The sequence below is a fragment of the Devosia sp. genome, assembly GCF_036563435.1.
Taxonomy (GTDB): Bacteria; Pseudomonadota; Alphaproteobacteria; order Rhizobiales; family Devosiaceae; genus Devosia.
This window is the reverse complement of the sequence record NZ_DATCMJ010000019.1, coordinates 1-55332: the sequence shown is the minus strand read 5'-3', so window position 1 is coordinate 55332 and position 55332 is coordinate 1. Positions and strand designations below refer to the sequence as shown.

Sequence of the window (55332 nt, the reverse complement as noted above, 5' to 3'; positions counted from 1 at the left end):
GATCTTGCCCAAACCGATGACGGCGATCCTGCGTTTGGCCATGGATGGCTCTCCCTGAAAAGTGAGGCGTATAAAACAGAGCCGACACCACTCTGCCAAGCGAAATTGTATGATTATTCTGGCGGCTGCCACAGCTCGATCGGATTGCCTTCCGGATCATGGATGCGGGCAAAGGTGCCGGTTTCGGGCGTGTCCCACTCAGCCCGCGTCTCCGCGGCGATCCCGGCAGCGCGCAACTGCACCAGCAGGCCTTGGAGGTCATCCACCCGGAAGTTGATCATCCACTGGCGATCTGCGGGGAAGTAGTCGCTGTCTTGCTTGAACGGCGCAAACACCGTGGCACCAGCTTCCTGGTTCCAGAAATCGGCGACGCCCAGGTGCTGCTGGTACCATTGGCTGAGCGCCTTGGGGTCATGTGCTCGGAAGAATACGCCGCCTATGCCGACTGCCTTGGCCATTTGCCTCTCCTACCTGATCAGGATCGCACGAAAGTCGTTCACGTTGGTGCCGGTTGGTCCGGTCACGACAAGGTCTCCCAGGGCGTTGAAAGCCGTCCAAGCATCGTTGCCGGCAAGGAGTGCGAGGGGATCATGCCCGGCACGGCGGAGCCGCGTTGCCGTTGTGCCATCGGCATAGGCGCCGGCGTTTTGCTCCGAGCCATCGATCCCGTCGGTATCCGCGGCGAGAGCAGAAACGCCTTCCACGCCTTCCAGCGCCAGGGCGAGGGCAAGCAGGAATTCGCTGTTGCGCCCCCCTCGCCCGCCTGTGCCACGCAAGGTCACAGTGGTTTCACCACCAGAAAGCAACACCACTGGCTTGGGAAAGGGACGGTTGCGATATGCGATCTCACGCGCCAAGGCTGCCATTACCTGCGCCACGTCCCGCGCTTCGCCCTCGATGGAGTCGGAAAGAATGGCTGCCTCTATGCCCTGCCGGCGCGCCAGATCAGCTGCAGCCTCGAGGGAAATTGCTGCCGAAGCGATGGTTGTGACCGTGTTCGAGGCAAAGACGGCCTCGCCCGGTTCCGGCGCGGGATTGTCATCGCCTTCGAGCATGGCACGCGCATGCGGAGGCAGGTCGAGGCGGTAGAGACTCGCATATTTACGCGCGAGTTCTCTGGTCCCCGAAAGGGGAATGGTTGGTCCGGAGGCAACGAGCGCCGGATCGTCGCCGGGAACGTCGGAAACAATGAGGGTCGCGACCCGCGCCGGAGCGGCCTGACGAGCCAGCCGCCCGCCCTTGATGGCGGAGAACTGGTTCCGGATGAGGTTCATCACCGAAATCGGCGCCCCGGACGCGAGCAGCGCTTGGTTGATCGCCTGCTCATCCAGGAGCGTCAGACCAGCAGCCGGGGCAGGCAGCAAGGCCGAGCCGCCGCCCGAGATCAGCGCCACGACGAGGTCGTCCGGCCCCAAGCCGGAGACGGTCTCCATGATGCGCCGTGCGGCGAGGAACCCGGCCTCGTCCGGCACGGGATGGGCGGCCTCGACAATCTCGATGCGCTGGCACGGCTCGGCATAGCCATAGCGGGTCACCACCAGCCCCGACAGCGGGCCGTCCCAAGCTTCTTCGAAAGCGCGCGCCATCTGGGCGGATGCCTTGCCGGCGCCGACCACAACCGTCCGACCTTCGGGCCTCGCCGGCAGATGCTGCCGAACGGCCAGCGCCGGCTGCGCCTGCGCCACGGCCACGCGGAACATCTCTTCGAGCAGGTCGCGAGTCATGGTTTTCTCTCGGCTTGCGATTCTGGTGCCGCGAGGTTAGCGAGCATCAGGCAGGCTGGACAGGTGTCAAAATACTGGCGCAGAGTCCGCCTAGTGGCTGGGCAGGAGCTTTGATGACTGAACGATTCGCGATCTACTTCGCCCCTTCCGCCACCAGCAATCTATGGGAACGTGCCGCCACCTGGCTCGGCCGCGATGCCGCCGACGGTGACCTGTTCAGCGGACCCGTCGCCGGGATCGACCGGGACCGGCTGCTGAACTTGACGCAATCGGCCAACCGCTATGGCTTCCACGCCACCATCAAGGCGCCCATGCTGCTGGCCGATGGAACGACACAGGCTGACCTCCAGGAGGCGCTGGCAGAGTTCGCCGGCCGCCACCAGCCGTTCAGCCTTGGCCAGCTGAAGCTTGCATCGCTCCACGGGTTCCTCGCGCTGGTCCTGGATGGCGAGCATGAGCAGCTGCAGGATTTTGCCGCCCATGTCGTCGAAGACTTCGAGCGCTTCCGCGCGCCCTTGTCGGTGAAGGACCGGGCAAAGCGGGCCCAAGGGCTCAGCGAGCGTCAGCTCGAGCTACTCGACGCCTATGGCTACCCTTATGTGTTCGAAGAGTTCCGGTTCCACATGACGCTAACGGACCGCCTGGCGGGCGAGGATGAGCAGGAGGTGATGCAGGCGGCGGCCACCTGGTTCGGGCCCGTCCTGGAAGAACCCCTGCTGTTTGACCGCCTGTCGCTGTTCCATGAGCCCGACACGGGCAAGCCGTTCCGCCGCCTTGCCGATTTCAAGCTGGGCCAGCCCGGATGAGCGAACAGGTCTTCCGCAATGCCCGTGTCGTTCTTGCAGACGACGTCGTCGTGGGCAGCGTGCTTATCCGCGATGGCCTCCTCGCAGAGGTCGCATCGGACAGCCGGGCGGGCGAAGACCTCGAGGGAGACTACCTGATCCCCGGCCTGATCGAGCTGCATACCGATCACCTCGAAACCCATTACCGGCCGCGCCCGGGTGTGTTCTGGGACCCCGCTTCGGCGCTTCACGCGCATGACGTGCAGGTCGCCGGATCGGGCATAACCACGGTCTTCGATGCAGTGCGCATCGGCTCCGACCGGGACATGCCGCAGATGCGTGAACATGCCGGCCATCTGGTCACCGCGATCGGCGAGGCACGCCAGAATGGCTGGCTCCGCGCGGACCATCTCATCCATCTGCGTTGCGAATTGCCCACGGCAGACGTGGTGGAACAGTTCGACAGCTTTGCAAGCCATCCGGCAACCCGCCTCATCTCATTGATGGATCACACGCCGGGCCAGCGGCAGTTCACCTCCATGGAGACCTACAAGCTCTTTTACAAGAAGCAGCTTGGAGGCACCCAGGCCGAAGCAGACCGCTACGTCGCCGAAGCGCTGGCGCAGCACGAACGCTATTCCAGCGCCAATCGGCGCGACCTTGTCGCCCGCGCACAGGCCCTTCGTCTGCCGATGGCGAGCCACGATGACGCAACCATCGCACATATCGAAGAAGGTGTTAGCGACGGCGTCGTTATTTCCGAGTTCCCCACGACGCTGGAGGCCGCTGCAGCCGCGCATGACGCAGGTTTAGCCATCCTCATGGGCGCGCCCAATGTGGTGCGCGGACGTTCACACTCTGGTAACATATCGGCAACAGATCTGGTGCGTTCGGGGCTCCTCGACATCCTCAGTTCCGACTACGTGCCCTTCGCCCTGCTGCAGGCCGCCTTCATCTTGCCGCAGCGCGTCGAAGGCCTCACCCTGCCGCAAGCCTTGGCTACAGTGACCCGCAACCCTGCCAAGGCCGCAGGTCTCGACGACAGGGGCGAGATCGCAGCGGGCAAGCGCGCCGACCTCGTCCGCGTCAAGGTTGTCGACGATCGGCCGATCGTCAAAGGCGTTTGGCGCCAGGGACATAGGGTCAGCTGAGAGCATGGCACGGGCACCCCTCGGTTCTCTGGTTCTGGTTGTTGGCCCCTCGGGCGTGGGCAAGGACACCCTGATCAGCGGCGCCCGCCAAGCGCTCGAAAACGACAAGCGCTTCAGTTTCGTCCGGCGCGTGGTCACCCGGCCGAGTGGTTCGCCCGGCGAAGAGCACGATAGCATCGAGCCGGAAACCTTCGACCAGATGGAGGCAACAGGCCGCTTCGCTCTCTCCTGGGAGGCACATGACCTGCGCTACGCCCTGCCGATCAGCGTCGATACCGACGTCACGCTCGGCAAGGTGGTCGTCGCCAATGTCTCGCGCCACGTGGTGGCGGAGGCTTGCGCAAAGTATCCCTCCTGCTCGGTGGTGCTTATCACGGCTGAGATCTCTCGCCGGGCCGAGCGACTGCGGACGCGCGGGCGTGAGGACGCCGACCAGATCACCGCCCGCCTGGCGCGCGAGAGTGCACCTGTACCCGCCGGCGTGGATCCCATCATCATCGACAATTCTGGATCTGTTGCCATCGGCATAACGGCCTTTGTCATGGCTCTCCGTGCCATTGCGGCGCGCGAATAGCGGAGGCTATGAACTCACCGCGGCCAAGGGCGTTAGGTCTTGAACCAGCAAGTTTGCAGAAACGGAGTTGCGAGATGATTACAGACGCCCTTGGAGACCACCGCCGCCAGGCAATAGCCACGGCCATCAGCGCGGAACTGGACCGCCAGGCCAAAGATGGCGAAATCCGTGTCGATGTCGAGGCGCTCGCAGAAGCTGTCGATCTGGCCCTCGAGCCCGCGCCTCCCCCTAGTGAAGGCAAGCGGCCCTCGGACCTCAACGCTACCAACGACGACTAAGCGGGAGCGGCCCCATTCCGAGCGATACACCTACGCTTATCGCGCTTGGCGCCGCCGCCGTGGTGGTTGCCTGGCTTGTCTTTTCAGTTCTGAAGAAGCTCATGGCAGTGGCTCTTCTTGCCGCTGCAGCACTGGCAGGCTTCGTGCTGTGGCAGAACCCTACCCTGTTGAATGCTCTGATCAGTTGGTTGCGCCAAGTTGCCGGTTGAAAGCGCCGCGCCGAAGCGCAGCGCCATTCAGTCCAGCTCGACAGCGCCGCGCACCGCCTGAGAAACGGCGAAGTGCGCCTTTTCCACGGTTTCAAACTGCTGCCCATCGACAACAAAGGCCGGCAGCTTGACGGCGAGGAAGCGGAAGCCTTCGGCATTGGGCACGACAACGCCCAACGGCTCCCCGCCGACTTCAATAACGATTGGCTTGTGGGCCTGGGCCCGGTCGAGACTGCGTTCTTGCATGGGTGGATTCTCCACTTGCGCATTGCACAGACAAAGCACGGATGCTCATGAGGAGCACACCATCCTTGCCGGCAACACTGGGGTAACTATCGGAAGAGTGAGACGAAGGCGTGACAGAGATCACATTCGTTTCGAGCGACAGGTCCCTTGCCAGCGTTTGGCGGCGTGAAGAGTGGTGCGTACGAGCGAACAACCTGCATGATTGGTGAAGGTAATAGATGTCGTCATCTTGATTCCTTTCCCGCTGGTTGAACGGTCAAGCATCGGCATGTGCCGATGCAGTGACGGCAAGATAGGCCTCATCGTTGAGGATTGCTAGATCGGCGAACACCAGAAATTTCGCAAAAACCAGAAAAGCCTGCTCGATATTTGAGGCGCGTTGTAAATCTTGATACCTAAGATCATGTATTTGACGTACGCCCCTCATCGTTTTGACGGCATGGTGCGCTTGAAGTCGGGGGGACAATCTGTTGTGGTCTCGGCTGAAAACAGGCGTCACCGCTCAGCAAAGAGCGGGTCGAGGGGAATACCAAGTGTCAGAAGACGACGTGCCGGCGGCCAGCAAGGGCAAGCGCGGCGTCAAGCCATCCGGCAAGCCTACACTCAAGACCATCGCTCAGATGACCGGCTTTGCCGTCACCACGATTTCGCGCGCCCTCAACAATGCCCCCGAGCTTTCGCAGGAAACCCGCGACCGCGTGCAGAAGGTCGCGGCCGAAGTCGGATATCTGCCAGACCGCGCGGCCTTGCGCCTCAAGACCGGCCGCACCAACGTCATCGCGCTGGTGCTCGAACCTGACGAGCAGATCTATGGCTTCGGTTCGTCGATCGTGCGTGGTCTTTCCGAGGCTGTCCGCAACACGGCGTATCACATCGTCATCACGCCACTGTTTCGCAATGTGCAGCCGATCGAGCCCATAAGGCACATCATTCGCAATCGCATGGCAGACGGCGTTCTTTTCTCCAAAGCGGAGACCTTTGACGAACGTATCCGGCTTCTGCTCGATAACGACTTCCCTTTTGTCAGCCATGGCCGCAGCAACTGGCCAGACCAGCATCCTTTCGTCGATTTTGACAACCAGACCTACGCCTATGGCGCGACCAAGCGGCTCGCCTCCAAGGGCTGCAAGAAGGTCTCCATCATCCTGCCCGACAGCGCCCTGACCTATACCGATCACCTCAAGACCGGCATGTCTCGTGCGGCAGCAGAGGCCGGCATCGACTACGAGTTCGCCGCCGACGTCAATCTCGGCAGCCCTACGGACGCCATTCGCACCTATGTGACCAAGCGCAGCAAACGTCCTGATAGTCCCGACGGCTGGGTCTGCGCCTCGGAAGTATCAGCGCTTGCGGTTATTGGCGCCCTCAACGAAAGCGGACGGCATGTAGGCGGAAACGTCCATGTCATCTCAAAGCAGGCATCGGAGATGTTCGCCCAGTTCCAACCGGGGGCCGAAACGGTATTCGAGGATTTCGTCGACGCCGGGCGGCAGATGGGAAACCTCTTGCTGCGCCGCATTGCCGGCGAGCCCATGGAAGACCTGCGGTACTTGGCCGAGCCGAAGTTCGACTGGCCGAACTAGCCTATCCTTCGAGCTCTTCCCGAAGCAGCTCGAGCTCCAGCCACTCCTCTTCCGCCTTGGCTTTGCGTGCCTCTGCGTCCAGAAGGGCCTTTGACTTAGCCGAAAAGCCAGCGGGATCGCGCGTGTAGAAGTCGGCAGCCCCAAGAGCCGCATTGAGCGTCCTGATCTCGTCTTCGATCTTGCTGATGGTTTGCGGCAGGGTTTCGAGGGCGTGCTTTTCCTTAAAGCTCATCTTGCGCTTCGGTGCCGGCGCTGACTTGGCTTCGGTCGTCTGGGTCAGGCTGGTCTTGCCAGGACGATGCGCTTTGGCGGCAGGTTCGCGGGCGGTCACGCCCTCGCCGCGCTGGATCACCATGTCCGAGTAGCCGCCGGCATATTCAGTCCACACACCGTTCCCCTCGGCGATGATCACCGAGGTCGCAACGCGATCAAGAAAATCACGGTCGTGGCTGACGACGATGACGGTGCCGGCATAGTCCGAGACCATTTCCTCGAGCAGATCGAGGGTTTCGAGATCAAGATCATTGGTGGGTTCGTCAAGCACCAGGAAGTTGGATGGCAGCGACAGCGCCCGTGCCAGCGCGACGCGCGCCCGTTCGCCACCGGAGAGCTTGCCGATCGGGGTATTGGCTTGTTCAGGGCCAAACAGGAAGTCCTTCATGTAGCCCACCACGTGCTTGGGCTGGCCGTTGATCTGCAAGGTGTCCGATCCACCACCCGTCAGCGCTTCCTTAAGGCGGGTGTCCGGGTGGAGCTTGGCGCGGCCCTGGTCGAGCATGGCTAGTTCGAGAGATGAACCCAGCTTCACCGTGCCGCTGTCGGGCTGATCCAGCCCGGTCAGCATCTTGATCAACGTGGTCTTGCCGGCACCGTTAGGACCGACGATGCCGATCCGGTCCCCCCGAAGGACACGGGTTGAGAAATCACCGACGATCACGCGGTTGCCATAGGCTTTGCTGATGTGCTCAGCCTCGACAACCAGAGCGCCCGAGGTCCTGCCTTCCGAAACCTGCATGTTGACCGCGCCGGTAACACGCCGCTGCTCGCGACGGTCTCGCCGCAGACCCGCAAGGCGCTCCAGTCGTCCCACATTCCGTTTGCGTCTGGCGGTTACGCCGTAGCGCAGCCAGTGCTCCTCGCGTACGATCTGGCGGTCAAGCTTGTGGCGGTCGCGCTCTTCTTCTTCGAGGACCTGGTCGCGCCAAGCTTCGAAGTGAGAAAAGCCCTTGTCCAGGCGTCGCGTCACACCGCGGTCCAACCACACCGTTGAGCGGGTGAGATCGGAAAGAAAGCGCCTGTCATGGCTGATCAGCACCATGGCCGAACGCATTGAGTCCAGTTCCGACTGCAGCCACTCGATCGCCGGTAGGTCAAGGTGGTTGGTCGGCTCATCCAGCAGCAGCACATCAGGCCGCGGCGCCAGTACACGAGCCAGAGCCGCACGCCGGCCCTCACCACCCGACAGGTTGCGCGGGTTTTCTGCACCCGTCAGCCCGAGCGAACTCAGCAGATACTGCGCCCGATACTCATCATCGCCAGGACCAAGCCCGGCTTCCACATAGGCGAGCGTTGTTTCGTAGGCGGAGAGATCGGGCTCCTGCGGAAGGTAGCGGAGGGTGGCGCTTGGCTCCACGAAGCGCACCCCGCTGTCGTGGGTCACATCGCCAGCAGCGATCTTGAGCAGGGTCGACTTTCCCGAGCCGTTACGGCCGACCAGCGCCACGCGCTGGCCCGGTGAAACGATGAGTTCAGCTCCTTCGAGCAGCGTTGTGCCGCCGAAGGTCAGCTTGATGTTCTGAAGCGAAAGAAGGGGTGCAGCGGCCATGGCGCGGATAGACCACAAGGGCAAGGCAAAGAAAAGGCCGATCAGGACGTTGAGGATCCTGACCGGCCCGGGGAGACGGTAGCAGCAAGCCCCGTCATCTTCTGCGCTACAGAGAGCCGTGATCCCCCTGGGCTGTTCTGCTGCGCGGTGACAGGAGAAAAGCACAAGCTAACATGACTGTCAAACTCATATATTACTGCAACTGTTGCCTCAACGAAAAACCCGGCTCCAAGCCGGGTTCTTGCCCATAGACGGTCTAGAACACTGCGGCAGGCTCAGGCTCCATCACCGCCTGCATCGTCAGCCCCAGACGCTCGCGGATAGAGCGCTTCTTGCTGGCCAAATCGGCAATCGTATAGCTCGCCAAGACATCGAAGAAAGCGCCCAGAGCTTCGCGCAACGCGCCGTTCAGGTCGCATTCGCCGATCAGCGGACAGTCGGCTCCTTCTTCGAAGCACTCTGCCAAGGCAAAGTTCTCCTCCGTCAGGCGAATGGTGTCGAGGAGGGTAATCTCCTCCGCCTTTTTACCCAGCTTGATGCCACCGTGGCGGCCACGCACAGTTGCTAGGAGACCATTCTCAACCAGCGGCTTGATGAGCTTGAACAGGAAGAGTTCGGAAATATTATAAGCCTTGGCGATGTCGGCGACGCGGCTCAGGCCCGGCTCGTTGACGGCACAATAGACCAGGGTGCGGATCGCATAATTGGATTGGCGCGTCAGTCTCACTACGGACCTCTCTTACGAATCAGGCTGGATGCAAGCGCTTGGAACAACGCAGATTTGCTACATAGAACTGGCTACACCTTATAACCATTCTAAAATTAGTCAACATAAGTTGATGGAGTGGTTCAAGTTTCCTCCCACCCGCTGTACCTGCTCGACAGAGGCTTAACTTCGCGCTATGAATTTAAGCGCAGGGGGACACTGCTTTGAGCGAAACTATTACTCGCGCCAAACTCAGCGAGGCGGCCGCGCGCCGCACCGGTTTGAGCAAGGCGGATACAACAGCAATTTGCTATTCCATGTTTGAGCATATCGGCGCGGCGCTGATGCAGGCGGAGACGGTCAAGTTGACCGCTTTCGGCTCCTTGCAAGTGCGCTCCCGCGCCGAACGGATCGGGCGCAATCCGCGCACTGGAACCGAGCACAAGATCACGTCGCGACACGTGGTTGTGTTCACGCCCAGCGCGCAGTTGCGAGAGGAGCTTAACCGCGCCAAGTCAACCGACAAGGTCCGCCAGGGTACGCGAGAAGTAGCGACGGTAGAGGGTTAGCTCTGCCGCGCCGACTGCTGGCGCCAATGGACCAAGGTGGCCAAGCCGCACTTGCGGCGGGGTGAAGCTTGCCACGGGCAGCTCACGAAGCTCCTCCTTGACCTTCTCAACCAGCCTGGCGCTTAGCCAATTTGGCAGGATGGTGTCGAGCACGACCAGGTCGGTCTCGATGACCATGCTGGTGTTGAACATGACACGTGCCAGGATGTTGCCGCTGTCGGCAATCCATTGATCGACAACGGGCGCGAAGGCTTCCCAGTCCCAGGTCTCCCACAGGCCCGAGGTGAAGCGGTGGCCAGCCTGTGCGAGACGGGCCTCGAGCGCGCTCACGGAAGCGATGTGATAGGCCTGCTGCAGCGGCCCATCACGGTGGCGAACCAGCATGGAGCCTAAATTGGCCGATTTCCCGCTCGGTCCCTCCCATAGCGTACCTTCGCCGACAATGCCGGCTGCGATGTAGTGCGACACAAGAAAATAGATGAAATTCCCTGGCCGGGGCCTCGAAAATGCGATCAGCTCGGACCAGCAGGCCGCATTACCGTCATTGAAGAGGCTGGCTTCCAGTCCCGTCCGCCGTTCCAGCTCGCGCGACAGATCCAGTTCGGCCCATAGTGCACGCTGCTCGTCGGGAATGCCGCCATAGCCGGCGATATCGCTTGGCAGCGCGATGCCTATGGTTCGTGCAAGGGCGCGCTGTTCGGCGCTCAAAGCCTGCAGGAGGCCCTCGACGGCAAAGGTGATCTCGCCTGCAATCGAAGTTGCATTGGGGTAGTCGTAGTGCCACCGGCGCGACGACCGCACCTTGGCCGCGAGATCGAGCAGCACGACCTCGGCGCGGCGCCAGCCCACCTCCACGCCGATTGAAAATGCTCCTTCTGCCCGAAGGAAGATCGGCGTTGCCGGCTGTCCGCGACGGCCACGCAGGACCGGGCCGCGCTCGATCAGGCCTGCTTCTTGCAGATTGGCGAGGATGGCAGAGACAGTCTGCGGCGCCAGGCCAGACAGTCGGGCGATGTCGGCGTTGGAAAGCCCATTGTTGAAACCGATGAGCGTCAGAACCGCGCGCTCATTGGCGCGGCGAAGGCCTTGATGCTGCAGCCCCCGGCCACCGGCATTAAATGGATCTATGGCCGGCGGCGATACGAGCTTCATGCACCACTTACAATCGACAGCGCCAATCTTAGCCCCGTGGCTTACCACGAAGGACAGAACCTCCTGGGGCTATGACGTGCTTCCGAGCGGCACCGGCCGCTCATTTCAGCATGAAATGAAGCCGGGTCGCGCTGATTGTCTATTGGGAATTCTTCGCGGCTCCCAATAGCTTGATGATTGCTGTGGATAGCTTACGGAGCGCTTGCACCGTCTCAGATTTCGACCAGCAAGGTAGCGATCTCGAACGGACGCAATGAGAGTTTGACCGAATTGCCCCTGAGGGTAAGCGGCTCGCCCGCCCCTTCCTCCATCAGGTTCACGTGCCGGACGCGCTTGACGTCAGGTCCGAAGCTGATCGTGGCGTCGGCGCGGATATTGGCGTGCTCGAAGATGCGCAAAACGACGGCGTCTCCCTTTTGAGCCTTCTTGACGGTTTCGATGGTGACATTGGGCTGATCAACTTGCGCGAAGCTGAAGGTTTGCAGGTCTGGCGTTGCGCTCTCCACCGGTACCGGCGATCCGAGAACGGCAACGGGATTGTTGAAGCACTCGGCCGCTCTATGCACTTGCGCAAGGTCGGCGACGCCGTCGTGGACGAACAGGGCATAGCGCAGCCGGTGCTCACCTAAGTCCGCGTCGGGGCTTGGAAAAACAGAGCCGCGCACCAGCGTCAGGCGCACACGTTGCTCGTGGCAGTCATAGGCATATTTGCAGTCGTTGAGCAGGGCGACGCCAAAGTCGGCTTCGCTGAGGTCGACCCAACGATGCATGGAGGCTTCGAAGCGGGCGCGGTCCCAGGTGGTGTTGCGATGGGTTGGGCGCTTGACGTGGCCGAACTGGATTTCGGCACGGATTTCCGAGGTGTTGAGGTCGAAAGGAAATTCAGCTTTCAGAACAGTTTGGCGTTCCTGCCAGTCGATGAAGGTGTCGAATTCGAGTTGGCGGGCGCCCGACTGCAGAGAGACGATCTGGACGATGGTGGAGGAACGGTAGCGGCGTTCGATGCGCAGGGCGGCCCGGTGGGGGCCTGTCTCGGCGACGGAAATCTTTGACTCGCAGTCACTTAGAGGCCAGGACTGTTCCTCGAAATAGCGATCGATGTCCCAGGCGTCCCACTCCATCGGCTTGTCTTCATAGGCGACCAGGCGGTTGGCGGTGTGGTGGGGCTGGATGGTTTCGCGATTTCGGGTCTTGTCGAGGATCGAGGTGATCTCGCCATGGGCGTCAAAGGTGACCTTGAGCAGCTCGTTTTCGAGTTCTGTTTCGGAAACCTTGAGCGATGACGAGATGTTAGCGGTGCCAACCAGCAGTTGCGCGGCGGCCCAGCCGAGGGGCGGAAGGCCGATCACAGGGGCGGCGAAGAGTGTCGTGCCATCGGCGCAGATGAGACGCTGAAGTGGTACATGTGTGCCCCCATATGCTAACACTGTGTTAGCATGGTCCCCCGTGCCGAAAGAGACCAGGCCCGAGCGGCTTTGGCTGGTGAAGTTGAAGAGGCGCAGCTGACCCGGTTCGGGTCTTGTGAGTGCCCGGGCGGCCGCATGCCATGGTCCGTTCTCGGACGCCAGGGTCGAGAAGATGCGGTCATAGTCGGCATCGGAGTCAACATAGACTTCCGGAATGGACGTGCCGGGCAGGATATCGTGGAACTGGTTGATGAGCACCAGCTCCCAGAATTCGGCGAGCGTCTCGGCCGGATAGGCATGGCCGCTCTGGGTGAGGGCGAGGGCACCCAGCAATTCGAGCTCGCGCAGCAGGCGTTCGGCCTTGCGGTTGTTGGCCTTGTTCCTGGCGACCGAGGTCAGGGTGCCGCGATGGTACTGGAGGTAGAGCTCGCCATTCCAGGTGGGGAAGCGGCTGCCGGGGGCATCCATGCGCTTGCCGAGGCGATCGAGGAAAGGAACGATGCCCTCGAGCTTGACGCGCGGCGCGCCGGGAATGCCGCGTTCGAGGCGGATGCCGCGCTCGATCATGCCGCGGGTGGGACCACCGCCGCCATCGCCATAGCCATAGGACATGACGACTTCGTTGTTGACGGCCTTGGGCTCGTAGCGCTTCCAGGCGCCCATGGTCTCGCTGACCGAGAGGTCGCCGTTGTAAGTGGTGTAGATCTGCTCGCTGTCGTAGTTCTGCGCGGTGATCAGCTGGGCCTTAGTAACGGTGCCGTCGATCCCCCTCCAGAAGAAGGTGTCGTAGGGGTGCCGGTCAGTGTCGTTCCAGCTGAGCTTGCTGGTGACGAAATACTCAAGGCCCGACTTCTGCATGATCTGCGGCAGGTTGGCCGAATAGCCGAAGGTGTCGGGCAGCCAGACGGTCTTCGGATCGACGCCGAAATGGTCGAGATGGAAGCGGCGGCCGCGCATGATCTGGCGGACCAGGGATTCGCCCGAGACGATGTTGACGTCGGGCTCAACCCACATGGCGCCTTCGATCTCGAACTGCCCCGCCTTGACGCGTTCCAGCAGGCGCTCCCAGAGCTCGGGATAGTCGTGCTTGAGAAAGTCGAACAGCACCGACTGATTATACATGAAGATGAACTGGGGGTACTCCTCCATGAGGTTGAGCACCGTGGCGAAGGAGCGTCCGGTCTTGTCGCGGGTATGCATAACGCGCCAGAGCCAACCCACGTCGAGGTGGGTGGAGCCCACCGCCGTGATCTGCGGCTGCGTCTCGGTATCGACCAGATCGTAGATTTCGGCGGCGATCTTTTCGGCCGCCGGCAGGGAGGCCTCGAACTCGGCGGTGAAGCCGCCGCGGCGGTCGAGAGCCCGCAGGGCCCGTTCGACGATGTTGAGGATTGAATGCCGGCGCGGATCGTTCTGGTAAAGACGCACGGCGACGTCGAGCGGCGTCTGCAGGTCCCAATAGAGTTTTTCGGCCCGTTCGCTGCGGGTAAAGAAATCCACCGTGAAACCGACCAGCGGACGATCGAAGAAGGTGAAGGCATTGACCAGCAAGGTGTGCTTGTTGCCCGGCGTGGCGTTGCGCTCGATCACCAGTTCGGTGTGGTTGCCATCAAGCGCCTGGGTGATCTTGCCGTCGAGATAGGCGAGGCATTGCGGATCGGTCGAGCCCGGCCGATCCTGCCATTGCGAGGTGAAGCGGAGCACAAAGGTCTTGCCCCTGGCAGCCTCCGGCACGGTGACCTCGGCGGCAAACCAGGTGTGCCCCTGCTTTTTGGCCCAGACCGAGTGCGGCCCGAAGGCTTCCCACTGCCGCCAATCCGCCGCCAGCGCCTGCTCGGCCGTGATGTCGGCGCGCTCGACGTACCATTGCCATTCCAGACCGGGAATGGGCGTGAGGATCTTGCCTTGGAGATCGGCACAAAGCCGGAGCAGCTTGCCTTCCATCTTGAGGTCGTCATCGAGCAGGCCCAGCTTGGTGGCCATGGGATTGGAATAGGTCATGGAAAGCTCCAGCAACGCAGCGTGGAGGGGAGCTATACACATCCTTTGCAACGTTGCAACGACAAGGGAGGACAGCTGGTGCGATAGCAAGGTTTGGTTTGGCAACGCGGCAGTGTAAGAAGGACGCCGGACACCGGACAAAGCATGATCGAAAAGCCAGCAGGCGGCAAAGACGCAGCAAAGGGACGAGTGACACTCCGCACAATTGCCGAGGTCACCGGGCTCAGCCTCTCCACCGTTTCCCTCTCGCTACGCGGTGGCACGACGCTCAAGCAGGAAACGCGCGACAAGGTGGCCGAGGCGGCAGCGCGGCTGGGCTATGTGCCGGACCGCGCCGGCGTGCGCCTGCGAACGGGCAAGACCAATGTCATCGCCCTGGTGCTCGACAGCGCTGAAGACTCAATCGACTTCGCACGCCAGATGATCCAGGGCATCGGCCAGGCGATCAGGGACACACGCTATCATCTCAATGTGGTGCCCGAATTCGACCGCCATAGCAGTGCGGACACTATCCGCTACATCCTGGAGAACCGAACCGCAGACGGGGTGGTGATCACCCATACGAGTCCGCGCGACTCGCGCGTGCAGATGATGATCGAAGCGGAATTTCCCTTTGTCAGCCATGGGCGCACCGCCTTTGGGACGCCCCACCCATCTCACGATTTTCACTCCGAGGCCTTTATCGACATGGCCGTGGAGCGACTGGCCGCGAAGGGCTGCAGCAGCGTCACGCTGGTGATCGGGGATGACAGCACCACGAACTACCGCACCATTGTCGACGCCTTCCACAAGGCGACGGCCGCTCGCCGCATCGCCGGCACGCTCGAGGACGGGCGCCGCGGGCGTACGCCGGCGCAGATGCGCAGCATCGGACTGGAGCTTGCCCGACAGGCAAACCCGCCGGACGCGCTGATTTGCGACAGCGAGTTGCAAACCATTGCCCTGGCGCGGGGGCTTGAAGAGGGCGGCGTCGTGCTGGGGCGCGACATGCAGCTGATCTACAAGCAGACGTCGGGTATTTTGCCGACGCTGTTTCCGAGTGTCGACAGCATCCGGGAGGATGTGTTCGCGGCAGGCGGCGAGCTGACGAGGCTCCTGCTCAGGCGCATCGGTGGCGCCGATATTGGGGAATTGCAGACGCTGGCAGAACCCGAACCACAGTGGCGCAGCTAGCAGCGCCAGTACCTGGCTCCCTACCTATGCGGAGAGCCGTGGTAGCGGGTAGCCTTCGGCTAGATAGAGGGCTTGGATAGCCAGTCCCTCGAAGCGCTGTTCGTCGACTTCAAGTATCGATCCGTTGAGGGCCTGCTGGGGCAATTCCTCGATGCAGTAGCGGATCGCCTCAGACGCCGAGTTGAAGCGCTTGTACTGGGCCGGTGCGCGGCGCGCGTGGCGCTTGGTGACGTAAAGTTCGGCGCGTGCGGTGTAGTCGATAGCCATCGGAATCTCCTGTGGAGGTCGCCGCCTGGCGCCGAGACCTGGCCTTGCGGAGGTCGTTCTTGCGCGGCAGTGGGTAGTCGGGGCTTGCATAAAGCCCGCTCAGGTCCATGCCGGAAAAGCTCTCGCCGCCAACGACCAGCCGGGCGCCGCGAAGGCTAACAGGGGCAGCTTCCTCGAATGCGAAACGGATAGCCTGGGCTACGGTGCCAAAGCGCCGCGGCCCTTGTGCGGATGCAGTCTGCCAATCGCTGCCGAGATAAAGCTCGGCGCGGGCGTGGTAGTTCAGTTTTGTCATGTGTTCTCTGTTGGTCCGTCGTCGTCGCGGACCTATTGCTCCGGATCAGACCGGAGGATCAGGGGCCCACCGAAGCGGGCCCCGTAGTCATTATTGTACGAGCGCCAGGTTCGTTGCCGAAGCCTTGCCGTCGCGGCCGGTTTCCATGTCGTAGGTGACCTTGTCGCCTTCGTAGAGGCCCGAAAGGCCGCTCCGCTCGACTGCAGAAATATGGACAAAGGCGTCCTTGCTGCCGTCTTCCGGCGAGATGAAGCCGAAGCCCTTGGTGGAATTAAAGAATTTTACGGTGCCGGTGATCATAACCATGCCCTTGCATTTCGTGCCTGACCAAAGGCCAAGCAGCATTACCGCACCACGACATGTGGAACGGGACGAACACGCTCTCAAAAACAGGGGGGTCGCGAAAACCGACTAGCGGCGATCAGAAAGCCATCTGAGCTCAAACGTATGCCGCTCATATAGGGGCTGGACGCGGCAATAACAAGGCAGCCGCGGCGTTCATGCAAATGTCAGCCCAAATCGGCAAGTTTTAACGAAAGATGAAGGGAACTGCGTCCCGCGAGCAACGTTTGAGGCGGCACAAGGAGAAACGAAGATGAACCTCAGCTGGTCGTGCTTGACCCAATCGCAGCGTAGCGCCCTGACCCATCTCTGCCAGTATGGTCCAGGTGATCTGCCGCGCGAGATCGGCGAGCAGTTGATCAACCTGGGATTGGTAGAGCCTCTGCGTGCCGGCGGCTATTGCGCCAGCGCCCTGGGTCTTACCGTCCCGCCAACGCTGCACTAGTCAGCGGCGGCGCGTGCTGGCTACGCGGGAATAAAGTCGCACCATGTTCTTGGCTTCAGGCGTCAGCTGCCAATAGACCTGGGCGACCAGATCCTTGCGCGAGCCGCTACGCACCAGATCGAGGCCGAGAGCCTGCTTGGCCGCAGCTTCAGGTGACTTCACACCCTCGATGACGATATCGGCAGCGTCTTCTGCCGTGGGCCGCAGGTCAACCACGCGGTAGCTATTTGCCATAAATGGGCTTCCCCTTTGGTTTCGCACTAAGGGGGTGCTTCTCCATGGGCAATCACACAGGTTAAGTGCTGCCGATTTGATGGCTTTTTTGAAGCAACCAAACCGAGGGCCGTCTATTCAGACAGACGGGACCGAGGCAGGAGTGCGCATGACCAGCCAGATCATTGAAGCAGCCGAATTGCTGCAGCCGATGTTCCGGAAGCTGCAGCAGCGCGATGAGCTCGGTGACGAAGAAAAACGCGCGATTGCCGAGGCCGCAGACCAGAGGCTGGTCTTTGCCCCCGGCGACGATCTCGTCGCCGACGGTAGTCGACCTGAACATTCAACCCTGGTGACCAGCGGCTTTACCTGCCGCTACAAGATGCTCCCGAACGGCTCGCGCCAGTTCACCGCCATTCACCTGGCAGGCGACTTCGTTGATCTTCACAGCTTCCTGCTCAAGGAAATGGACCATTCCGTGGGGGCACTCAGCCACTGCACGGTGATCACCTTTCCCCATGAACGGCTCGTCACCATCTCGCAGCGCTTTCCGCACCTGACCCGCATGCTGTGGCTTTCAACCTTGCTCGATGGGGCCATGCACAGGGAATGGCTGGTGGGCATGGGTCGCCTGTCGGCCGCGCAGCGCACGGCGCACCTTCTTTGCGAGATCTATCTCCGGCTTGCCGCAATCAACCTGGCGCGCGACAACCAGTTTAACTTCCCCATCACCCAGGCGTCGCTGGCCGATGCCGTCGGCATTTCGACCGTGCACGTCAACCGGGTGCTGCAGGAATTGCGCCATGGGGGCTACCTTGCCTGGGACGGCGGCATGCTCGACCTGCTCGACCTCGACCGGCTCAAGGCCTTTGCGCAATTCGACGAAACTTATCTCCATCTCGTGCAGGAGCCGCGCTGATGCCTCGCTATTATTTCGATGTGCGCGATGGCGACGGTGCCTTCATCGACGAGGTGGGTGTCGACCTGCCCAACATGGACAGCGCCGTCAAGGAAGCGAGAAAAGCGCTGGCCGACATGGTACGCGACGCGCTGCGCGAGGAAGAGGGCTCGGAGATTTCGATCCTTGTGCGCGATGGCGCCGACGGGCCGATCCTGATCACGGTCAGTCTCAGTACCGATAGCCTCTCGTAGCGAGGGAAGGACAAGGCCACCTGGGAATGCAGGCGAGGAGCCGCAATGGCCTTGTCCTCGTCGGGCAAGGCTAACCTTGTCCGACCGCCTGCGGGAAAGCCGCAGGTCCGCGCACTATAGTTGCCCGGGCTCAGCGCAACATTGCTCGAATCGACGACGTCGGAACTACGGAGCCGCCCCGGTCAAACCGGCTCGGTGGCCTTGTCGCGGGTCCGCCAGGCGCCGTCGCGCCATTCCCGCACGGTGACCGTGATCAGGTCGGGGGTGATGTCGATGAGATTGTAGGCGTTGTTTTCGCCGCGAAGCCGCGTGGAGATTGCCGAGGAGGCCTGGGCAATGAGGATGGGGGCGACGGTGGACTTGCTGAGGCCCATGGGCTGGCCCTCGCGGGCGGCGGCCCTGGATTCGTGCTTGCGCACATAAGAGAGGTGGAAGTGGCCCGAGAGGACCAGCCGTACGCCAAGGCTCGAAAAGGTTTCCAGCGCCTCGTCCGCCCGCTTCACGCGCTTGGTCTTTTGCATCATCGGCGCGGTGGGGAACAGGAGCGGGTGATGGGCGACGATGATGCGCACCGCGTCGGGGGAGGCGCGGGAGAAGCGCTCGGCGAGGTCTTCGAGCTGGCCGCGCGAGATGGTGCCATGGCCCCAGTTCCAATCCAGCCGCGCCCGGCGCGAGGTGCGCATACCGACCAGCACTACGCCGTCCATTTCGAGATAGGGCTCGAGATTGCTGGCGATGTATTTCTTGTAGAGCCCGTATGGGTTTAGGAAGCGCCGGAGGATGTTGACGGCCGGCACGTCGTGGTTGCCAGGCACGGCGAAAACGGGAGCCTTGAGCGTATCGAGAAAGGCACGGGCCTGCTCGAACTCCTCCTTGGTGCCTACCTGGGTGAAATCGCCGCTGGCGACGATCAGGTCGGGATTTTGGGCGTTGATGTCTTCGGCGAAGCCTTCGGCCAGGACAGGGTCGTGATGACCAAAGTGGAGGTCGGAAATATGGAGGATCTTCATGCGGCAGCAACTGTTGCGGTGGCCTCGGCGGGCACGATGACGGAAAGGGCCTTGGGGCGGATGGCGAATTGAAGCGGCGTGCGCAGCGTCTCGACCTCGCCGTCGAACATGACCTTCACCAGGTCTTTGCGCATGTTGATGGTGACGGAATTGACGGTTTCGACGCTTAGCGCCTCGTCATCGCGCCAGCGCCCCAGCAGCATGGAGGTGGTGAGGCGGAGGAAATCGCGCATGTTGAAATGGTGGAGGACGTAGAGGGTCAGCGTGCCGCGATCGAGGCTCTGGCGGGAGAAGAACCGGCCGACGCCCTCGTCGTAGGAATTGCTGGCCACCGCGATGGCCTGGACGCGCTCGATGCGGCGTTCGCCCTCGCCGGGCTCGATCACCACGGCCATGCGCTTGGCGCGGGCGAGGCGGCGAAAGAAATAGCGCAGGAAGCCGATCTTGGCGGCGGTGTCCTGGCGGCCGCGGATATATTCGCGGCCGGCGGCGACGCCGGGGATGAGGCCGATCACCACCTTGTGGAGGAAGATGCGGCCATTGACCTCGCCGACATCGATGCGATGGGTCTCGCCGGTGGCGAGCGCAGCCACGGCCTCCGAGATTTCGAGCGGCACGTGGAGGTCCTTGGCGAGGGCGTTGACCGTGCCCAGGGGGAGGATGGCGAGGTTTTTGTCCGAGCCGACCAGGGCGGCGGCCAGGGCGGTGATGGTGCCGTCGCCGCCGGCGGCCACGACCGTGGGGGCCTCGCTGCGCATGGCGTCGGCGATGCGTTCGCTCAGCGGCAGTTCCTTGCGCGCGTCGATGGCGGCGAGAAGCCCTCGCGCCTCGAACAGCCGGGCAAGCGCGGTGGCGTCGATGCCGGTGGCGTTGGCGGTGCCGGCATTGGCGTTGAGAATGACGTAGTAAGAGAGCTCGGGCATGGGCGTTCCGGTCCTCGCGCTAGGCTGGTCCTGCGGAACGTGTGGCGGGCATGGTACGTTGCGTCGTGGAACAAGGAAGCGTCAAAATGTTCAACAGACTGGGGCGATCGCGCCATATCCGCCGCGTCCGCGACTTCGTGACGGGGGAAGCGCCGCTCCTGGCAGCCATTGCGCTGATCAGCGGGCTGATCCTGGCCTTTCTGCAGATCGCCGACGAGGCGCTGGAGGGGGAGATGGAGGCGTTCGACAACGCCATCCTGATGCTGTTCCGCGACCCCAGCAATATCGACCAGGTGATCGGGCCGGTATGGCTGCATGAAATGGTGCGCGACATCACCGCCCTGGGAAGCTTTGCGCTCTTGGGGCTGATCGTGCTCGGCGTCTGCGTCTATCTGCTGATGGCCAAGATGCGGGCATCGACGCTTTTGGTGGTGATTTCGGTGCTGGGGGGAACGCTGCTCAGCACGGTGCTCAAGATGGGCTATAACCGGCCGCGGCCGGACCTGACCTCGATGTCGCACCAGTTCACGGCGAGCTTTCCGAGCGGTCATGCCATGCTGTCGGCGGTCACCTTCATGACGCTGGGTGCAGTGCTGGCGCAGCTGGCGCCGACGCGGGCCTTGCGCATCTTCACCATTGCGGCAGCGATCTTTCTGACGGCGATTGTAGGTTCAAGCCGCATCTTCATGGGCGTGCACTATCCGAGCGACGTGCTGGCAGGCTGGTGCCTGGGCGCGGCCTGGGCGCTGTTGTGCAGCACGATTGCGGTCGTGCTGCAGCGGCGCGGCAAGGTGGAGACGCCGGCGGAAGACACCAGCGCCTGAACTAGAACTCGCTCCAGTCCTGCTGCAGCGCGGCATTGCCGCGGCTGAGATAGGCCTTGGCCACCTGCTTGACCTTGCCCTGAAGCGCCTTGATGCCGCTGGGCTGCGCTTGAGCAATCGCGGCGGGTTCGCCTTGGTCGCGTACGCGGAAGACGGAGATGACGCGGTCAAGCTCACTGGCCTGGGCTTCGGTCTGCTCGATGGCGGCGTTGGTTTCTTCGACCAGAGCCGCGTTGTGCTGGGTCATCTCGTCCATCTGCCGCACCGCGGTGCTGACTTCGGCAATGGCCGAGGTCTGTTCGGCGCTGGCGCTGGCGACGGCCCGCATCAGCTCGTTGTTTTCCTCGACAGCACCCAGGATGGCCTGGAGCTTGTCACCGGCAAGGGAAACGAGCTTGCTGCCGCCGCTGACTTCGTGGGCGCTCTGCTCGATGAGTTGCTTGACGTCGGCGGAGGCCTGCGCCGCTGACTGTGCGAGGCGGCGCACTTCCACGGCTACCACGGCGAAGCCCTTGCCGGCCTCGCCGGCCCGTGCCGCCTCGACCGAGGCGTTGAGCGCCAGGAGATTGGTCTGGAAGGCGATGTCGTCGATCAGGCCAATGATGTTGGAAATCTTGGCAGATGAGGAGGTGATGCGCTCCATGGCCTGGTTGGCGTCATTCATCACCTGGCCGCCCTCGCCTGCCAGCTGGGCGGCAATCCGAGTGCGGCTGGCTGCTTCCTCGGCCTTGCGGGCATTGTCGCTGACGGTGGTCGCGAGCTGCTCCATGGCGGCCGAGGTTTCCTCAATGGTGGCCGCCTGGCGCGTGGTACGTTCGGAAAGGTCATTGGCGCCGGCCAGGATCTCGCCAGTTGCGACGCGCAGCGAACGGGAAGCGCTGCGCAGCTGCAGGACCAGTTCGCCCAGCTTGTCGCTCACCGCATTGGTATCATCGCGGAGGCTGGCAAAGGCACCATGATACTGCCCTTCCATGCGCAGCGTCAGGTCGGTGCGGGCAAGTGCTGAGAGAACGTGGCCAGCTTCCTTGAGCGCTGAATCGGTGGTTTCGAGCATCATGTTGAGATTGCCGGCAACCAGATCGAGATCGTCGTCGCCGAAGCGCTCCTCGATGCGGGTGCCGAAGTTTCCCTGGACGGCCGCGGCGATGACAGTTGCCGAGGCGGCCTGGAAGCGCTGCATGGTGGAGGCGCGCTGGGCGGCAAGCGCTGCCTGCTCGGCCTTGGCCTCGTCCGACAAGCGGACGGCGCGCCCGTTTTCCTGAAAGACTTCGAGGGCCTGAGCCATGCGGCCGAGTTCGTGCTGGGCACCAGCGCCGGTGATCTCAAGGTCGTAATTGCCGTTGGCGAGCTCACCCATCATCCGCGTCATGCGGCGGATTTCGCCAGAGAGCCAGCGGGCGGTCGTGAAGGCGAAGCCAAGGCCGACCAGAATGCCGATGACGGAGCCGATCATCACCATGAATTCAGTGGCGTCGAAACGCTCCACGGCATGGGGGCCAAGATTGTTCTGACGCTCCTTGGCGTGATCGAAGATGGCCTTCAGGTTCTGCGCCATGCTTTCGGCCAGGCTATCCAGCTGCGGAACGGCGGACATGTCCCCGTTCGCTGCGACCTTGGCAAAGATCTCACCATAGCTGGTGCCGGTTTCCACCAATTTGGCCAATTCGTCCAAGGCGAGTTGGTCGCCCTCAAACATGGCATAACCATCAGCATCGATGGTGCGCACGTCGTCGATCTTGGCAGTGATGTCCGCCGCCGAGAATTCACCGGTGTTCCGGAAGAAATCGTCTGCTGCAAGCCGCAGATCGATCAGGTCATTGGTGTAGTCACTGATCTCGAGCGTCTCACGCGCTGCCTGACGGTACTGCTCGAACACACCCGACAAGCTGGATACGCCATACGACGACATCGCGCCGATGGCAGCGAGAATGGCTATCAAGACACCGAATGCGCCAATGATGCGGGTGGCGATGGAGAGGTGGGACAGCATGATGAACCTTTGGAGCGCGGCAACGCTGTCAACCCAGTTCGACAGCGCTAAAGCCTCTTATAGTGTTCAGGCCGTTAATTTTATTTCCTGACGGGACGCTGACGAAAAGCTGTCGGCTTGCTTACGAAGGCCCGGAGGCAAAGTCAGTGCGGCCGCTTCTCCCCTGCTTCAATGCGGATGGGCAGCACGTTTTCGGCCGGCGGAAGCGGGCAGACGGCGAAGTCGGTATAGGCGCAGGGTGGGTTGATGGCCTTGTTGAAATCGAGGACGATGCTGGTCTCGGTCACCTCTTCACCAAAGACGAAGCGGCAGGCGCCATAGGTGCTGTCGCGCGAGGTGAGGTCGCGAATGACAAATTGCGGCGCCTCCGGCGTTCCGTGGGTAGCCAGCAGCTCATAGGTGACGCCGTCCCGGCTGAAGACCGCCTTGTGGGTCGCTGCCACTTCGGTCGCGATGGACTTGGACGTATCGATTGTGAGGCCCTTGGGGGCGTCGAGGACCACCCACGCGGCCGCGATGCGCCAGCTTTCGTCGAGGGGGAAATACTCGATCGGCGGAAAGGCATCGGCAGCGGTCGAGGCGGTATCGCGCACGCGCAGCGCGTTCTGGCCGTTGAGCGTGGTCACCTCGAGCAGGAGGGACCCGGAGGTGAACCGTGGCGGTTTGTATTTGGACAGCTCGAGCTTGATCGGCGCGCCGCCATCGGCCGGATGGTAGGTAACCTCACCGCTGGCATCCTGGGTCAGGCGGCCGACCTGGCCGGGTCCGGTGGGCAAGACGATGTCGTTGTCGGGGGCGCTGCCGACCGAAACCGTCCCTTCCGACAGCCGGTCGCGCGCGATGATGTTGAGCCAGCCATCGGGCGCCTTGAGGGCGGCAAGGCGGCGGGTTTTCCAGTCGGCATAGGCGCTGGCATAGTCGGTCATGAGGTGTGGTCCTTGAAGGAGAGCCGCGGCACGCTAGCCAGCAGACGCTGCGTATAGGGGTGTTGAGGCCGCGCCAGAACCTGACGCGTTTCGCCCTGCTCGACGATGCGACCTTTCTCAAGGATCACGATACGGCGGCAGAGCGCGGCGACAACGCCGAGGTCATGCGAGACGAAAAGGAGGCTCATGTCGGCGCTGAGTTCGCGCAAAAGCTCGACGACATGGATGCGGGTGGTGAGATCGAGGGCGCTGACGGCTTCGTCCGCCAGAAGGAGCCTCGGACCTGGGACGATGGCGCGGGCAATGGCGATGCGCTGGCGCTGGCCGCCCGAAAACTGGTGCGGGTAACGGGTTCCGGCGTCGGGATCGAGGCCGACCGATTGCAGGGCAGCCGCCACCATCTGGCGGTGGTCCCCCTCAACCTTGAGGGAGCGCAGGGGTTCGGCAATGATCGAGAAGATGGTCTGGCGCGGGTCGAGCGAGGAATAGGGATCCTGATACACCACCTGGGCCTGCCGGCGGAAACCGCGCATGAATTTGCGGTTGCCGGGGTCGAGGCTTTGTCCGTCAAAGCTGATGGTGCCGCTGTCGGGCCGCGCCAGGCCCAGCAGCAGGCGCAGGAGGGTGGTCTTGCCTGAGCCGCTTTCCCCGACCAGCCCGACAGTGTCGCCCTGTGCGATATCGAGCGAGACATCGTCGACGATGCGGCGGCTCGATGTGTACCCGAAGCTCACGTTGTCAACGCGTATGAGGCTCATGACTGCCCCTCCAGCGCCCGATCGAAACTGCGCGCTGCGGCCAAAAGGCTTCGGGTATAGTCGTGGCGGGGCGCCGAGAAGACGTCGGCCACTGCACCGGCTTCCACCGCTTCGCCCTGGCGGAGGACGACGACGCGATCCACCGTCGTGGCGACGACGGGAAGATCGTGGCTGATGAAAAGAAGCGCCATGTGGCGTTCGCGCACGAGCCGGTCGAGCAGGCCCAGGATTTCGGCCTGCGTGGTCACATCCAGCGCCGTGGTCGGTTCATCGGCAATGAGGAGATCGGGCCTGCAGGCAAGGGCCATGGCTATGGCCACGCGCTGGCGCTGGCCGCCCGAGAGTTCATGCGGATAGGCGCGCGCAATGCGCTGCGGCTCGGGCAATGCGACCTCGTTGAGCAGCTGCAGCTCTTCGGCCTCGAGCGCCTTGCCATCGAGCTTGCGCCCATCGCGGCGCGCACGGCGCCGCAGTGGCTCAGCCACCTGCTTGCCCACCCGCATCAGCGGATCGAGTGCCGTGAGGGGTTCCTGGAAGACGATGGCCACCGCCTTGCCGCGCAGCTGGTTCAACTGACGATCGGAGGCGCCGATCACTTCCTGGCCTGCAAGGATGACCGAGCCCTTTGCTGACAGACCCGCTGGAAGCAGGCCGGTGGCGGCAAGGGAGGTCAGCGACTTGCCCGAGCCGGATTCGCCGATGAGCCCCAGCCGTTCGCCACGAGCCAGCGAAAAGGACAAGTTGGACACGAGCGGTGTGTCGCCGGCGAAGACCGAGAGGTTGCGGATGGTCAAAAGGTCGGTCACCGGCCGCGCCTCGTAGGATCGATGGCGTCGCGCAGGCCGTCGGCCAGGAGATTGACGCCGATGGCGAGGGAGACCAGCGCCAGGCCGGGGGCGATGGCCCCGAGGGGAGCGGTATAGACCGTGCCCTGCGCTTCCTGGAGGATGCGGCCCCAGGAGGCATTGGGTGGCGGCGCGCCGAGGCCGAGATAGGAGAGCGAGGCTTCGGCAATCACGGCGAGGCCGAACTGCAGGGCAAAGTTGACCGAAAGGGTTGGCCATATATTGGGCAGGATGTGGATGGCGACGATCTTTGGCCAGGAGCTGCCGGAGGTGCGGGCCGCGGTGATGTAGTCCATGACCAGCACCCGCTTGGCGAGGATGCGCGTCAGGCGGGCGACGATGGCGGAGAGCGCGACGCCCAGCGCGACAACCGCGGACCAGAGGCTTGCCGTATCGCTGGCCGCCACCACCAGCATGGCGATGAGAAGGGTGGGAAAGGCGATCAGGATATCGAGCGTTGCCGCCAGGGCATCGTCGAGCCACTTGCTGGCGAAGGCCGCCAGGAGGCCAAGGGTGACGCCGATGGCGGCCCCGATGGTGACGGCGCCTATGCCGACCAGGAGCGCTATGCGGCTGCCGATCATCAATTGGGTGGCAAGGTCCCGGCCCAGCCGGTCGGTGCCGAGCCAATGGAGGGGTCCCGGGCCTTCGAGCCGCATGCCGGCCATGGCGATTGGATCATAGGGCAGCCAGACCAGGGTCAGGAGGCCAACCGCGACATGGAGGCCGACAAGCACGAGGCTGGCCCAAAGCGTCAGGGAGTGGCGCCGCCGGTGGCGGGGCGCGGTGTCGACGGCAGTGCTCATGTGGCTGCCCTTCCCCGGCCGCGCAGCCGCGGGTCGATCAGGCGCTGGGCGATATCGGCGGCAAAGCCGATCAGCAGCACAAGCAGCGTCGAAATGAAGAGGACGCCCTGCACGTTGGGATAGTCGCGCTGCTGGATGGCGAGGAGCAGCATGGAGCCAAGGCCCGGCAGCGAAAAGACGCGCTCGATGACCACGGCGCCTAAAAATGTGCTGGCGAGCTCGATGCCGAGAATGGAGATCACCGGAACGGCCCCGTTGCGCAGGCCATGGCGCAGCAGCGCCTCGGGGAAGCTGGCGCCCAGGGCGCGCGCGGTGCGCAGGAAATCGCTGCCCAGCACGTCAAGCGTAGCGGCGCGCACATAGCGCAGGAGGGACGCGGCCATGACGAGGCCGATGGTCAGCGCCGGCAGGATCATGCCGGTGATGGCGGCACCGAAATCGGCCCAGCCCTTGAGCGGAAAGCCGCCCGAGGGAAGCCAGCGCAGGTTGATGGCAAAAAGGGTGACGAGGAGAATGCCGACCCAGAAGACGGGAATGGCAATGCCTAGTTGGGACAGAACCGAAATGGCGGCGCCATACCATTTGTTGGAGCGGACGGCGGCGAGCACGCCGAGCGGGATGGCAAGGAGGAGCGCCAGCAGGAAGCCGAACAGGGTGAGCGGCAGGGTGACGGCCATGCGGTTGGCGATTTCACCCAGGACCGGGGCGCGGCTCACGAAGGATGTTCCGAGATCAAGCCGGGCGAGATTGCCGACAAAGCTCAGGAACTGCGCATAAAGCGGCTGGTCGGAGCCGACCTGGGCGCGCGCCGCGGCGATCTGCTCGTCGGTGGCGCCGACGCCGAGCAAGGCATTGGCCGGATCGCCGGGCAGCAGGCGCAGCAGCACGAACAGCACCACGGCCGCGACAAAAAGCGAGGCGACGAGGATCAGCGTGCGGCGGAGGAGGTAGGCGAGAATGGCAAGGTTCCTTGCGGGCGATCAGCGCAACATAGAGCCAGCGCAAAGCCAAAGCCACCGGCTTGCGGCCGGTGGCGAGCGTCAGAGTGAAGCAGCGCTTGGGCGCTACTGGCTCTTTTCGATATCGTAGGCAAAGAACTGCGAGTTGAGGCCGTTGACCGGGTAGCCGGAGACATTGGCCGCCGAGACGACGATCTGCGGATAGAGATAGAGCCAGTTGCTGGCGGCATCCTCGGCGATGATGCGGTTGGCTTCGGTGAGCTTTTCCACCTGTTCGGCTTCCGAACCGGCGGCCTCAGCATCGGCGACGAGCTTGACCACGTCGGGATTGTTGTAACCCCAGTAGAAGTCGGGATTGCCGTAAAAGACGATGTCGCGGTGGTTGACGTGTTCCTGCAGCGTCGCCTCGAAGTTCTTCTCCTGGTAGACCTTGGTGTACCATTCGTTGGCGGTGATGATGTTGATGTTCACCGTCACCCCGATCTTGGCATATTCGGACTGGAGGAACTGCGCCACCAGCGGGTGCGGATCGTAGTCGGGCGTGTCGAGCGTAAACTCGAAGCCGTCGGGGTAACCGGCTTCGGCCAGCAGCTGCTTGGCGCTTTCGACGTCATAGGCGTCGACGCCCGTAAGATCGACATACCAGGGATCGGTCGGTGGCACGAAGGAGCCGATCAGCGTGCCGTATTCACCCCAGATGGAGTTAAGGAGACGCGCCTTGTCGGTGGCGCGGGCCAGGGCCTTGCGCACCTGGACGTTATCGAATGGCGCGACGCGGTCGTTATAGGCCAGCAGTTCCTTGGTGGTGGAGGCGCCCTCGGTGATCACAAAGGCCGGGTTGCCGGCGAACTGGGCCAGGGAATCGGGGCTCTGGACCGAGGTGATGACGTCCACCGCATTGGTGAGGAGCGCATTGTTGAGCGCGGTGGCGTCGGTGAAATAGGTGTAGACGACTTCGCCATTGGTGGGCGCTTCGTCCCAGTAGCCGTCGAAGCGCGCGAGCGCCAGGGCCGAGCCGCGGCGCCATTCACCTAGCGTATAGGGACCGGTGCCGTCTTCGGTGGCGGTGATGTCGGTGGCGGCGTCGTTGACGATCCAGACATAGGAAAGGTTGTAGGGCAGCGAGATGGAGCGGGCCGAGAGGGTGATGACCACCGTCTGGTCGTCGGGCGTCTCGATCGCGGAAATGGTCGAGAGGCTTCTCTTGCGCGAGCTCTGCGAGGTTTCGGCGGTGACGCGCTCGATGGAGTATTTGACGTCGGCGGCGGTCAGCGGATCACCGGAGTGGAAGGTCACGCCCGGCTTGAGCTTGAAGGTATAGGTCAGGCCGTCTTCGCTGGCTTCATAGCTTTCGACGAGCCTGGGCTCGACAGCGCCGGCATCGGTCAGCTGGAACAGGGCTTCGTAGACATTGCCGTTGAAGGCCTCGTTGATGCCCTGGCCGGCGCCGGCGGTGTTGTCGAGATTTTGCGGCTCATAGAGCGAACCGATGCGGATCGTGGCGTCGGGATCATAATCCTGCGCCCAGGCAGCGCCGGAAAGGGAAACGCCGGCAAGGAGCGTTGCGGTGAGCAAAAGGCGGGAAGTGTTCACTGAAATTCGTCCGTCAGATGATGCTGATTGGAGCATAGCCCCTGCAGGGAGAAACGCTACCGACTTTATAGCCTTTTATTGCGCTAAGCGCTTCATCCGGGACATGTTTTTCGCCGCCGCTGCCGGTGCATAGTGGGAGAAGCGGCGTCGCAGATCGTGGCCCTCGGGAGCCCTTACGAGTGACGATCACCATCTTCCTCCGATCTCAATTCCACTCTAGGAGCGTTTTGTGGTACGGTTTGCTGTCAAACTGTTCTTTGGTAGATCCTCATGCCTACGAATCCTTGTTTCAGAGAATGGCGCTTGCGGGCGATCAAGCTGATGGAGGCCGATGGCAGGCGGTCGGCGGACTCGCACCTGATCCCCCTGCCCTTGGCCGGCTTTCCGGGGATCGACATCTATCTCAAGGATGAGTCCAGCCATCCCACGGGCAGTCTCAAGCATCGGCTGGCGCGATCGCTGATCCTTTATGGCATCTGCAACGGGCAGATCGGCCCCGAGACGGTGCTGGTGGAAGCCTCGTCGGGTTCGACGGCGGTGAGCGAGGCCTATTTCGCCCGCATGCTGGGCCTCAAATTCGTTGCCGTCCTGCCGCGCAGCACGAGCCGAAGCAAGATCGAGGCCATCGAGTTGCAGGGCGCAACCTGCCACTTCGTGGAGGATCCGGCGCAGGTCTACCAGGAGGCGCAGCGCCTCGCCCAGTGCAAGAACGGGCATTATCTCGACCAGTTCACCTTTGCCGAGCGGGCGACCGACTGGCGCGGCAACAACAATATCGCGGAATCGATCTTTCAGCAGTTGTCCCTCGAGCGGCACAGCATTCCCCGCTGGATCTGCATGAGTGCGGGCACCGGCGGCACCTCGGCCACGATCGGCCGCTATATCCTGTTCAAGGGGCTGGCAACGCAGCTCTGCGTTCCCGACCCGCAGCATTCCGCCTTTTTCGCCGGCTGGACCGAGAACGACGCAGAAGCGCGCAGCGCCACCCCCTCCCGCATCGAGGGGATCGGCCGCCCGCGGGTGGAAAAGTCATTCGTGCCCGGCGTGGTCGACGCTATGATCAAGGTGCCCGACGTGGCCTCGATCGCCGCCGCCCGCGTGCTGTCGCGCCTCCTGTCGCGACGCGTGGGCGGGTCGACCGGCACCAACCTCATCGGCATTCTTTGGGCAGCCAGCAGGATGCGCGCAGCGGGGGAAGAAGGTTCGCTGGTGACGCTGATCTGCGACAGCGGTGAACGCTATGGCGATACCTACTACAATGATGAGTGGCTCCAGCAGCAGAGACTCGATGTCACCCCGGCCGAGGCTGCGGTGGAGATCGCCTTGCGCATGGGCGAACTCGATCCGGCCCTGATCAGCGACCAGTCCATATGCACAAAATGCTGATGCCTGCGGCCGCGGGTTAGACGGCGCAGCCGCGCGCATTGACACCGTGCATATACACGGCTAGAAAATGTCATGGCCGATGACGATTTCGATCTCTGCATGGTGCTCAATGCCCGCATGGCCGCGCGTACGGTAACCCGCCGGGCCGACCGCAAGCTCAAGGCCATCGGCATATCCGCCGCGCAGTTTTCCATCCTGGGGTCGATGCTGAAGCATCCCGGGCGCTCGGTCACCGAAATGGCCGACGCCATTGCCATGGACCGGACAACGCTCTCGCGAAACCTCGCCCTGCTCGAGCGCAAGGGCTTGGTGTCGACCGTCTCCGCCGAGCGTGGCAATGGACGCATCGGGGCGGTTACACCGGCCGGACGGAAGCTGGTGGACGACGCCAGACCGGAATGGCGCAAGGCGCAGGCGGAGCTGCGCGCGACGCTCGACAATCCTGATTTCGATACCGTTCTGGCGGGGCTGCGCCAGCTGGCGCGCCTCTGAACGCAACGCTCGCGAGCCTCCGCTCGCCGGTTACCGTGTATATACACAAGGAAAGACCATGCTGAAGCCTGATCCTCTCGATCCGATCGTTGTCACCGGCATGGGCGCCGTCAGCCCGCTTGGCGTGGGCGTCGAGGCGCTGTGGCGGGGCCTGCTGGCCGGACGCAGCGGCATCGTGCGCAACGATCGCTTCGACACGACGGGCTTTGTCAGTCACATCGCCGGGCTTGTGCCGAGCAAAGGGGCCGATCCGGACGGTTTCGATCCGGCCGCGTTTATCGACGGCAAGGAGATCAAGAAAATGGATCTCTTTATTCAGTATGCCATTGGGGCGGCGCAGGAGGCGCTGGACCAGGCGGGCTGGCAACCGACCAGAGCCGAGGACCAGGCGGCCACCGCCACCATTATCGGCTCCGGCGTGGGCGGATCACCCGTAATGGCAAAAGCCGTCGAAGTGATCCAGACCAAGGGGCCGCGCCGGCTCTCGCCCTTCACCGTGCCATCGTTCCTCGCCAACCTGGCAGCGGGGTGGCTATCGATCCTCCATGAGTTCCGCGGCCCCATCGGCACGCCAGTCACCGCCTGTGCCGCCTCGGCGCAGGCAATCGGCGACGGCATGCGCCTGATCCTGACCGGCGAGGCGGAGGTTGCCGTGGTGGGCGGCGCGGAAGGATCGGTCGATCCCATTTCCATTGGCGGCTTCGGCGCCTCGCGCGCCCTATCAGGTAGCCATGCCGATGCGCCGCACAAGGCCTCGCGCCCCTTTGATGCCGCCCATGACGGCTTCGTCCTTTCCGAGGGCGCAGCAGTGCTGGTGATCGAAAAACTGAGCCATGCCAAGGCCCGCGGGGCAAGGCCCCTAGCGGTCCTTGCCGGCTACGGCACCTCGGCGGATGCCTATCACCTGACGGCGGGTTCGCCCGATGGCGCGGGAGCGCAGGTAGCAATGCGCAATGCATTGTTTATGGCCGGCATTGACCAGCGCCAGGTGGGCTATGTCAATGCGCATGCCACCTCGACGCCGGTGGGCGACGCGGCCGAGATTGCCGGCATTGCCGCGGTCTTTCCCGATCGGGGCAAGGACCTGGCGGTTTCCTCGACCAAGTCGGCAACCGGGCACCTCCTGGGCGCTGCAGGCGCGCTCGAGGCGATCATCTCGATCCAGGCGGTGCGGCACGGCACCCTGCCGCCCACCATCAACCTCGACGATCCCATCCCCGAAGCCGACGTGTTCGACCTCGTGCCCAATATGCCCAAGGCCAAGGCGCTGGACTTTGCCCTGTCCAACTCCTTCGGCTTCGGCGGCGTCAACGCGGCCCTGATATTCGGCAAGGCGCCCGGCGCCTAGTTCCCCCTGCGCCAGCGAGCGGCTTCGCCCGGGTGGCGAGGGCTCATCCGGGCCCTTTCACCTGTCCTCCCAGGGCGAACGCCCGCGCCGCAAGACTTCAAGGTCATCCATCTTCAAGCCCACATCGGCAAGCACGCTGCCGTCGAGTCCGCAGAGCTGCCGATGCAGCGCCCGATACCGGCGCCGCTTCTGCCAATTGGCCAAAGCCTTGATCATGTCGCTTCTCCCGTTCGCGGGAGACGGCTTAGATGAAACGCCGGCCGCTGGCCCCACCTGTTTGAGGGGCAAGAGCACGCGCGCTTCAGCCTCCAAGGACCAGCGCAGCGATAAGCGCCGCAACGGACACGAATGCCGCGCCCCAGATGGCAAGGTCAACAATGCGCTCGCGCACACGGCGTTGAATGAGATCGGCGACGGGCTGGCCCTGGTGCGTGCCGGCCGCGGGGTTGGCATCTGCGGGGCCGTCAGCGCTTGTCGGATCATCGTCGCGTTCAGCTGCCGAGACCTCGACCGGCGCGGGGAAACCCCGACGCAGAACAATGTCCACCCGGAACTTCGCCGGCGGATCGCCCCATTTGAGGCGCCGAAAAGCAAAGACGTTGTTCCCCGAACGCTGCGCCTGAAGCTGTGCCTGATCTGCCATCATGCCAAACTGCACAGCGTTTCGCAGGCTGTCGACACCGGGCTGACCGGAAGATTAACCAGCGCTTGCCACACATCTTGGGCCGCGGCAGATTTGGACGATTTTCCGCGAGCGGTAAATGGCGGAGAGAAAGTCCGCCATACTGTCGTTCGCCGTTGTACATTAACATGTTCTATAAGGCGAAAAGGGGTTGAAAATCTCGGTGCTAGCGATTTACGTGTCCTTAATTGCACTCAACAGCGTCCCATTATCCACGCTTTGAAATGCACACAGGAGTGCACACCAAGTGTCCAGACCTCTTTCTAGGATGACCGATGCCCTGGCTCGCTCTAGTCTGCCGGAAGGGCGACACAGCGATGGAGGCGGACTCTACCTCAACGTAAAGCCGACCGGTACAAAGAGCTGGGTCTTTATGTACACCCGAGATGGCCGCCGCCAAGTCTTAGGCTTAGGTAGCTATCCAGCTCTTCGCTTGTCTGCTGCCCGCGAAAAGGCCAGCGAACTCAGAACTGCACTGGCGTCCGGCGTTGACCCAAAGGTCGCTCGATCTCCTCGTCAGGAACCAACGTTTGCTGAATGCACGACGCAATTCCTGGCCTCGATGGAAAGCCAGTGGCGCAATGACAAGCACCGCGCACAGTGGCGGAGTACCCTTGGAGAAGCCTACTGCTCGCCCATCCTTAAGATGCGTGTCGCTGATATCACTACTGACCATGTGTTGAAGGTGCTTGCGCCGATCTGGACCACAAAGCCGGAGACCGCATCTCGTCTACGTGGCCGCATCGAGCGCGTTCTGGACTTTGCCAAGGTTCGCGGCTGGCGAAGCGGTGAGAACCCGGCGCTTTGGCGGGGGCACCTCAAGAACATTCTGCCGACACGAGCCAGACTGACGCGCGGCCACCACGCTGCAATGCCTTACACAGATGTACCGGCCTTCGTGCTGCGTCTCAGAAAACTTGACGGAACGTCCGCCCGCGCGCTGGAACTGCTCATACTATGCGCGTCCAGGTCGGGCGAGGTTCTCAACGCTAAGTGGTCGGAAGTCGACCTCGAGAAGGGGGTTTGGCAAGTTCCGGCGGAGCGCATGAAGGCAGGCCGTGCTCACAGGGTCCCACTATCCAGCCGCGCTCTCGAACTGTTGCAGGAAATGCACGAGGCCAGGATCTCGGACTACGTGTTCCCGGGCCAGAAAGAGGGCCGGCCGCTTTCCACTATGGCACTAGAAATGCAGTTACGTCGCATGAAGGTAGTGGGAGTAACGGTTCATGGCTTCCGCTCGAGTTTCAGGGATTGGGCTGGAGAGGAAACAGACCACGCGAGGGAAGTTGCCGAGGCCGCTTTAGCGCATGTCGTCGGAGACGCAACAGAGCGTGCTTACCGCCGGAGCGACGCGTTGGAAAAGCGTCGCTTGTTGATGGGTGACTGGGCGAACTTTCTGGAGCCGAAGTGATGCGGAAGCAGCCGTTGTCGGGCGCTATGCCCCGCTCGCGAAACAACCAAGTTGATGACCAGGCAGAGTTCGAAAATTTCCTCCAATTCTATGGCGCTCCCGGTCTTAAGCCTGTACTACGCCCTCGAGATTTAGCCCTGCTTTCGCACATTTTGCCCAAAGACGTATCCGGGGCTGAAATTGCGGCGCGGCTGAGTTTGCTCGCAGCTGCTAGAGGCGTCGACCAAAGATCGCCGGACTGGATAGCAGAAGTCCTATTTCGGCTAGCGCTGGAACATCCAGATCTGAATGTGGTGCGTCAAAGCCGAGGTAGAGAACCTCTGAGCGACGTCGAAAACGACATCAGTTTCCTTCGTTCGACATGGAGGACGCATACCCAGCTTGGGCGTGCCAGGGGAAGCAAAGTCAGCTTCAAGCAACTCTCGGAGGTTTTGGCCATCCGAGATCATTTCAAGACGGGCAATCGCACAGGGGCCTACTACGGAACCGATGACTTTGCGAAACGCTCCCGCCAAATCGCCAGACGCTTCGCCCGCCTTCGGAACCTTCACCCCGACATTTGCGAGATGGAGTACAAACCCTATCGCCCCGGTACCGCTTAAAAGCGGCTTTTGGACGGTACATACATGTCCGACAAAATCAGGCAAATCGCTGACTATCGCAGCACAAGGAGCGATAGCGATGCACACACTGATATCCTCTGCAGTCCCGTCAACTGCAGTTGGCTTGGACGGCGCCGTCACCCTGACGATCAACCAGGCATGCCAGTACACCGGCCTTTCCCGGTCATTCCTTTACAAGCTTTTTGACTCCGGAACGCTCAAGCGGCTCAAGGCCGGTAAACGGGCGCTTGTCTTCAAGAAAGATCTGGACCTTTACCTTCTCTCATTGTGGGAGGCCAGTGAATGAAGACGGAAGAAAATCGGGGCACCGCAGCTGCGAACTGCGAGTGCCCCGTGAGCTACGGTTTTGGTTTCGATAGCTCCCCTACCCTATACCGAAATGCTTCTCGTACAAAGGCCTTCGTCTGCGCGGGCGTTCACTTTAGCCATTGCGCTAAGGAGGCCACCCATGTCCTCTGAGGCACTCAAGAAAGCGCACTCGCTACGAGGGCTTAAGCCTGCGCTTAAGCAATTGCTGATCCACCTCAGTTGGTCTCATCAGCCAGGGAAGCCTCTTATCCAGACGTACCAACAGATGGCGCGGGCACTGTCGTCTTCGACGCGAACAGTATGTCGGCATCTCGGGCGCCTGGAAGCTTTAAACTACATCCGCCGACACCCTGCACGGCTGCCTGGCAACCGGCATCTGATGCAGGTTGAGCTCATATTTCTGGAAAAGGATCGGGAGGCAAAGCCGCGCCAAAAAGCGACGCCAGATCGGCGTCGAATCCAGCGCCAAAATGGCTTCCCTCTTAATAGAGGAACTAATACCCCTCTTTCCTCCCCTTGCTTCGACCAGGTCAAAATCGATGCACGCGAGGAGCCTGGAGTGTTTCGCGATTGTTGGAGAGCTTTGGGGGTTTTCGACTGGGAGGCGCGAGCCAGGATCAATCCCGTGACAGCTTTTCGAACCAGCCTTGTTGAAAGGGCTCGGCGAAAATCTCGTTAGAGCCAAGCGGGGGTGCCGGCCACTGGCACTCCCGCCCCACCACAGACTGGCCACGTCCGCCATTTTCGAAGGCATGGCGAGTGACGCGACGAACCTCACAAAACCTCATTTCGTCGAGCGAAAGCTCCACTCCATCGACAGCTGCCGGAAGCGAGGCAGCACGAGCGGGCACGATGACGCACCAAGTCGACCAGAAGCGAGCCCCTGCCGCCTAAATGGCTGGCGAGCACCAAGAAGCTGACGCTTAGGTGAAGAACTGAATGCCTTGAATTTGGAAGTAACCGTATGGCTAGCAGCAGAACTGACGAAAGCTCATTCCACCGAGGTGCGTTTTACAAGCAGCAGTACCAGCACGAAGCCCGTCGGCTGCTCAGGAAGGCTATGGAGAGTTCGGGCGTTTCGTGCCGAGATCTGGCAAGGAAACTGACCGGGATTGGTCTTCCGCATACGGCCGATGGCTTAGCTACCAAGATTTCTCGCGGAACCTTCTCGGCGGCTTTTTTTCTGGTGTGCTTGCGCTTAGTGCAAGGGTCAAACTAGGACAGCTTGGGCCTCTGCAATCCAAGAGCCATCTACAGACGCTGAGGATGTTCAGCGGTGAACCTCTTCCATCCGTCTGACGTACTCGAGCAGGCAAAGTACGAAAAGGCTGTTCAGGTTCGGAAACGGCACCTTTGGGGTGGGTTGCTGACAGGCTGCTTTTGGCGACACACCCAAGGTGAACGGACGGTAACAACGTGGACGCCTTGGCTTACGGGCGAAGTGCTTGTTTCATTATGAGGGGTTCTTAGGTTTCGTGCTTTACTGTGGTTATGAATCCCACCGCGATTGAAACCCGATGAAGCTGCGAAAGTCATCAGTTGCTAGCCAGATAACATACCTCTCTTACCTGTTTGCCTTCGTGCTGGTGAGCGTGCTTGGTACGTTTGGTTGGTGGGCCGCGTCGCGCATCGATGATAGAGCCATGGCGCGGGAGTCACGCTCCGTTCACGATGAACTGGCCGAAATTGCCGCGCGGCTGCCCATAGAGCAGGATAGCTCCGTCGTGTGGGACGATGCGGTGCTCAATCTGCGCAGTGGCAACACAGCTTGGATTGCCGACAACCTTGCAGAGTGGATGAGCCTTCACTTTGGCCACGATCAGATCTTTCTCCTCGACTCCAAGAACCAAGTGGTTCGTGCTGTGGAGTTAGGCTCGCCCGTACCGCCCGCAATCTATGAAGGAGAAGTCCGGGCATTGCTTCCCTTGGTCGAGAACCTGCGCAGGCAGATGGCTTCTGCTTCCGGTGGTCTCGAGGACAGCACCGAGGCGATCACCGGCCTTGGCCTCGCAGACTTCGTTCGTTTGGGTTCTGGCGCAGTCGCAATGGTTAGCATTCGCCCGGTGGTCCCTCACACTGAAGCAGTTCGACAGAGTCCCGGCACGGAATACCTGGCAATCTCGACGCGGCTCCTGAAGGGAACGTTGCTTGCTGAGCTTCGTGAACGGTCGGAGTTGTGGGACCTCGAGTTCTCCGAAGCCGCTCCGTCAGATGGAGAGCGCATCACAACCTCAATCGTGTCACGCGATGGACGCAACCTCGGTTACTTCAGCTGGGTGCCAGAAGAACCGGCGTTCAACCTGATCAAGGAAACAGCGCCTACTATCGCGATAGGGGTGCTGTTAGCGATTATCGCCGTGACCTTCCTGCTCCGCCGCTTACAGCGAACCACCAGCATGCTGGAAGTCACTCAGGAGCGGGCCTCCTTTTTGGCCTTTCACGATGCGCTGACAGGCATCCCCAATCGCGCGCTTTTTGAGGACCGCCTGGAACAGGCACTCGCCAATATGCGCCGTACTGGATCGAGTATTGCTCTTCACTACATCGACCTCGACCGCTTCAAGCACGTAAACGACACTCTTGGTCATCCCGCTGGTGATGAACTAATCCGTCTCGCCGCCAAGGGTCTTTCCGGCATGGTCGACGAGGTGGACACCGTCGCACGTCTCGGCGGAGACGAGTTCGCAATTATCCAGTTTCAGCCGCCCCATGCCGCAGCCGCAGAAGCACTGGGCCAAAAGATCGTGGACATGTTCGCAGAGCCTGTACCGATTGCGGGGGTCGAGGCGCTTGTCGGTGCCAGCGTCGGCGTTATCTTCACCAGCGACTCCTCAGTGGACGCGGCCGAACTTATGCGACAGGCAGACATCGCTCTGTACCAGGCCAAAGAGAGTGGCCGCGGCCGGTATCAACTCTTCGCCGGCGAGCTGGACCAAGCGGTGCAAGAGCGCCGCGCCCTCGAAATGGACCTGCGAGCAGCCCTAGCCTCTGGCGAAGGACTGGAACTGGTTTATCAACCCATCTTCTGCACTTCCGACGGCAGCTTGGCTGGTGCAGAGGCATTGGTGCGCTGGACCCATCCCACCCGTGGGCGCATGTCGCCAGAAACCTTCATCGGCTTGGCCGAAGAGCGGGGCCTCATCGATCAACTAGGGATATGGGTCATGCGATCTGCGTGCGCGTTCGCGGCAGAAACGTCCCTTCCATGGATTGCGGTGAACGTTTCGCCCCTACAGTTTCGAAGCGAACGCTTCGGTGACTCTATTCGTGCAGTGCTAAGACAGACACGATTGTCGCCTCGCCGCTTGCAGATCGAGATAACTGAAGGCCTGTTGCTGCAAAACTCGCCTAGAGTACAAGCCACGCTGCGTGAGCTTAGGGCGGACGGCATCCGTATAGCACTGGATGATTTTGGCACCGGCTACTCGTCGATCAGTTATCTTCGCACCCATGGTATCGATAAGCTGAAAATCGACCAATCATTTACGGCCCAGCTCGGTTGTGACCCGAAGATCGAAAGCATCGTCAAGTCGATCGTAGAACTTGGTCGAGCTATGAACATGGTTGTCACCGCTGAGGGCGTCGAGACTGCCGATCAGCAGTCTATTTTAGCTCAAATCGGCTGCGACGAGTTGCAGGGTTACCTGCTTGCACGGCCAGTCTCGAGTAGTGAACTGATCTCGCTAACAAAGAGGCAGCGGCGTGCAGCCGGTTAGGCCTGCGTCTATCCATATATACGGATATCGACAAGGCAGTGGAGCGGGCGCAGGGGAGCTTCGAAGCGCTTGTCGCCTCAAATGGATACAACCTCATGAACCCCGACAGTCGAAGTCGTTCAATCCTTTTGCGTCGCTTGGGCTGAGCTGCATCCGTCCTGGCGCTGACGTCCTACGCTAGGAGCTACTGATGCTGCGCATGTATTCGCGTAACGGCAACAAACTCATTCCTGTTGAGACCTGCTTACCCGCAGATCCACCAATCTGGATGGACCTCATCGATCCGTCGCCTCAGGAAGTTCAGCAGGTCGAGCAGGGCATCGCCATCACCCTCCCCACCAAAGCCGAGATGGAAGAGATCGAACTGTCGGCGCGCCTCTATTCGGAGGAAGACGCTGTCTTCATGACCATGACAGCTCTGGCCCATCTCGACACTGACAGTCCCATCAAGACTCCCATCACCTTCGTTCTCAAGGGCAAGTCTCTTGTGACTGTGCGTTATGTCGAGCCTAAGCCGTTCCTGGCGTATCTGGCGCGTGCGCAGCGCGCCGGGGGTCTGCCGCACCAGAGCGGGGAGCAGGTGATGCTCGGGCTTATTGAGGCGATGATTGACCGCACTGCTGACGCGCTTGAACGTGTCGGCAACGAGATGGACACGATATCGAAGGAGATCTTCAAGAAGGGGCGAGAGAAAGCCAACAAGAAGACGCGCAACCTTGAAGCTTTGATCGCTCAGGTTGGACACAAGGCAGAGCTGCTGACCATGGTCCAGGAAAGCCTGGTGAGCTCTTCACGGCTCATTGCCTACTACGCTGCCGTACAAGAGGCGGGAGACGACAACCGCACTACCAAGCAGCTCATGCGGATCATCCAGCGGGATGCTACTGCCCTTGGAGACCACGCCCGAGCGCTGTCATCGCGACTGGATTTCCTGCTGAACGCGACCCTCGGTCTAATCAATCTGGAGCAGAACCAGATTATCAAGATCTTCTCGGTTGCGGCAGTCGTCTTCCTGCCGCCGACACTAGTCGCATCAATTTATGGCATGAACTTCGACTTCATGCCGGAGCTGGACTGGGTGATCGGCTATCCGTGGGCGATCGGACTGATGGCTTTGTCTGCCCTTCTGCCGTTCCTCTACTTTAAGCGAAAAGGCTGGCTTTGAGCGAGGTAGATGAAGGCTTACGGCATATCGCCTGAAGATCAATCGTCATCGACTTCGACTTCAGCGTCGTCGTTATCGGGAGCCATGTCACAGGCAGAGAGCGCTGAGCCAAGCGCAAGTGTTAGAAGAAATATGGCGGTCAGGCGTTTAAGCATTTTTGTCTCCTAGTTTCGAGCACAACGAGCAGGTAGGCAGATCGTTTCGCCTACCGCCGGCTTAAGGAAAACGCTCACCTACAGTTTCACCGCAGCGTTGCCGCCATCTGCCCAAAGCGCCGATCCCGTGACAAAGCTCGACATGTCGCTCGCGAGGAATAGCGCTGCTTTCGCGATTTCTTCGGGTTCAGCGATCCGCTTCATGGCATGCAGGCCTGCAGCCCACTCACGTTGGGCAGCGTTTCCAGCCATGTCGGTCGCGGTGCCACCAGGCAGGAGGGCATTCGCTCGAATGCCTGTTGCGGCGTAATCTGCGGTGATGCCGCGCACCAGGCCCATCAGACCTGCTTTGGCCACTCCATATGGTGCCATTCCAGGCAAGCCCACGCTGTTGCCAACGAAGCTGCTTGTGAAGATAAGTGCTCCGCCGCCCCCCTTCAGCATGGCCGGTATCTGAACCCTGGCACCTAGGAAAGCCGCAGTCAGGTTCACTGCCATAACGTGAGCCCATTGCTCCGGCTCGATCTCGGCCAAAGGCTTCATTGCTCCAACCAGTCCGGCATTGTTGAACGCGATGTGCAATCGGCCAAAGGTAACCTGCGCGGCAGCAACGGCCTCTTGATGTGTGCGCGCCTCACTCACATCGCCTGCAACGGCGAGGGCGTCGCCGCCACCGTCTCTGATCTCTTCAACGGTTGATTTCAAAGGTTGTTCGCGGCGGGCTACGAGCACTACAGATGCGCCATGTGCAGCAAACAATTTGGCAGCCGCCTGTCCAATGCCTGAGCTTGCGCCCGTGATGATCGCCACTTTTCCGTCCAGCAGTCTCATGCCTCAACTCCACTTGTGAAGTCGTGCAACTATGGCTTTTGGCCGGCGGGAACGACCCGGTTTTCACGCACCTGAGTGACGTCCAAAGCACCGCTCTCCGGGCTGCAGGCCGCTTATTTGGGGCGACTGAGATGGGCTCGACTGACGATCATGGCCTGCGGGGTGGCAAGTGGACTGACCGCTTTCGGTAGCAAGTGCCGGTAAGCGGACCTTTTTCCATGAGCCAAAAGGCGGCCATTCGTTTTGGCGGTGACCCTCCCTCGCAGGCGAGTCACCGCTCAATTAATGCGACGTATAGCTTGGAAACAGCACGTCGAGATCAAGCACGGCAATGAGGTGGTCGCCGCTCCTGACCAGCTTGGCGACGCTGCTTTCGCCACGTCCCTTGCCGTTCGGTGACGGGCGCAGGTCCTCGGGCTTTGCAAAGATGATGTCGGACACCGTATCGGCAATTACGCCTACATCCCGATCGCCCAACGAAACAACAAGGATCACCTTGCTCGCCTCCTCTTCGGCGCTATGGGCCCCCAGCATGGCGGCAAGATCATAGATCTCGACGATGCTGCCACGGATGTCGAGCACCCCGCAGGCGCCATAAGGCTGACTGGGCATAGGCGTCGTTTGTGACCATTTACGAATTTCGCGCACGGACATGATCTCGATGCCAAAGAGGCGCTGGCCGCAGGTGAAGGTCACAAACTGGTTGGCCGTTGCAGCGTCCGCGGCTCCCAGCGTCGAGCCGCCGGGCTGGGACTCTGGATCAGACAGAAAGTCCATTAGAACTCACTCCAGTCCTGCTTGACGGCTGCACTGCCGTGGCTGAGATAGGACTTGGCAGCAGTCTGGACCTTGTGCTGGAGGGCACGAATGCCAGTTTTAGGTACTAACGCCGTGCTGTGAATTACAGACGCTGCCTGCCGCTCACCGCTGCTGTCGATTTTGAACACGTCCACGATCTTGTCGAGCTCAACCGCCTGAGCCTCTGTCTGCTCGATCGCAGCATTTGTTTCTTCCACCAGCGCCGCATTGTGCTGGGTCATCTCGTCCATCTGGCGAATGGCGGTGGTGACTTCAGCGATGGCCGAAGACTGCTCGCCGCTGGCCGAGGATATGCCCTGCATCAGAACGCTGTTTTCCCGCACGGCCTCAAGAATCGCCTGCAGCTTTTGCGCGGCATTGTCGACGAGCTTAGTGCCGCCGCTCACTTCCACCGAGCTCTGCTCGATCAGCGCCTTGACGTCGGCCGAGGCCTGAGCGGCCGACTGGGCCAGCCGCCGCACTTCCACCGCAACGACGGCAAAGCCCTTGCCAGCTTCACCGGCACGAGCGGCTTCGACAGAAGCGTTGAGGGCCAGCAGATTGGTCTGGAAGGCAATGTCGTCGATCAGGCCGATGATGTTGGAGATCTTGGCTGAGGAGGTGCTGATGCGGTCCATGGCCTGGGTCGCCTGCTCCATCACCTGACCGCCTTCATCGGCAAGCAGGGCCGCCGACTGGGTGCGCGATGCTGCATCCTGCGCCTTACGTGCATTGTCGGTAACCGTGGTCGCCAGTTGCTCCATCGCCGCAGACGTTTCTTCGATGGCAGCCGCCTGCTTGGTGGTGCGCTCGGCCAGGTCATTGGTGCCCGCCAGGATCTCGCCCGTGGCCGACTTGAGGGCCCGCGAGGTGCCGCGCAACTGCCCGACCACGTCGGACAAGGTGCTGGCCACCGCATTGGTATCGTCGCGTAGCGAAGCGAAGGCTCCGCGATAGCTGCCTTCCATTCGCTGCGTCAGGTCGGTACGCGCCAGGGCGGCAAGCACATAGCCTGCTTCCGTGAGCCCGGCCGAGACCGTTTCCAGCATGCCGTTGAAGTTCGTGGAGATGCGATCGATGTCGGCATCGCCGAACCGGCCTTCGATGCGCTTGGAGAAGTCGCCCTCGACGGTGGCTTCAACCACTGTGTCGAAGGCGGCCTGGAAGTCCTGCATCATGGCAGCACGCGCAGCCGCAGCCTGGGCGCGAGTAGCTTCGTCCTGGCTCATGGCGGCGACCTTGATGCCGTTCTCCCTGAACACCTGGACGGCCGCGGCCATGGCGCCAATTTCGTCGTGGCGCTCCGTGAATGGGATCTCTGTCTGTAGATCGCCTTGTGCCAGATCGCCCATCGACTTGGTGATACGGCGAACTGGCGCAGCAATGGAGCGCATACCGAAGATTGCCGCTCCGACCAGCACAAGCATCACAGCTGCGCCAAAGGCGAGCATGATGGTGCGGCCGGTGCTCAATTCCGCATCGAGCTGGGTGTCTTCCTCCACCGCACGGGCGGTTGCCACCTCCATGCCTTCGACAAGAAGATCGCGCATTTGAGGGGCGATGGCATTCATTTCATCGACAACTGTCATAGTCGCGACAGATGGAGCGGTTACCTGGGCTGCTATGTCGGCTAGGCGCGCCGCCAGCAGGTCGTCGACTGCGCCGTGATACTGCTCACCCATCGCTTTAATCGAGGCTGCCCGTTCACGATTTTCTTCCGAGACCATGAGTGCCGTCGCCTGATCGAGGAGACTGACAAGTTCGGTGAACTCGGTGTTTGCCTGCTCGGATGCAACTTTCACCTGTTCGGGAGAAGCGTTGAGCCGCATGTCGCGTGTAAAGATACGCAGGCCCTCGACCGCCCCCTCGGCGCTTGCCATTAGCCGCGCGATAGACGCTTGTCGCTGCGCCTGATCTGCTGCATCAGCCATGGAAAGGCTTGTAATGACATTGGTCACAAGCATGGCGGCAACCAGCGTCACGCCAAGACCGGAAGAAATCGCAAGCTTGGTTCCAAGCTGCATACGCAAGATTATACCCATTGATTACACCCACTCAACACGTCCGAGCCGTAGCAACAGACCTATTTGTCGAAGACATAGGGCAAGGGTGCGTCTCGTCCCAACGAAGTGGCACGCTGCTTCTGTTCGTTCTTCATTCACCATAAGATGGATGAATTAAAAAGCAGTAAGCGACGCGGGATTTTATTAGCGGCTCACAAGACCTTAGTTAGAATCCCAATTCCTTTCGGACCATCAAGCGCTGTGTTTCAACTGGTGACGGCAGTTTCCCTCCTTTGAGTGGCTATAGCTGACCGGCTACTTCGAGGTGGATAACAGAACGTCCGGTTCAGGTTCACTGAGCCCGGAAAGCTGCCTTTACGTGACGCTCCCTCAACAGCGGCGCAATCGTCACAGCGTGCACAAGCCTAAATTGCAGACGCGCCTCCAGTTAGAAGAGCAACTTCAGCATGCTTCCGCAGGGGCATCAGTCGCTGACCATAAGAACATTGAGTTGAACTAGCCAGTTTGTTCTCCGTGGCTCGTTCGTCACGTCTGTTAGCACCTGCTCATATCGGCACCCGGAACGCTCTCCTGAAAGTTCAACCTTTCGGTCCAAGCGGATCTTGTGAGTATCTACCCAATCGAGGAGTAGTTTGTTGGCTCGCACCGAGTGATTGCGGTGCGTCAAGGTCGCGTACATGCCTCCCGGGATCACACCAGACCTGATCCGACCCTCGCCGGGTAACGAAAGGGCTGTAATAACGCCAGCCTCTACATCCATTCCACCGGCCATGTTGACGACGTTCAGCCGGAGGTAAAGCAGGCCAGCATGAGGTATGTTGCCTTGGTCCAGCCACACGATCAACTCTGCCCATAGGCGATCCCGAGCGCTTATCATTCCCCGAAACGGAATCGTCTCGCTTATCCCAAGCGTATAGAGGCTCGATCGATTTTCCACTGCTGGCGGTTTGATGATGTCCATTGTGCCCCACTCTATGCATATGACGGGGTTACTGACGCAGCCACCCTTACTTCAAAGACGAAGCAGCACTGCGCGTAACGACATCTCATTGAGCATTAGTGCCCTCTTCGGGACTGGCTGCAGCCCACTGTAGCTTGACCAGTACCGTCGGCTGTTCTCATTTCTGAGGTGCCGAGGTGACTATGCCCTTCACCAAGGCATGAAAAGCGTGGTCGACGGCAAGCGGCGGTGCATATCGCCTCACATCGTACAGTCCCAAAAGAGCGAAGTAGATGCCGGTACCCAGACGTTTTGCAGAGGTGCTGTCATAACCCGTGAGCTCAAGGATCTCGGCCAAGTAGGCGATCCGGCGTTCATCCACGCGCGCGATCCGCTGGGCTACCACCGGCTCCTCCGCTGCCCACGCGCGCAAGGCTGACTCGGTGCGGGCAACGTCGATACCTTGCTCTGTGGCAATCAAGGCGGCGTCGACAACTGCCCGCATCCGTTCGGCAGGGTTCTCGATGGTATCAGCGGAGCTGATCACCAAACTGGTGCCCTCTGCTTCCCAGAAATCCAGCACAGCCGTGAGAAGCGCCGGCCGATCGGCGAAATGCCAGTAGAAGGAGCCTTTAGAAGTGTTGAGCCGCCGCGCCAGCTTCTCTATCCGCACGGCTTCGATACCGCCTTCAGCGAGCGCCGCCATCGCTGCAACTATCCAGTCATGCGGCCCGTAACGTTTTGCTGCCATTGCGCTTCCGAACCTTATCCGCGTCATGCCGCCGCATCCATACGGCCCCGTATGGACATCGGCAAGTCCCGGTGCAAGAACATACGGATCCGTATGGTTCAATGTATTGAGGCAACATGCCTGTTTTAAGACTGGAACTGAGTCCGTCGTGGTGGTTTGTGGCTGCAGGTGCCTTGTCACTGATAACAAGTGCCATCCACGTTTTGGCAGGCACCCCCGAGATCATGTCCCCCCTTCTCGCCAGCAACTTGCCGCATGTAGTGAAAGGCGTCTTTGATGTCATGTGGCACCAGATCACCGTTTTGCTTCTGATTGGCAGTGGCGCTGCGCTAGCTGCAGCCACACGCCCAGCCTGGCGGCGACCAGTCGCCGTGCTTATTGGAGGCCAGTTCGCGCTGATCGCGGTGCTGTTCCTCGGATTAGGTGCGATGTGGTTCTCGAGTCCTTGGCCGATGCCGCAGTGGGTGCTCTTCGGGGCAATGGCCATTCTCCTGCTGGTCGGTTGCCGACGTGGCGCCGCTTGAGACAGTCAGGCTTCTCTTTAGCTAGGATCACTCGTCAGCACTTCGGATGAAGCACCTATCGTTCGTATCTTTGTTGCTCTTCGAGAGAACGGACGCTGGCAGAAATCCGATTGTGTCGCTTGATGACCGCAGTGGGTCGAATGCAGTTCCCCAGACCTCGAATTGGTCGTAGCTTTACAAGACAGGGTTGGCCTTGCGAGATGACGGTATTGTCAGGCCGACTGAGGTACCTCTGTAGCGGCATGTTCTTAGGAGACAGCAAGATGTTTAACGACATCACCATTGTGCCGGTACGGACGGACCGCAAGGCGGTCTATCTCGCGTTTTCTGCCCGTATCGCCGAGATCTATCGAGAGTATGGTGCTGTTCGTGTCGTCGACTGCTGGCAGTCTGAGGACTCTGATGATGCTGACTTTCATGCTTCCGACGCCATGGACAATTACGCGGCTGGCGAATTGCCCGACATCAGAAAGCTAGCGGGTGCAGATGACGGTGAGACAGTCGTCATCTCGATAACCGAGTGGCCAAGCAAAGAAGTTCGTGACCGCGCCGTGAAAGCTGTCGTGATCGATCCCCGTATTCAGGCGACAATGGATGAAGAGCCGGTATTCGATGGCCGACGACTGATTGCTGCAGGATTCGATGTCGAGTACGACCTACGCTGACCCACCCTGTAGTGGCAGCTTCTGGGCGAAAAAGACACGCAGCTTAACGTTTAGAATGGGGTCGACAGCAGTCCCCTGCCATTTCGGTTTCAAAGTCGGTTTGATCGTTCATGATGTTCAACCATCCTTAGGACAGCCCGTGCAACCTTGTGCGGGTATTCCGAGGATCGTGCATGGCCTCTACGCAGGCAGCTAGGACTGCCGTAAAAAGTCGAACTCAGAAGCCAAATTTAGGCCAGTCCCGCCACAAGGGGCTGGCAGTCCAACTGACGTGGATTTCGGTCGGCTTAGGGTTATGCCTACTCCTGGTTTCGATCTTTGTTGGGTGGTGGGCGGTGCAGCGCATCGACGATCGTGCCCTCAGCGACCAGTCTGCGTTGGCTCGTGCAGGATTGCAGGAGCAAGCCGACGAGCTACCTCTCGAGCAGGATAGTTCCGCCATATGGGACGACGCCGTTATCGCGGTTCGCGCTAATGATGGTCCCTGGATGGCTGAAAACCTCGTCGAATGGATGGGTGAGTACTATGGCCACGACCGTGTGTATGTACTCGGTCCCGACAATCAACCCGTCCGTGCTGCAGAAAATGGCACCACCGCTCCCCGGCGCCGGTTTGAAGCCGATGCAGATGCGGTTCTTCCATCAGTCCAGCAGTTACGCAGGACAATGGCAGAGGCTGCATCTGGGCTTGAGGACTCTACCGCAGCGGTGCTGGGTCAAGGTGAGCTCGAGTTTGTCCAGCTTCAAGACGGCAGCGCCAATATTGTGAGCGTCCGCCCTATTCTCCCCAGCTCAGGTGCCGTCACCCAGCGGCCGGGCGAGGAGTACCTGCTGGTTTCTGTTCAGGCAATTGACTCGGCACTGACAAAGGTGATCGCTGCAAAATACAAGCTGGAGGAGCTCGTCTACAGCGGCACTGCTAGTTTGTTGCATTCGAGAGCCGCTGTTCCGGTGACAGCGGAGAACGGGCGCATCATTGGCTTTTTGACCTGGAATGCCAGATACCCCGCGCGTGAACTGGTGGCGGAGGTTGGCCCTCTGCTAGTTGTAGGTAGCATCTTCGGAGCTGTAGTATTGGCGCTGCTCGTTGTGCGGCTGCGTAAGACGTCGGGTGCGCTTCAGGTCAGCGAGGCGCAAGCGAAATTTCTCGCCTTTCATGATCCTCTTACCGAAATCCCGAACCGAGCTTTGTTCGAGGATCGCCTTGAGCGTGCTCTGGCGAGCGTTAGGCGCAGCGGTTCCAGGATTGCACTGCACTACCTCGATCTTGATCGGTTCAAGCACGTCAACGACACACTTGGCCACCATGCTGGCGATGAGCTCATCCGTCAGGTCGCGGAACGCCTTTCTTCATGCGTCCGGGATGTGGACACTGTTGCTCGGCTAGGGGGCGATGAGTTCGCTATAATTCAAATCGAACCCGCCGATGATAAGGGTGCAGAGATTCTTTGCGAGCGGATCATCAACTCGATCAGTCACTCCTTTGATCTAAACGGGGATGAAGCCGACGTCGGCGTGAGCATTGGCGTCGTGCTGTCCAACCAGACCGATGGCACACCACAAGACATGATGCGCAAGGCTGACATTGCGCTCTATCAAGCGAAGGCCACTGGGCGAGGTCGCCATCAGATCTTTGTCGGTGACTTGGACGACCAAGTTAGACACCGAAGGGCTCTTGAGCGAGAGCTTCGCTTGGCCATTGCAGGTGATGAACTTACGCTCGCCTATCAACCACTATATAATATCTCAGGCACGACCATCATTGGTGCGGAAGCGTTGGTGCGATGGAACCATCCGGCCCAGGGCCTGCTTTCGCCGGATCACTTCATAGAACTTGCAGAAGAACGCGGCCTGATCGGCGCCTTGGGTATGTGGGTGCTGCAAAGGGCCTGCGCCTTTGCCGTCGGGACAGATCTGGCTTGGATCGCGGTGAACTTCTCGCCTGCCCAGTTCCATGATGAACATCTGGCAGATCGCGTGCTTGCATGCCTGAAAGAGGTGGGACTGGCGCCTGAACGGCTTGAGGTTGAGATTACCGAAGGATTGCTGCTGGAGAGGTCTGCAGTTGTCCAGAGCACCTTGGCACAGCTGCGCGAAGCTGGTGTGCGCATTGCCCTAGACGATTTTGGCACTGGATATTCTTCCATCACCTACCTGCGTAAGTACAGGATCGACAAGCTCAAGATCGACCGCTCGTTCGTCGACCAGCTTGGTCATGACAGCGAGATCGATGAAATCGTCCGGGCAATCATCCAACTCGCCCGCGTGATGAAGATGCGGGTTGCGGCAGAAGGAGTAGAAACGCCATTGCAGCACAAGATCCTGCAAGGAATGGGTTGCGACGAATTGCAGGGGTACTTTCTATCAAGGCCAGTTACCCCCGAGCGCCTGTTGCAGATGGCTGGCTGTTCTCGTCCTCACGCACTATTGGCCTAGTGCTGAGATTACGGCAGCTTACGGAAAGTCATGAACTCGCGGCTAAGGTCTGATTTGGGGTGGCATCTGCCCGGCTCCGTTGGGGAAGGGGAACGGCGGCTTTGACGAATTGGGTTGAAACCGGACTGTTCCATCAGCAGTGGAACTGGGTATGGTGTGCGAGGGCTCAAAGCCTATAGAACTGGGCCATGAGGGTCGGGACGATGAGTGTCGAGTTTCTTCTAACTACCTTTATTGTCGTAGCGTCCCCCGGAACAGGGGCTATCTATACTATAGCCGCTGGGTTGGGCCGCGGTGGTAAGGCGAGCCTTTGGGCAGCGTTCGGTTGCACCGTCGGCATCATCCTGCACATGATCGCTGCAATTTCCGGCTTGGCGGCCATTTTGCATACAAGTGCCCTAGCGTTCGAGATCATCAAGTATCTCGGCGTCGCCTACCTGCTCTATATGGCCTGGATGACCTTGAAGGAGAGTGGAGTTCTCAGCGTCGAGGGCAGCAGGACTGAAAAGTCTGTTGCCGAGGTGATTGTTGAAGCGATCCTGATCAACATCCTAAACCCGAAACTCTCAATCTTCTTCTTTGCTTTCTTGCCCCAATTCGTTCCCGCTTCTTCTCCAAACGCGCTCAATCGCATGGTGGAACTAAGCAGCGTATTCATGCTGCTGACATTTGTCGTTTTTGCAGTATACGGCTTATTTGCCGCTTCGATGCGAAGCCACGTTATCTCGAGGCCTGCGGTGATGACCTGGATGCGCCGCAGCTTTGCAGCCGCCTTCGTAGCTCTTGGCGCCAAGCTTGCACTCACGGAGCGATAGACTTGAGGCCATAGAGCCGCAAAGCGAGAGAACCACCTTAAACCGCGCGGCGGCTCTCGAGGTCGCTAGTGTAAATGGCAAACGGCCGTGAGGGATCGACAGGAGGCCGACGGCATCGGGGTCGGTGGCTGCCACCCTCAAATTTATCGTCTGTCGATGATGGTTCCTGTAAACGTAAACGTCGAGATATCGCGGCCGCCTTCCTCGACGATTTGCATTTCCCAAGTGCCGCTGTTCCAGAAGCTGCGTCCGAGCTGCTTGATCATCTCGGTGCTGGTCACCTTAGCTTCGTAAAGCGCAGAGTGATCATCTTCCAGTATCGTACCCACGGTATCTGGAAGGTCGATGCCATCTCGAATGTGGAAAAGTATCGAGGCATGGTGTTGCTCCTGGTGGGCAAAACCACATCGCATCTCTCAATCACCGCAGGCTTGGACGAGCGCGGTGACACATGCGCAAACCCTCAACGCCAAGAAGGTCACATCAGCCTCTATCGAGGGAACCGTATTCGTTCTGACCCGCTAACCTTGATTGAGGAGAGTGACATGGCCGAAAAAAACAAACCGAAACCGAAAGCCCCGGACCTCAAAGACGTGGAGGCCGGCAGCGATGCTGATGCCACACCGATACCCGAAGTCGGAAAGACGCCGCCAGATCCAAACAAGGACAAGTAGTCGCGCTGCCGATATCGGGACCCACGTGCACAAGCCACGTTGAGGGGACGCTTCAAGCCTCTCATTTTTACGAAACCTTTGCGGGGTCTCAGTTTGCGAGGCTTGAAGCGTTCCCCCACACCATCGATGTATGAGGGAGGGCTCTAAGTTCCCACCTACACCCCAACGCCAATCGGCAGCTCAGGGGTGGTTTCCAGACCGTCTGCTATGAGGCAGTATTGAAAGCAAGCGGACGTGGAGGCCATCTGTGAGAGATCAGACAGTCCTAGATGAGGTGCGCAGCTTTCACGCGAAACTAATGGCAGTGGCCAGCGGCTCAGACGATCAACGGCTCGAGCGCGTTTTCGAGTTAGTCCCCCGAGAAGCCTTCCTCGGTCACGGTCCGTGGAAGGTTGTGGTTAACCGTCGCTATGTCGAGACGCCGAGCGCCAATCCGATCCACGTGTACCATAACGGACTTGTTGCCCTTGACGAGGCGAAAAGGATCAACAACGGGGAACCGTACCTTCACGCAGCATGGATCGGCGCAGCCGCACCGGCAAGCGGCGAGGTCGTGGTGCACGTAGGTGCGGGCACCGGCTACTACAGCGCTATCCTGTCGATGCTGGTGCTACCAAAGGGGCGGGTACAGGCGTATGAGATCGAGGAGAGCTTGGCGCATCGAGCCGCCTCTAACCTTGATCCGTTCGAAGCCGTGGGTGTGGTGCATGGCGACGCAACCGCGATGGAACTGCCAGACTGCGACCTGATTTACGTGAATGCCGGCGTCGTCTCACCGCCCGGATCTTGGTTGCGAGCTTTGCGGCCGAGCGGGCGGATCATCTTCCCTTGGAGTCCATCGAACAGCGTGAGCCTCACCCTTCTGATGACAAGGTCCGAAAACGGTTTCGCTGTACGCATTCTAGGCCCATCCTGGTTCATACCATGCGTTGGTGCATCCGATTCGGCTGGGTGCACGAAGGTGCCCAATCCTCTACAGGCCCGCTCCATCACAAAGGCCTGGCTTACGGCCGATCGACCCCCAGACGAGACAGCAGTTGCCGTATGTCGCGACGTGTGGTTTTCGGGCTCGCCATACAAATCGCTTTGAAGCTTTCGGAGGACAACGGCACGAAAGCTCCGCTTCAATTGCCCTAGAGTTATTTTAGCCCTGCTTCGCCTGTTCGGCTCCGTGTTCCAGTGGCTGCCCTTTATAGTGTAGGGTCCAAAATCCCTTGTTGGCTGAAGGTTCGACGGAAAAGCCTGCCTCCTCCACCTTACGATCGATTGTCTCGCTTAGTAACAATCCTAGACCATTCTTAGCAGCCACTGACTTTGTTTGTTCGAGGCCAGCCACCAGCAGTTCCATGACGAACTCCTGTTTATTGCACCCCAGGAATTCGGTTACTGCATCAAGCTCAGCCAGCCTCACAGCGTCTATCCTTACGCCGAGATTTCGCACCAGCTCTTTCCTCTGCGCAAAGCCCAGCGCATTGGTGTTGGCTCCAGACCTATTCCCAAACTGCTGAACTCTCTTCTGTTCAATGATCTTCATGATCAGGAAGTCATCGAAGATGTCTTGGTCCTGTCGCGGAAGATCAGGAAGTTGCGCTTGGTTTGCAGCTGCTGATTGCGTGTACGTCAATTTCGACATGGGATTGCGCACTCCGTGGGCGGTTATGCGTGCACTATGCGAATTTTGCGCGCATATTCAAGCGTGAGAAGTGCACAGTTGAAGTTGGCGACAGCGTCTGCATTCAGTCTGCAGAGCGTTGGAGTTGTATGGCCGTAGTGGGGCAGGCTGCTGACCTGCCAATTCGAAGTGGTTAGCTGCCTGACAGCTTTCGGCGGCCGAGTTGCGCCAGCGGACTCTCAAGAGGATGCAGGCACCGTCGTGTACTGTGGCGCGCCGTCGCAAATCTCATAGTAGTCACCTTTACTGCCGACAAAGATGTGCGCGGCGATCTTAGTGCCGGTTGGCCCATCGAACGTGCCGAGCATCAAGCCGATCCAATCGGCCTCTGGCGGATCGAAAAACATCGACGACCCGCAGGTCGAACAAAAGCCACGCCGCACTTTTTCGGATGAGAAATACCAAGTGAGCTTCTCTTCACCGCTGATGGTGACGGATGACTTCTTCACGTCCACCCCAGCTTCGTAGTGTCCGGTTACCTTGCGACATTTGCTACAATGGCACGAGGAAGCCTCGGGAAGGCCGCCACGGACTTCGAAAGTTATCTCTCCGCAGAGACATGATCCTTTGTGCATTTGCGCGTCCTGGATACGAGCAGCAAGTGGTCAATCTTACAGTTCGTGTCCGCTGTTGGAAATGAGCTCGTTGCCTCCCAATGACCGAGATGGGGTCGTAAGCTGCCGATCAGCTATGCGCCCTTTTCGGTCATTCAGAGTGCTACTTCAATTTCCTGAAAGCAGTCGGTCGCTTAGGTCGCGGCGACGGCACTTAGCGGATGGTCTTATAATGGCAGCTTTTCGGGCAGCTGTAGACCAAGCAGACATCAACCTCCGTGGCGAGGGATTATATCGTGCTTCGGTCAAGCAACCATGGGTGTTCTAGCGACACTGGTTGCATCAGCCTTCCAGGCCAGGGCGAAAGAGATCCTCTTCGGGCCTTTGAGCATGCTGGCAATAGGGTCGGTTACCGACTGGCGAGTCTCGGGACGTTAAGCCAAATGGCGGCTCTTTGTTTCGCGTCCGCATCTTTGAACCTCTTCGACAAGCTGACGTTAGCCATGGGTTTATAGGTTGTCTTGGTGCTGCTTCAGGAGGGTATTACCCTTAGATCGTTGATGCAGAAGCAGAGAACGTCGTTGTCCTGGAAAGACCTGAAACGCGGTGCTCGAATGAGCATATTGCTCGTGGCTAGCAGTGCTGCGCCGCCAGGGTCTGCACAGGGTCCGCTTTTCGCATCCCCTGGGGACCTGCTGTCGTCCCTCTACGAACTCGTCCTCTTTGGAAGCCGGCCAACGACCTACTACGAGCCGTTCTTCTCAGATCGTGTTACCAACATGATAAAGGGTGGCACTCTCGGGCCCGCTCAGTTCAAGGAACTTGGGTTTGATCCGATGGTCGGCTTAAGCGAGGCCAGCCTCATCACACTGTTTGATCTTCAAACCCTGCAACAGGATGGAGCAACGGCTGAGGCAGTGGCGACTTTCAGGGCTGGTGACATACCGGTGACGATAAACTTCTCGCTTGTCCGGGAAGAAGAAGATGGCTGGCAGATTGATGATCTGCGAGGCAGTGCCGGAGATCACCACTGGTCCCTAGCCGACTTGGTTGAGGCTACCGAACAGTAGTTTTTGGCCGCGAAACGTCAGCTCAACTGTCATCTTCGATTTACCAGCTTGGCCGGTTTGGTCTCGTCTGATGCCCCGATCAGCCGCACGGTAACGAACTCGCAACCTGCTGAGGATCAACGTTTCCAGACGCAAGAATGCGAAGGATTGATCCCTGTGCTCAGAATAGTGCTCCAGCTGTTGTTGTTTGTCGTGATGCTCGTACCTGCTCTTGCAGAGGATTGGGTCGTGAGCCGAACGCGCGGCGTGGCTGAGCAAAAACTGAGTGGCAGATGGGTCGCCTTGGCGAGGGGCATGCCAGTCACAAATGGCGCGACGCTTCGGACCGGGCCTGACGGCCGAGTTGGACTTGCCCGTGGTGCCGAAGCCATTGAACTGGAGCCTGGTACCGAGATCCTACTGCGTGAAGGATCTGGGAAAATCACGAGTGTCATTCAAGCTGCGGGCCTTATCACCGTGGATGTAGAGAAGCGCAACGTTCAGCACTTCTCCGTCCAGACGCCCTTCATGGCCGCGGTGGTCAAGGGAACTCGCTTCCAGGTGGCGGTGGGAAGTGGGGCAGCCCGGGTTATCGTGGAACGAGGCACAGTCCAGGTGCAGGATACTGGCAATGACCTGGTCACTGACATCGTCCGCGGACAGCAGGCCGAGGTCGGCGTGTCTCAGCCTCTAGAGGTTTCCGGACCTGGTTCGGTAGCTGTGTTCTCGTTTGACGGAGTTCGAGTTGTAAACGGCACCGTTGATACTCCAGCCGACAGCCAGGGCCGTCCAGTAGATCCGGCGGATACCGCCGGCACTTCCACTGGCGGCAATGGCAATGCTGGAAACGCCGGCAATGGCAGTGGGAACGGCAACTCCGGTGGCGGCAACGGCAACGGCGGTGGGAACGGCAACGGCGGTGGGAACGGCAACTCCGGCGGCGGCAACGGCAACGGTGGGGGGAACGGCAACTCCGGTGGCGGCAACGGCAACGGCGGTGGGAACGGTAACTCCGGCGGCGGCAACGGCAACGGCGGTGGAAACGGCAACTCCGGCGGCGGCAACGGCAACGGCGGTGGAAACGGCAACTCCGGTGGAGGCAACGGCAACGGCGGTGGAAACGGCAACTCCGGTGGAGGCAATGCAAAGAAGGATTAGTGCGACGGATCAGAGCATCTGCGTATCATCCTGAAGGCGCTTGTCGGCTTTAGGCACTCAACAGCAGTAGGCGAACGACTGAGAATGTGTAGGCAGCGGACTGGCAGCGACGCGCTCCATTCCAGTCCTTCAGAATGGAACTCTCATTTCCGGAAAGCTGCCGTTCCATATCTGAGCTGAGAATGTCGCCATTGGGATGGAGAGCTGACGGGTTGCTCCCGCCAATCGATCAGACAGGCATAGGAATGACGAGTTTTGGTTTGCGCGAGCGTACTCGATGGGCTGGCAACTCTTGCGACTTAGGGCTTACTTCCTGTGAGATTTGCTGAAAGCGCATGCTGGATCAGCTCAAGCAGTTGCTCCCCCGCCGCAGCGATGTTGAACCCAACGTCGGCTAGAAGACTATCGATCAGCCCGCAAATACC

General features: G+C 60.6%; 57 protein-coding genes (1 of these 57 only partly in view). 27 read left to right on the top strand and 30 right to left on the bottom strand.

The window, feature by feature from the left end; translation table 11 throughout:
* The 3 genes from VIL88_RS16825 to VIL88_RS16815 all read right to left on the bottom strand — a co-directional run.
* Positions 1-42 carry the beginning of a Gfo/Idh/MocA family oxidoreductase gene (locus VIL88_RS16825; RefSeq protein ID WP_331990772.1) on the bottom strand. Its footprint begins 897 nt before the window's first position, so the window shows 42 of its 939 coding nt (coding positions 1-42); its start codon is at positions 40-42; its stop codon lies beyond the left edge, outside the window.
* A 71-nt stretch (positions 43-113) separates the two neighbouring features.
* Positions 114-458: a VOC family protein gene (locus tag VIL88_RS16820; protein ID WP_331990771.1), complete on the bottom strand. Its 345-nt coding sequence runs from the start codon at positions 456-458 to the stop codon at positions 114-116.
* Positions 459-467: 9 nt separating this feature from the next.
* On the bottom strand, positions 468-1724 hold the full coding sequence (locus tag VIL88_RS16815) for a glycerate kinase (RefSeq protein WP_331990770.1): 1257 nt from the start codon (positions 1722-1724) through the stop codon (positions 468-470).
* Between the two features lie 113 nt (positions 1725-1837).
* On the opposite strand from VIL88_RS16815, the gene VIL88_RS16810 reads away from it, so the two are divergent.
* From VIL88_RS16810 to VIL88_RS16795, 4 genes are all read left to right on the top strand, one after another.
* Positions 1838-2530: a DUF1045 domain-containing protein gene (locus VIL88_RS16810; RefSeq protein WP_331990769.1), complete on the top strand. Its 693-nt coding sequence runs from the start codon at positions 1838-1840 to the stop codon at positions 2528-2530.
* The gene (locus VIL88_RS16805) at positions 2527-3660 is read left to right on the top strand and encodes an alpha-D-ribose 1-methylphosphonate 5-triphosphate diphosphatase (protein ID WP_331990768.1); all 1134 of its coding nucleotides are present in this window, start codon (positions 2527-2529) and stop codon (positions 3658-3660) included. The genes VIL88_RS16810 and VIL88_RS16805 overlap by 4 nt, the downstream gene beginning before the upstream one ends.
* Before the next feature lie 4 nt (positions 3661-3664).
* Complete coding sequence (gene phnN, locus VIL88_RS16800) at positions 3665-4234, top strand: phosphonate metabolism protein/1,5-bisphosphokinase (PRPP-forming) PhnN (RefSeq protein ID WP_331990767.1); 570 nt, start codon at positions 3665-3667, stop codon at positions 4232-4234.
* A gap of 74 nt (positions 4235-4308) precedes the next feature.
* Positions 4309-4512, top strand: a complete 204-nt coding sequence (locus tag VIL88_RS16795; protein ID WP_331990766.1) for a hypothetical protein — start codon at positions 4309-4311, stop codon at positions 4510-4512.
* Positions 4513-4748: 236 nt separating this feature from the next.
* On the opposite strand, the gene VIL88_RS16790 is transcribed toward VIL88_RS16795, so the two are convergent.
* The gene (locus VIL88_RS16790; protein WP_331990765.1) at positions 4749-4967 is read right to left on the bottom strand and encodes a hypothetical protein; all 219 of its coding nucleotides are present in this window, start codon (positions 4965-4967) and stop codon (positions 4749-4751) included.
* Positions 4968-5500: 533 nt separating this feature from the next.
* On the opposite strand from VIL88_RS16790, the gene VIL88_RS16785 reads away from it, so the two are divergent.
* Positions 5501-6550, top strand: coding sequence for a LacI family transcriptional regulator (locus tag VIL88_RS16785; RefSeq protein WP_331990764.1), 1050 nt, complete (start codon positions 5501-5503; stop codon positions 6548-6550).
* Between the two features lies 1 nt (position 6551).
* Here the strand turns inward: VIL88_RS16785 and VIL88_RS16780 are convergent, their stop codons facing one another.
* Positions 6552-8375 carry an ABC-F family ATP-binding cassette domain-containing protein gene (locus VIL88_RS16780; RefSeq protein WP_331990763.1) on the bottom strand — a complete coding sequence of 608 codons (1824 nt, stop codon included), beginning with the start codon at positions 8373-8375 and terminating at the stop codon, positions 6552-6554.
* 256 nt (positions 8376-8631) lie between these two features.
* Positions 8632-9102 (bottom strand): iron-responsive transcriptional regulator RirA, encoded by a 471-nt coding sequence (gene rirA, locus VIL88_RS16775; RefSeq protein WP_331990762.1) that lies wholly within the window; start codon positions 9100-9102, stop codon positions 8632-8634.
* Between the two features lie 203 nt (positions 9103-9305).
* On the opposite strand from rirA, the gene VIL88_RS16770 reads away from it, so the two are divergent.
* A complete protein-coding gene (locus VIL88_RS16770) occupies positions 9306-9650 on the top strand; it encodes an HU family DNA-binding protein (protein ID WP_331990761.1) in 345 nt (114 codons plus the stop codon).
* On the opposite strand, the gene VIL88_RS16765 is transcribed toward VIL88_RS16770, so the two are convergent.
* Together VIL88_RS16765 and VIL88_RS16760 are read right to left on the bottom strand one after the other, a co-directional pair.
* Positions 9597-10802, bottom strand: a complete 1206-nt coding sequence (locus VIL88_RS16765; protein ID WP_331990760.1) for an ROK family transcriptional regulator — start codon at positions 10800-10802, stop codon at positions 9597-9599. The genes VIL88_RS16770 and VIL88_RS16765 overlap by 54 nt on opposite strands.
* 212 nt (positions 10803-11014) lie before the next feature.
* Positions 11015-14209 (bottom strand): alpha-mannosidase, encoded by a 3195-nt coding sequence (locus VIL88_RS16760; RefSeq protein ID WP_331990759.1) that lies wholly within the window; start codon positions 14207-14209, stop codon positions 11015-11017.
* Positions 14210-14353: 144 nt separating this feature from the next.
* Between VIL88_RS16760 and VIL88_RS16755 the strand changes: the two genes are divergently transcribed.
* Positions 14354-15382: a LacI family transcriptional regulator gene (locus tag VIL88_RS16755; RefSeq protein WP_331990758.1), complete on the top strand. Its 1029-nt coding sequence runs from the start codon at positions 14354-14356 to the stop codon at positions 15380-15382.
* A 24-nt stretch (positions 15383-15406) separates the two neighbouring features.
* Here the strand turns inward: VIL88_RS16755 and VIL88_RS16750 are convergent, their stop codons facing one another.
* Together VIL88_RS16750 and VIL88_RS16745 are read right to left on the bottom strand one after the other, a co-directional pair.
* Positions 15407-15649 (bottom strand): hypothetical protein, encoded by a 243-nt coding sequence (locus VIL88_RS16750; protein WP_331990757.1) that lies wholly within the window; start codon positions 15647-15649, stop codon positions 15407-15409.
* Between the two features lie 385 nt (positions 15650-16034).
* Positions 16035-16244, bottom strand: a complete 210-nt coding sequence (locus VIL88_RS16745; RefSeq protein WP_331990891.1) for a cold-shock protein — start codon at positions 16242-16244, stop codon at positions 16035-16037.
* 295 nt (positions 16245-16539) lie between these two features.
* On the opposite strand from VIL88_RS16745, the gene VIL88_RS16740 reads away from it, so the two are divergent.
* Positions 16540-16731 (top strand): hypothetical protein, encoded by a 192-nt coding sequence (locus tag VIL88_RS16740; RefSeq protein ID WP_331990756.1) that lies wholly within the window; start codon positions 16540-16542, stop codon positions 16729-16731.
* On the opposite strand, the gene VIL88_RS16735 is transcribed toward VIL88_RS16740, so the two are convergent.
* Positions 16732-16965: a hypothetical protein gene (locus VIL88_RS16735; RefSeq protein WP_331990755.1), complete on the bottom strand. Its 234-nt coding sequence runs from the start codon at positions 16963-16965 to the stop codon at positions 16732-16734. It abuts the gene before it with no gap.
* Between the two features lie 148 nt (positions 16966-17113).
* Here VIL88_RS16735 and VIL88_RS16730 point away from each other — a divergent pair, with 148 nt between their 5' ends.
* Together VIL88_RS16730 and VIL88_RS16725 are read left to right on the top strand one after the other, a co-directional pair.
* Positions 17114-17863, top strand: coding sequence for a Crp/Fnr family transcriptional regulator (locus VIL88_RS16730; protein ID WP_331990754.1), 750 nt, complete (start codon positions 17114-17116; stop codon positions 17861-17863).
* Positions 17863-18096: a DUF6894 family protein gene (locus VIL88_RS16725; protein ID WP_331990753.1), complete on the top strand. Its 234-nt coding sequence runs from the start codon at positions 17863-17865 to the stop codon at positions 18094-18096. Before VIL88_RS16730 ends, VIL88_RS16725 begins: the two co-directional genes overlap by 1 nt.
* 182 nt (positions 18097-18278) lie before the next feature.
* On the opposite strand, the gene VIL88_RS16720 is transcribed toward VIL88_RS16725, so the two are convergent.
* Positions 18279-19106 carry a metallophosphoesterase gene (locus tag VIL88_RS16720; RefSeq protein ID WP_331990752.1) on the bottom strand — a complete coding sequence of 276 codons (828 nt, stop codon included), beginning with the start codon at positions 19104-19106 and terminating at the stop codon, positions 18279-18281.
* Positions 19103-20029 carry a diacylglycerol/lipid kinase family protein gene (locus VIL88_RS16715; protein ID WP_331990751.1) on the bottom strand — a complete coding sequence of 309 codons (927 nt, stop codon included), beginning with the start codon at positions 20027-20029 and terminating at the stop codon, positions 19103-19105. The genes VIL88_RS16720 and VIL88_RS16715 overlap by 4 nt, the downstream gene beginning before the upstream one ends.
* Before the next feature lie 86 nt (positions 20030-20115).
* Between VIL88_RS16715 and VIL88_RS16710 the strand changes: the two genes are divergently transcribed.
* Entirely contained in the window at positions 20116-20853 is a 738-nt protein-coding gene (locus VIL88_RS16710; RefSeq protein ID WP_331990750.1) for a phosphatase PAP2 family protein, read from the top strand.
* Position 20854: 1 nt separating this feature from the next.
* On the opposite strand, the gene VIL88_RS16705 is transcribed toward VIL88_RS16710, so the two are convergent.
* The 7 genes from VIL88_RS16705 to VIL88_RS16675 form a co-directional block, all read right to left on the bottom strand.
* A complete protein-coding gene (locus VIL88_RS16705) occupies positions 20855-22843 on the bottom strand; it encodes a methyl-accepting chemotaxis protein (RefSeq protein WP_331990749.1) in 1989 nt (662 codons plus the stop codon).
* Between the two features lie 143 nt (positions 22844-22986).
* Positions 22987-23769 carry a DUF1684 domain-containing protein gene (locus VIL88_RS16700; protein ID WP_331990748.1) on the bottom strand — a complete coding sequence of 261 codons (783 nt, stop codon included), beginning with the start codon at positions 23767-23769 and terminating at the stop codon, positions 22987-22989.
* Positions 23766-24527, bottom strand: a complete 762-nt coding sequence (locus VIL88_RS16695) for an ABC transporter ATP-binding protein (protein WP_331990747.1) — start codon at positions 24525-24527, stop codon at positions 23766-23768. The genes VIL88_RS16700 and VIL88_RS16695 overlap by 4 nt, the downstream gene beginning before the upstream one ends.
* A complete protein-coding gene (locus VIL88_RS16690) occupies positions 24524-25333 on the bottom strand; it encodes an ABC transporter ATP-binding protein (protein WP_331990746.1) in 810 nt (269 codons plus the stop codon). The genes VIL88_RS16695 and VIL88_RS16690 overlap by 4 nt, the downstream gene beginning before the upstream one ends.
* The gene (locus tag VIL88_RS16685) at positions 25330-26178 is read right to left on the bottom strand and encodes an ABC transporter permease (protein ID WP_331990745.1); all 849 of its coding nucleotides are present in this window, start codon (positions 26176-26178) and stop codon (positions 25330-25332) included. The genes VIL88_RS16690 and VIL88_RS16685 overlap by 4 nt, the downstream gene beginning before the upstream one ends.
* Positions 26175-27137: an ABC transporter permease gene (locus VIL88_RS16680; RefSeq protein ID WP_331990890.1), complete on the bottom strand. Its 963-nt coding sequence runs from the start codon at positions 27135-27137 to the stop codon at positions 26175-26177. Before VIL88_RS16680 ends, VIL88_RS16685 begins: the two co-directional genes overlap by 4 nt.
* A gap of 105 nt (positions 27138-27242) precedes the next feature.
* On the bottom strand, positions 27243-28730 hold the full coding sequence (locus VIL88_RS16675; protein WP_414650158.1) for an ABC transporter substrate-binding protein: 1488 nt from the start codon (positions 28728-28730) through the stop codon (positions 27243-27245).
* A gap of 303 nt (positions 28731-29033) precedes the next feature.
* Between VIL88_RS16675 and VIL88_RS16670 the strand changes: the two genes are divergently transcribed.
* The 3 genes from VIL88_RS16670 (at position 29034) to fabF (ending at position 31956) form a co-directional block, all read left to right on the top strand.
* Positions 29034-30116, top strand: a complete 1083-nt coding sequence (locus VIL88_RS16670; RefSeq protein WP_414650157.1) for a PLP-dependent cysteine synthase family protein — start codon at positions 29034-29036, stop codon at positions 30114-30116.
* A 72-nt stretch (positions 30117-30188) separates the two neighbouring features.
* On the top strand, positions 30189-30608 hold the full coding sequence (locus VIL88_RS16665; protein WP_331990742.1) for a MarR family winged helix-turn-helix transcriptional regulator: 420 nt from the start codon (positions 30189-30191) through the stop codon (positions 30606-30608).
* A 58-nt stretch (positions 30609-30666) separates the two neighbouring features.
* Positions 30667-31956, top strand: a complete 1290-nt coding sequence (gene fabF / locus VIL88_RS16660) for a beta-ketoacyl-ACP synthase II (protein ID WP_331990741.1) — start codon at positions 30667-30669, stop codon at positions 31954-31956.
* 57 nt (positions 31957-32013) lie between these two features.
* On the opposite strand, the gene VIL88_RS16655 is transcribed toward fabF, so the two are convergent.
* Positions 32014-32172 carry a hypothetical protein gene (locus tag VIL88_RS16655; RefSeq protein ID WP_331990740.1) on the bottom strand — a complete coding sequence of 53 codons (159 nt, stop codon included), beginning with the start codon at positions 32170-32172 and terminating at the stop codon, positions 32014-32016.
* An 85-nt stretch (positions 32173-32257) separates the two neighbouring features.
* On the bottom strand, positions 32258-32602 hold the full coding sequence (locus VIL88_RS16650; protein WP_331990739.1) for a hypothetical protein: 345 nt from the start codon (positions 32600-32602) through the stop codon (positions 32258-32260).
* Positions 32603-32906: 304 nt separating this feature from the next.
* On the opposite strand from VIL88_RS16650, the gene VIL88_RS16645 reads away from it, so the two are divergent.
* From VIL88_RS16645 to corA, 5 genes are all read left to right on the top strand, one after another.
* A complete protein-coding gene (locus VIL88_RS16645) occupies positions 32907-34049 on the top strand; it encodes a tyrosine-type recombinase/integrase (RefSeq protein ID WP_331990738.1) in 1143 nt (380 codons plus the stop codon).
* A 726-nt stretch (positions 34050-34775) separates the two neighbouring features.
* Entirely contained in the window at positions 34776-34958 is a 183-nt protein-coding gene (locus VIL88_RS16640) for a helix-turn-helix domain-containing protein (RefSeq protein WP_331990737.1), read from the top strand.
* A 987-nt stretch (positions 34959-35945) separates the two neighbouring features.
* Positions 35946-36200: a DUF6471 domain-containing protein gene (locus tag VIL88_RS18140; protein ID WP_414650156.1), complete on the top strand. Its 255-nt coding sequence runs from the start codon at positions 35946-35948 to the stop codon at positions 36198-36200.
* Positions 36201-36498: 298 nt separating this feature from the next.
* Positions 36499-38697, top strand: coding sequence for a putative bifunctional diguanylate cyclase/phosphodiesterase (locus VIL88_RS16635; protein ID WP_331990736.1), 2199 nt, complete (start codon positions 36499-36501; stop codon positions 38695-38697).
* A 190-nt stretch (positions 38698-38887) separates the two neighbouring features.
* Positions 38888-39862: a magnesium/cobalt transporter CorA gene (gene corA / locus VIL88_RS16630; RefSeq protein ID WP_331990735.1), complete on the top strand. Its 975-nt coding sequence runs from the start codon at positions 38888-38890 to the stop codon at positions 39860-39862.
* A gap of 233 nt (positions 39863-40095) precedes the next feature.
* Here the strand turns inward: corA and VIL88_RS16625 are convergent, their stop codons facing one another.
* From VIL88_RS16625 to VIL88_RS16605, 5 genes are all read right to left on the bottom strand, one after another.
* Positions 40096-40848 (bottom strand): SDR family oxidoreductase, encoded by a 753-nt coding sequence (locus VIL88_RS16625; RefSeq protein ID WP_331990734.1) that lies wholly within the window; start codon positions 40846-40848, stop codon positions 40096-40098.
* 282 nt (positions 40849-41130) lie between these two features.
* Complete coding sequence (locus VIL88_RS16620) at positions 41131-41625, bottom strand: chemotaxis protein CheW (protein WP_331990733.1); 495 nt, start codon at positions 41623-41625, stop codon at positions 41131-41133.
* Positions 41625-43670, bottom strand: coding sequence for a methyl-accepting chemotaxis protein (locus VIL88_RS16615; protein WP_331990889.1), 2046 nt, complete (start codon positions 43668-43670; stop codon positions 41625-41627). The genes VIL88_RS16620 and VIL88_RS16615 overlap by 1 nt, the downstream gene beginning before the upstream one ends.
* A gap of 463 nt (positions 43671-44133) precedes the next feature.
* Complete coding sequence (locus VIL88_RS16610; RefSeq protein ID WP_331990732.1) at positions 44134-44631, bottom strand: GyrI-like domain-containing protein; 498 nt, start codon at positions 44629-44631, stop codon at positions 44134-44136.
* Positions 44632-44788: 157 nt separating this feature from the next.
* Positions 44789-45361: a TetR/AcrR family transcriptional regulator gene (locus VIL88_RS16605; RefSeq protein WP_331990731.1), complete on the bottom strand. Its 573-nt coding sequence runs from the start codon at positions 45359-45361 to the stop codon at positions 44789-44791.
* Positions 45362-45477: 116 nt separating this feature from the next.
* On the opposite strand from VIL88_RS16605, the gene VIL88_RS16600 reads away from it, so the two are divergent.
* The 4 genes from VIL88_RS16600 (at position 45478) to VIL88_RS16585 (ending at position 49800) form a co-directional block, all read left to right on the top strand.
* On the top strand, positions 45478-45885 hold the full coding sequence (locus tag VIL88_RS16600; protein WP_331990730.1) for a hypothetical protein: 408 nt from the start codon (positions 45478-45480) through the stop codon (positions 45883-45885).
* A gap of 263 nt (positions 45886-46148) precedes the next feature.
* Positions 46149-46550, top strand: a complete 402-nt coding sequence (locus tag VIL88_RS16595; RefSeq protein ID WP_331990729.1) for a DUF1428 domain-containing protein — start codon at positions 46149-46151, stop codon at positions 46548-46550.
* 335 nt (positions 46551-46885) lie between these two features.
* Positions 46886-48985 carry a putative bifunctional diguanylate cyclase/phosphodiesterase gene (locus VIL88_RS16590; protein ID WP_331990728.1) on the top strand — a complete coding sequence of 700 codons (2100 nt, stop codon included), beginning with the start codon at positions 46886-46888 and terminating at the stop codon, positions 48983-48985.
* A 203-nt stretch (positions 48986-49188) separates the two neighbouring features.
* Complete coding sequence (locus tag VIL88_RS16585) at positions 49189-49800, top strand: LysE family translocator (protein WP_331990727.1); 612 nt, start codon at positions 49189-49191, stop codon at positions 49798-49800.
* A gap of 143 nt (positions 49801-49943) precedes the next feature.
* On the opposite strand, the gene VIL88_RS18135 is transcribed toward VIL88_RS16585, so the two are convergent.
* The gene (locus VIL88_RS18135; protein WP_414650155.1) at positions 49944-50213 is read right to left on the bottom strand and encodes a DUF6894 family protein; all 270 of its coding nucleotides are present in this window, start codon (positions 50211-50213) and stop codon (positions 49944-49946) included.
* On the opposite strand from VIL88_RS18135, the gene VIL88_RS16575 reads away from it, so the two are divergent.
* Both VIL88_RS16575 and VIL88_RS16570 read left to right on the top strand, forming a co-directional pair.
* On the top strand, positions 50103-50474 hold the full coding sequence (locus VIL88_RS16575; RefSeq protein WP_331990725.1) for a hypothetical protein: 372 nt from the start codon (positions 50103-50105) through the stop codon (positions 50472-50474). The genes VIL88_RS18135 and VIL88_RS16575 overlap by 111 nt on opposite strands.
* 247 nt (positions 50475-50721) lie before the next feature.
* Complete coding sequence (locus tag VIL88_RS16570) at positions 50722-51564, top strand: SAM-dependent methyltransferase (RefSeq protein WP_331990724.1); 843 nt, start codon at positions 50722-50724, stop codon at positions 51562-51564.
* A gap of 54 nt (positions 51565-51618) precedes the next feature.
* On the opposite strand, the gene VIL88_RS16565 is transcribed toward VIL88_RS16570, so the two are convergent.
* Positions 51619-52107, bottom strand: coding sequence for a hypothetical protein (locus tag VIL88_RS16565; RefSeq protein WP_331990723.1), 489 nt, complete (start codon positions 52105-52107; stop codon positions 51619-51621).
* Between the two features lie 218 nt (positions 52108-52325).
* Entirely contained in the window at positions 52326-52721 is a 396-nt protein-coding gene (locus tag VIL88_RS16560) for a GFA family protein (RefSeq protein ID WP_331990722.1), read from the bottom strand.
* Between the two features lie 593 nt (positions 52722-53314).
* Between VIL88_RS16560 and VIL88_RS16555 the strand changes: the two genes are divergently transcribed.
* The gene (locus VIL88_RS16555; protein WP_331990721.1) at positions 53315-53770 is read left to right on the top strand and encodes a hypothetical protein; all 456 of its coding nucleotides are present in this window, start codon (positions 53315-53317) and stop codon (positions 53768-53770) included.
* Between the two features lie 3 nt (positions 53771-53773).
* The gene (locus tag VIL88_RS16550; protein WP_331990720.1) at positions 53774-54907 is read left to right on the top strand and encodes a FecR family protein; all 1134 of its coding nucleotides are present in this window, start codon (positions 53774-53776) and stop codon (positions 54905-54907) included.
* Positions 54908-55332: the final 425 nt, after the last annotated feature.

Coding starts and splice junctions, on each gene's coding strand:
- VIL88_RS16565 (WP_331990723.1), bottom strand. CDS start 52,107: ATGTCGAAATTGACGTACACGCAATCAGCAGCTGCAAACCAAGCGCAA.
- VIL88_RS16725 (WP_331990753.1), top strand. CDS start 17,863: ATGCCTCGCTATTATTTCGATGTGCGCGATGGCGACGGTGCCTTCATC.
- VIL88_RS16815 (WP_331990770.1), bottom strand. CDS start 1,724: ATGACTCGCGACCTGCTCGAAGAGATGTTCCGCGTGGCCGTGGCGCAG.
- VIL88_RS16750 (WP_331990757.1), bottom strand. CDS start 15,649: ATGGCTATCGACTACACCGCACGCGCCGAACTTTACGTCACCAAGCGC.
- VIL88_RS16685 (WP_331990745.1), bottom strand. CDS start 26,178: ATGAGCACTGCCGTCGACACCGCGCCCCGCCACCGGCGGCGCCACTCC.
- VIL88_RS16735 (WP_331990755.1), bottom strand. CDS start 16,965: ATGGCAAATAGCTACCGCGTGGTTGACCTGCGGCCCACGGCAGAAGAC.
- VIL88_RS16805 (WP_331990768.1), top strand. CDS start 2,527: ATGAGCGAACAGGTCTTCCGCAATGCCCGTGTCGTTCTTGCAGACGAC.
- VIL88_RS16635 (WP_331990736.1), top strand. CDS start 36,499: ATGAAGCTGCGAAAGTCATCAGTTGCTAGCCAGATAACATACCTCTCT.
- VIL88_RS16745 (WP_331990891.1), bottom strand. CDS start 16,244: ATGATCACCGGCACCGTAAAATTCTTTAATTCCACCAAGGGCTTCGGC.
- VIL88_RS16760 (WP_331990759.1), bottom strand. CDS start 14,209: ATGACCTATTCCAATCCCATGGCCACCAAGCTGGGCCTGCTCGATGAC.
- VIL88_RS16820 (WP_331990771.1), bottom strand. CDS start 458: ATGGCCAAGGCAGTCGGCATAGGCGGCGTATTCTTCCGAGCACATGAC.
- VIL88_RS16605 (WP_331990731.1), bottom strand. CDS start 45,361: ATGGCAGCAAAACGTTACGGGCCGCATGACTGGATAGTTGCAGCGATG.
- VIL88_RS16720 (WP_331990752.1), bottom strand. CDS start 19,106: ATGAAGATCCTCCATATTTCCGACCTCCACTTTGGTCATCACGACCCT.
- VIL88_RS16555 (WP_331990721.1), top strand. CDS start 53,315: ATGAGCATATTGCTCGTGGCTAGCAGTGCTGCGCCGCCAGGGTCTGCA.
- VIL88_RS16655 (WP_331990740.1), bottom strand. CDS start 32,172: ATGATCAAGGCTTTGGCCAATTGGCAGAAGCGGCGCCGGTATCGGGCG.
- corA (WP_331990735.1), top strand. CDS start 38,888: ATGCTGCGCATGTATTCGCGTAACGGCAACAAACTCATTCCTGTTGAG.
- VIL88_RS16740 (WP_331990756.1), top strand. CDS start 16,540: ATGAACCTCAGCTGGTCGTGCTTGACCCAATCGCAGCGTAGCGCCCTG.
- VIL88_RS18135 (WP_414650155.1), bottom strand. CDS start 50,213: ATGCGATGTGGTTTTGCCCACCAGGAGCAACACCATGCCTCGATACTT.
- VIL88_RS16700 (WP_331990748.1), bottom strand. CDS start 23,769: ATGACCGACTATGCCAGCGCCTATGCCGACTGGAAAACCCGCCGCCTT.
- VIL88_RS16790 (WP_331990765.1), bottom strand. CDS start 4,967: ATGCAAGAACGCAGTCTCGACCGGGCCCAGGCCCACAAGCCAATCGTT.
- VIL88_RS16780 (WP_331990763.1), bottom strand. CDS start 8,375: ATGGCCGCTGCACCCCTTCTTTCGCTTCAGAACATCAAGCTGACCTTC.
- VIL88_RS16595 (WP_331990729.1), top strand. CDS start 46,149: ATGTTTAACGACATCACCATTGTGCCGGTACGGACGGACCGCAAGGCG.
- VIL88_RS16695 (WP_331990747.1), bottom strand. CDS start 24,527: ATGAGCCTCATACGCGTTGACAACGTGAGCTTCGGGTACACATCGAGC.
- VIL88_RS16610 (WP_331990732.1), bottom strand. CDS start 44,631: ATGGACATCATCAAACCGCCAGCAGTGGAAAATCGATCGAGCCTCTAT.
- VIL88_RS16705 (WP_331990749.1), bottom strand. CDS start 22,843: ATGCTGTCCCACCTCTCCATCGCCACCCGCATCATTGGCGCATTCGGT.
- VIL88_RS16585 (WP_331990727.1), top strand. CDS start 49,189: ATGAGTGTCGAGTTTCTTCTAACTACCTTTATTGTCGTAGCGTCCCCC.
- VIL88_RS16665 (WP_331990742.1), top strand. CDS start 30,189: ATGGCCGATGACGATTTCGATCTCTGCATGGTGCTCAATGCCCGCATG.
- VIL88_RS16625 (WP_331990734.1), bottom strand. CDS start 40,848: ATGAGACTGCTGGACGGAAAAGTGGCGATCATCACGGGCGCAAGCTCA.
- phnN (WP_331990767.1), top strand. CDS start 3,665: ATGGCACGGGCACCCCTCGGTTCTCTGGTTCTGGTTGTTGGCCCCTCG.
- VIL88_RS16620 (WP_331990733.1), bottom strand. CDS start 41,625: ATGGACTTTCTGTCTGATCCAGAGTCCCAGCCCGGCGGCTCGACGCTG.
- VIL88_RS18140 (WP_414650156.1), top strand. CDS start 35,946: ATGGCTAGCAGCAGAACTGACGAAAGCTCATTCCACCGAGGTGCGTTT.
- VIL88_RS16795 (WP_331990766.1), top strand. CDS start 4,309: ATGATTACAGACGCCCTTGGAGACCACCGCCGCCAGGCAATAGCCACG.
- VIL88_RS16650 (WP_331990739.1), bottom strand. CDS start 32,602: ATGATGGCAGATCAGGCACAGCTTCAGGCGCAGCGTTCGGGGAACAAC.
- VIL88_RS16755 (WP_331990758.1), top strand. CDS start 14,354: ATGATCGAAAAGCCAGCAGGCGGCAAAGACGCAGCAAAGGGACGAGTG.
- VIL88_RS16710 (WP_331990750.1), top strand. CDS start 20,116: ATGTTCAACAGACTGGGGCGATCGCGCCATATCCGCCGCGTCCGCGAC.
- VIL88_RS16615 (WP_331990889.1), bottom strand. CDS start 43,670: ATGCAGCTTGGAACCAAGCTTGCGATTTCTTCCGGTCTTGGCGTGACG.
- VIL88_RS16730 (WP_331990754.1), top strand. CDS start 17,114: ATGACCAGCCAGATCATTGAAGCAGCCGAATTGCTGCAGCCGATGTTC.
- VIL88_RS16600 (WP_331990730.1), top strand. CDS start 45,478: ATGCCTGTTTTAAGACTGGAACTGAGTCCGTCGTGGTGGTTTGTGGCT.
- VIL88_RS16765 (WP_331990760.1), bottom strand. CDS start 10,802: ATGAAGCTCGTATCGCCGCCGGCCATAGATCCATTTAATGCCGGTGGC.
- VIL88_RS16645 (WP_331990738.1), top strand. CDS start 32,907: ATGACCGATGCCCTGGCTCGCTCTAGTCTGCCGGAAGGGCGACACAGC.
- VIL88_RS16560 (WP_331990722.1), bottom strand. CDS start 52,721: ATGCACAAAGGATCATGTCTCTGCGGAGAGATAACTTTCGAAGTCCGT.
- VIL88_RS16810 (WP_331990769.1), top strand. CDS start 1,838: ATGACTGAACGATTCGCGATCTACTTCGCCCCTTCCGCCACCAGCAAT.
- fabF (WP_331990741.1), top strand. CDS start 30,667: ATGCTGAAGCCTGATCCTCTCGATCCGATCGTTGTCACCGGCATGGGC.
- VIL88_RS16715 (WP_331990751.1), bottom strand. CDS start 20,029: ATGCCCGAGCTCTCTTACTACGTCATTCTCAACGCCAATGCCGGCACC.